This window comes from Rhodoferax sp. U11-2br (genome assembly GCF_018619435.1).
GTDB lineage: Bacteria > Pseudomonadota > Gammaproteobacteria > Burkholderiales > Burkholderiaceae_C > Rhodoferax.
This window is the reverse complement of sequence record NZ_JAHFZF010000016.1, coordinates 1-57,671: the sequence shown is the minus strand read 5'-3', so window position 1 is coordinate 57,671 and position 57,671 is coordinate 1. Positions and strand designations below refer to the sequence as shown.

Annotated in this window: 44 protein-coding genes (1 of these 44 running past the window's edge); 25 read left to right on the top strand and 19 right to left on the bottom strand. The window is 60.2% G+C overall.

Annotation, left to right across the window (positions count from 1 at the left end; translation table 11 throughout):
- The 3 genes from KKO72_RS11740 to cls all read left to right on the top strand — a co-directional run.
- Window positions 1-6,893: the 3' portion of a GH36-type glycosyl hydrolase domain-containing protein gene (locus tag KKO72_RS11740; protein WP_214938437.1), read on the top strand. It extends 1,474 nt beyond the left edge of the window; the window shows 6,893 of its 8,367 coding nt (coding positions 1,475-8,367); its start codon lies beyond the left edge, outside the window; its stop codon occupies window positions 6,891-6,893.
- 135 nt (window positions 6,894-7,028) lie between these two features.
- Window positions 7,029-7,337, top strand: coding sequence for a BON domain-containing protein (locus tag KKO72_RS11735; protein ID WP_078367050.1), 309 nt, complete (start codon window positions 7,029-7,031; stop codon window positions 7,335-7,337).
- Between the two features lie 206 nt (window positions 7,338-7,543).
- Window positions 7,544-8,944: a cardiolipin synthase gene (gene cls, locus KKO72_RS11730; RefSeq protein ID WP_214938435.1), complete on the top strand. Its 1,401-nt coding sequence runs from the start codon at window positions 7,544-7,546 to the stop codon at window positions 8,942-8,944.
- Window positions 8,945-9,006: 62 nt separating this feature from the next.
- On the opposite strand, the gene KKO72_RS11725 is transcribed toward cls, so the two are convergent.
- Window positions 9,007-9,435 carry a VOC family protein gene (locus KKO72_RS11725; RefSeq protein ID WP_214938433.1) on the bottom strand — a complete coding sequence of 143 codons (429 nt, stop codon included), beginning with the start codon at window positions 9,433-9,435 and terminating at the stop codon, window positions 9,007-9,009.
- 62 nt (window positions 9,436-9,497) lie between these two features.
- Window positions 9,498-10,010, bottom strand: a complete 513-nt coding sequence (locus tag KKO72_RS11720; protein WP_214938431.1) for a GNAT family N-acetyltransferase — start codon at window positions 10,008-10,010, stop codon at window positions 9,498-9,500.
- A gap of 418 nt (window positions 10,011-10,428) precedes the next feature.
- Here KKO72_RS11720 and KKO72_RS11715 point away from each other — a divergent pair, with 418 nt between their 5' ends.
- The 3 genes from KKO72_RS11715 to KKO72_RS11705 all read left to right on the top strand — a co-directional run bounded on the left by KKO72_RS11715 (window position 10,429) and on the right by KKO72_RS11705 (window position 14,856).
- Window positions 10,429-12,141, top strand: coding sequence for a sensor histidine kinase (locus KKO72_RS11715; protein WP_214938429.1), 1,713 nt, complete (start codon window positions 10,429-10,431; stop codon window positions 12,139-12,141).
- Window positions 12,135-12,851, top strand: coding sequence for a two-component system response regulator BtsR (btsR, locus tag KKO72_RS11710; protein ID WP_214938427.1), 717 nt, complete (start codon window positions 12,135-12,137; stop codon window positions 12,849-12,851). Before KKO72_RS11715 ends, btsR begins: the two co-directional genes overlap by 7 nt.
- 193 nt (window positions 12,852-13,044) lie before the next feature.
- Window positions 13,045-14,856, top strand: coding sequence for a carbon starvation protein A (locus KKO72_RS11705; RefSeq protein WP_214938426.1), 1,812 nt, complete (start codon window positions 13,045-13,047; stop codon window positions 14,854-14,856).
- 263 nt (window positions 14,857-15,119) lie between these two features.
- On the opposite strand, the gene KKO72_RS11700 is transcribed toward KKO72_RS11705, so the two are convergent.
- Window positions 15,120-15,338 (bottom strand): hypothetical protein, encoded by a 219-nt coding sequence (locus KKO72_RS11700; RefSeq protein ID WP_078366294.1) that lies wholly within the window; start codon window positions 15,336-15,338, stop codon window positions 15,120-15,122.
- Between the two features lie 153 nt (window positions 15,339-15,491).
- Between KKO72_RS11700 and KKO72_RS11695 the strand changes: the two genes are divergently transcribed.
- Both KKO72_RS11695 and KKO72_RS11690 read left to right on the top strand, forming a co-directional pair.
- The gene (locus tag KKO72_RS11695; protein WP_214938424.1) at window positions 15,492-16,070 is read left to right on the top strand and encodes a BON domain-containing protein; all 579 of its coding nucleotides are present in this window, start codon (window positions 15,492-15,494) and stop codon (window positions 16,068-16,070) included.
- A gap of 11 nt (window positions 16,071-16,081) precedes the next feature.
- On the top strand, window positions 16,082-16,555 hold the full coding sequence (locus KKO72_RS11690) for a glycine zipper 2TM domain-containing protein (protein ID WP_214938422.1): 474 nt from the start codon (window positions 16,082-16,084) through the stop codon (window positions 16,553-16,555).
- Here the strand turns inward: KKO72_RS11690 and KKO72_RS11685 are convergent.
- From KKO72_RS11685 to KKO72_RS11665, 5 genes are all read right to left on the bottom strand, one after another.
- Window positions 16,549-17,301, bottom strand: coding sequence for a Crp/Fnr family transcriptional regulator (locus KKO72_RS11685; RefSeq protein ID WP_371736871.1), 753 nt, complete (start codon window positions 17,299-17,301; stop codon window positions 16,549-16,551). The two genes, KKO72_RS11690 and KKO72_RS11685, sit on opposite strands and share 7 nt — an antisense overlap.
- On the bottom strand, window positions 17,298-18,119 hold the full coding sequence (locus tag KKO72_RS11680) for a response regulator (RefSeq protein WP_214938420.1): 822 nt from the start codon (window positions 18,117-18,119) through the stop codon (window positions 17,298-17,300). The genes KKO72_RS11685 and KKO72_RS11680 overlap by 4 nt, the downstream gene beginning before the upstream one ends.
- Before the next feature lie 94 nt (window positions 18,120-18,213).
- Window positions 18,214-18,822, bottom strand: coding sequence for a chemotaxis protein CheB (locus KKO72_RS11675; RefSeq protein WP_214938418.1), 609 nt, complete (start codon window positions 18,820-18,822; stop codon window positions 18,214-18,216).
- Window positions 18,819-20,183, bottom strand: coding sequence for a PAS domain-containing sensor histidine kinase (locus KKO72_RS21025; protein WP_214938416.1), 1,365 nt, complete (start codon window positions 20,181-20,183; stop codon window positions 18,819-18,821). Before KKO72_RS21025 ends, KKO72_RS11675 begins: the two co-directional genes overlap by 4 nt.
- 74 nt (window positions 20,184-20,257) lie before the next feature.
- Window positions 20,258-22,570 carry an ATP-binding protein gene (locus KKO72_RS11665; protein ID WP_371736870.1) on the bottom strand — a complete coding sequence of 771 codons (2,313 nt, stop codon included), beginning with the start codon at window positions 22,568-22,570 and terminating at the stop codon, window positions 20,258-20,260.
- Between the two features lie 242 nt (window positions 22,571-22,812).
- On the opposite strand from KKO72_RS11665, the gene KKO72_RS11660 reads away from it, so the two are divergent.
- Both KKO72_RS11660 and KKO72_RS11655 read left to right on the top strand, forming a co-directional pair.
- Window positions 22,813-25,848, top strand: a complete 3,036-nt coding sequence (locus KKO72_RS11660; protein WP_214938414.1) for a chemotaxis protein CheB — start codon at window positions 22,813-22,815, stop codon at window positions 25,846-25,848.
- A 19-nt stretch (window positions 25,849-25,867) separates the two neighbouring features.
- The gene (locus KKO72_RS11655) at window positions 25,868-28,195 is read left to right on the top strand and encodes a bifunctional diguanylate cyclase/phosphodiesterase (RefSeq protein WP_214938412.1); all 2,328 of its coding nucleotides are present in this window, start codon (window positions 25,868-25,870) and stop codon (window positions 28,193-28,195) included.
- Window positions 28,196-28,365: 170 nt separating this feature from the next.
- Here the strand turns inward: KKO72_RS11655 and KKO72_RS11650 are convergent, their stop codons facing one another.
- From KKO72_RS11650 to kduD, 8 genes are all read right to left on the bottom strand, one after another.
- On the bottom strand, window positions 28,366-29,682 hold the full coding sequence (locus KKO72_RS11650) for a polysaccharide lyase family 1 protein (protein WP_214938410.1): 1,317 nt from the start codon (window positions 29,680-29,682) through the stop codon (window positions 28,366-28,368).
- Complete coding sequence (locus KKO72_RS11645; protein WP_214938409.1) at window positions 29,679-30,911, bottom strand: pectinesterase family protein; 1,233 nt, start codon at window positions 30,909-30,911, stop codon at window positions 29,679-29,681. Before KKO72_RS11645 ends, KKO72_RS11650 begins: the two co-directional genes overlap by 4 nt.
- Window positions 30,912-31,048: 137 nt before the next feature.
- Complete coding sequence (locus KKO72_RS11640; protein WP_214938407.1) at window positions 31,049-32,197, bottom strand: oligogalacturonate lyase family protein; 1,149 nt, start codon at window positions 32,195-32,197, stop codon at window positions 31,049-31,051.
- A 13-nt stretch (window positions 32,198-32,210) separates the two neighbouring features.
- Window positions 32,211-33,509: an ABC transporter substrate-binding protein gene (locus KKO72_RS11635; RefSeq protein WP_214938405.1), complete on the bottom strand. Its 1,299-nt coding sequence runs from the start codon at window positions 33,507-33,509 to the stop codon at window positions 32,211-32,213.
- A 45-nt stretch (window positions 33,510-33,554) separates the two neighbouring features.
- Window positions 33,555-34,679: a sn-glycerol-3-phosphate ABC transporter ATP-binding protein UgpC gene (locus KKO72_RS11630; RefSeq protein WP_214938403.1), complete on the bottom strand. Its 1,125-nt coding sequence runs from the start codon at window positions 34,677-34,679 to the stop codon at window positions 33,555-33,557.
- 14 nt (window positions 34,680-34,693) lie between these two features.
- Window positions 34,694-35,593, bottom strand: coding sequence for a carbohydrate ABC transporter permease (locus KKO72_RS11625; protein WP_214938401.1), 900 nt, complete (start codon window positions 35,591-35,593; stop codon window positions 34,694-34,696).
- Window positions 35,593-36,477, bottom strand: a complete 885-nt coding sequence (locus tag KKO72_RS11620; RefSeq protein ID WP_180127619.1) for a carbohydrate ABC transporter permease — start codon at window positions 36,475-36,477, stop codon at window positions 35,593-35,595. The genes KKO72_RS11625 and KKO72_RS11620 overlap by 1 nt, the downstream gene beginning before the upstream one ends.
- A gap of 36 nt (window positions 36,478-36,513) precedes the next feature.
- The gene (kduD, locus tag KKO72_RS11615; RefSeq protein WP_214938399.1) at window positions 36,514-37,275 is read right to left on the bottom strand and encodes a 2-dehydro-3-deoxy-D-gluconate 5-dehydrogenase KduD; all 762 of its coding nucleotides are present in this window, start codon (window positions 37,273-37,275) and stop codon (window positions 36,514-36,516) included.
- Window positions 37,276-37,932: 657 nt separating this feature from the next.
- Here kduD and KKO72_RS11610 point away from each other — a divergent pair.
- From KKO72_RS11610 to KKO72_RS11565, 10 genes are all read left to right on the top strand, one after another.
- Window positions 37,933-38,991: a porin gene (locus KKO72_RS11610; RefSeq protein ID WP_214938397.1), complete on the top strand. Its 1,059-nt coding sequence runs from the start codon at window positions 37,933-37,935 to the stop codon at window positions 38,989-38,991.
- Window positions 38,992-39,312: 321 nt separating this feature from the next.
- Window positions 39,313-39,534 carry a glycine zipper 2TM domain-containing protein gene (locus KKO72_RS11605; RefSeq protein WP_214938395.1) on the top strand — a complete coding sequence of 74 codons (222 nt, stop codon included), beginning with the start codon at window positions 39,313-39,315 and terminating at the stop codon, window positions 39,532-39,534.
- A 3-nt stretch (window positions 39,535-39,537) separates the two neighbouring features.
- Window positions 39,538-40,440: a hypothetical protein gene (locus tag KKO72_RS11600; protein WP_214938393.1), complete on the top strand. Its 903-nt coding sequence runs from the start codon at window positions 39,538-39,540 to the stop codon at window positions 40,438-40,440.
- Window positions 40,441-40,581: 141 nt separating this feature from the next.
- A complete protein-coding gene (locus tag KKO72_RS11595) occupies window positions 40,582-41,097 on the top strand; it encodes a sigma-70 family RNA polymerase sigma factor (RefSeq protein ID WP_214938391.1) in 516 nt (171 codons plus the stop codon).
- Between the two features lie 4 nt (window positions 41,098-41,101).
- Complete coding sequence (locus tag KKO72_RS11590) at window positions 41,102-42,139, top strand: FecR domain-containing protein (protein WP_214938389.1); 1,038 nt, start codon at window positions 41,102-41,104, stop codon at window positions 42,137-42,139.
- A gap of 111 nt (window positions 42,140-42,250) precedes the next feature.
- A complete protein-coding gene (locus KKO72_RS11585) occupies window positions 42,251-44,734 on the top strand; it encodes a TonB-dependent siderophore receptor (RefSeq protein ID WP_214938387.1) in 2,484 nt (827 codons plus the stop codon).
- A 4-nt stretch (window positions 44,735-44,738) separates the two neighbouring features.
- Window positions 44,739-46,010 (top strand): PepSY domain-containing protein, encoded by a 1,272-nt coding sequence (locus KKO72_RS11580; RefSeq protein ID WP_214938386.1) that lies wholly within the window; start codon window positions 44,739-44,741, stop codon window positions 46,008-46,010.
- Between the two features lie 138 nt (window positions 46,011-46,148).
- Window positions 46,149-46,661: a sigma-70 family RNA polymerase sigma factor gene (locus tag KKO72_RS11575; protein ID WP_214938385.1), complete on the top strand. Its 513-nt coding sequence runs from the start codon at window positions 46,149-46,151 to the stop codon at window positions 46,659-46,661.
- A complete protein-coding gene (locus KKO72_RS11570; protein WP_251140605.1) occupies window positions 46,658-47,713 on the top strand; it encodes a FecR domain-containing protein in 1,056 nt (351 codons plus the stop codon). The genes KKO72_RS11575 and KKO72_RS11570 overlap by 4 nt, the downstream gene beginning before the upstream one ends.
- 138 nt (window positions 47,714-47,851) lie before the next feature.
- The gene (locus KKO72_RS11565; RefSeq protein ID WP_214938384.1) at window positions 47,852-50,326 is read left to right on the top strand and encodes a TonB-dependent receptor; all 2,475 of its coding nucleotides are present in this window, start codon (window positions 47,852-47,854) and stop codon (window positions 50,324-50,326) included.
- Between the two features lie 236 nt (window positions 50,327-50,562).
- On the opposite strand, the gene KKO72_RS11560 is transcribed toward KKO72_RS11565, so the two are convergent.
- Entirely contained in the window at window positions 50,563-50,847 is a 285-nt protein-coding gene (locus tag KKO72_RS11560; RefSeq protein ID WP_214938382.1) for a hypothetical protein, read from the bottom strand.
- A 221-nt stretch (window positions 50,848-51,068) separates the two neighbouring features.
- Between KKO72_RS11560 and KKO72_RS11555 the strand changes: the two genes are divergently transcribed.
- On the top strand, window positions 51,069-51,278 hold the full coding sequence (locus KKO72_RS11555) for a CsbD family protein (RefSeq protein ID WP_214938380.1): 210 nt from the start codon (window positions 51,069-51,071) through the stop codon (window positions 51,276-51,278).
- Window positions 51,279-51,320: 42 nt separating this feature from the next.
- Entirely contained in the window at window positions 51,321-51,737 is a 417-nt protein-coding gene (locus KKO72_RS11550) for a PRC-barrel domain-containing protein (protein WP_214938378.1), read from the top strand.
- A gap of 121 nt (window positions 51,738-51,858) precedes the next feature.
- On the opposite strand, the gene KKO72_RS11545 is transcribed toward KKO72_RS11550, so the two are convergent.
- A complete protein-coding gene (locus KKO72_RS11545) occupies window positions 51,859-53,196 on the bottom strand; it encodes a sorbosone dehydrogenase family protein (protein WP_214938376.1) in 1,338 nt (445 codons plus the stop codon).
- A gap of 138 nt (window positions 53,197-53,334) precedes the next feature.
- Entirely contained in the window at window positions 53,335-54,777 is a 1,443-nt protein-coding gene (locus KKO72_RS11540; RefSeq protein WP_214938374.1) for a lyase family protein, read from the bottom strand.
- Between the two features lie 194 nt (window positions 54,778-54,971).
- Here KKO72_RS11540 and KKO72_RS11535 point away from each other — a divergent pair, with 194 nt between their 5' ends.
- The 3 genes from KKO72_RS11535 to KKO72_RS21275 all read left to right on the top strand — a co-directional run.
- Window positions 54,972-55,523 carry an NADPH-dependent FMN reductase gene (locus tag KKO72_RS11535; protein WP_214938372.1) on the top strand — a complete coding sequence of 184 codons (552 nt, stop codon included), beginning with the start codon at window positions 54,972-54,974 and terminating at the stop codon, window positions 55,521-55,523.
- Between the two features lie 26 nt (window positions 55,524-55,549).
- Window positions 55,550-55,801: a DUF2789 family protein gene (locus KKO72_RS11530; RefSeq protein WP_214938370.1), complete on the top strand. Its 252-nt coding sequence runs from the start codon at window positions 55,550-55,552 to the stop codon at window positions 55,799-55,801.
- A 292-nt stretch (window positions 55,802-56,093) separates the two neighbouring features.
- On the top strand, window positions 56,094-57,671 hold a 1,578-nt coding region (locus KKO72_RS21275), incomplete at its 3' end, for a methyl-accepting chemotaxis protein (RefSeq protein WP_214938528.1).

Here is a 57,671-nt window from a genome sequence, read left to right as displayed (position 1 = left end):
TGGTGATTCCGGCCATGCTCAGCAGCCCGGGGGCAGCCACCGAACTCGCACACCGGCTGCACCTGCATTACCTGGCCAACCCCGAGCCACAGGCGCAGTTTGCGCTGCTGACCGACTGGCTCGATGCCGACAGCGAGCACACAGCCGCCGATGATGACACCCTAGCCAGCGCGCTGGCGCAGATCCAGGCACTCAACACCCGACACCCGCCCGAGGTGAATGGCACCGGTGCGCCACGTTTTATCCTGTTGCACCGCGAACGCCAGTTTTGCCAGACCGAACAGCGCTGGATTGGCTGGGAACGCAAACGTGGCAAGCTCGAGCTGCTGATCAGCGCGCTGGCCACCGGCAATAGCAACGCCTTTCTGGACCTGGGCGAGACCTCGCGCCTGGCCACCGGGGTGGCCTATGTGCTCACCCTGGACAGCGACACCCAGCTGCCACCGGGTCGCCTGCGCGAGCTGGTTGGGGTGGCAGCGCACCCGCACAACCAGCCGCAGCTCGATGCCAGCGGCCAACGTGTCGTCGCGGGCTACGGCATCCTGCAGCCGCGTGTGGCCACACCGCTGCCCGATTTGAGCGAGTTCACGCGTTACCACTGGTTATTTGCCGGCCAGTGTGGTCTGGACCCGTACAGCGCGGCCAGCTCCGAGGTCTACCAGGATGTGTTTTCCGAGGGCACCTTCACCGGCAAGGGCCTGCTGCATGTCCACGCGGTGCATGCGGTGCTGGCGGGCCGCCTGCCCGAGGGCCAGGTGCTCAGCCACGACCTGATCGAGGGCTCGATCGCCCGCTGCGCGGCGGTAACCGACATCTCGGTGATTGAAGAGGCCCCCTTCCATGCCGACGTGGCGGCCTCGCGGGTGAACCGCTGGACGCGTGGCGACTGGCAGCTGCTGCCGATCATGCTGCACCCCGGGCGCTATGGCCTGCGGCCGATCCACCTCTGGAAAATGACCGACAACCTGCGCCGCTCTCTGGTGGCGCCGATGTCGCTCGGGCTGCTGCTGCTCTCGCTCGCGGGTGCGGGCCTGTCACCCTGGGTGGCACTGCTGCTGGTGCTGGCGGCGTTTTCCGCCGGGCCACTGATGGGCGCCCTGGCCGGTCTGTCTCCCAGCCGCGACGACATTGCCAAACGACACTTTTACCGCGAGGCCCTGATTGACCTGGCGCGTGCGCTGCTCAGCGGCCTGTGGCTGCTGGCCGAACTGTTGCAGCAGTCGCTGGCCAGCCTGGACGCGATTGGCCGGGCGCTGTATCGCACCCTGGTGAGCCGACGCCATTTGTTGCAGTGGACCACCGCCGCCTCGGCGCAAGCCCAGGCCAAGTCCTCCCTGGCCGATGTGACACGCCAGCATTGGCGCGAGCCGTTGGTTGCGGCACTGCTGCTGTTGATGCTTCTTTTAGGCCCCCAGCCCTTATCCGTAATGGGCATCGTGCTATGTATTTTGTGGGGCGCTGCGCCGCTGTGGACCTGGTGGGTGAGCCGGGTGAGCCCACTGCTCAAAGAAGAACAACTGCCACTGGCCGACCAGGCCTACCTGCACGGTGTGGCGCGCGACACCTGGCGCTTGTTTGAGCGCTGTGTCGGCCCGGATGACCACCACCTGCCACCCGACAACCTGCAGGTGCTGCCACACGATATGGTGGCACACCGCACCTCACCGACCAACATCGGCATGTACCTGCTCAGTACCGCCTGCGCCCGCCAATTTGGCTGGATCGGCACCCAGGAGCTGCTGAGCCGACTGGACGCCACCCTGGCCACCCTGCAAGGCATGGAGCGTTACCAGGGCCATTTCATGAACTGGTACGACACCCAGACTGCCCTGCCCATGTTGCCGATGTATGTCTCCACGGTGGACAGTGGCAACCTGTGCGGCCACCTGCTGGCGGTGGCCCAGGCGTGCCTGGAATTTGCCGAGGCGCCCGACGACGCCACCGCCAGCCAGGTGGCCTTACAAGCCGCCCGGGCCCGGATCAAACCGCTGTTAAAACAGCGCCAGCAGTTGTCGACCAGCGCCCGCGACGAACTCAAATGGTTGCTGGCCGACCACCGGGCCACCCGGCGCTCGGCCCAGCTCGACGCGCTGGCGCCAGATACCGAACACACGCGCCAGCGGCTGCTGGCCATGGCCCATAACCTCAAAACCCTGGCCTGGCAGGCGGACTTCCGCTTTTTGTACTCCAGCAAACGCCACCTGCTGCACATTGGTTACCGCGTGGCCGAGCACCAGCTTGACACCAGTTTTTACGACCTGCTGGCGTCTGAATCGCGCCTGACCAGCCTGCTCGGTGTGGCCCGGGGCGATCTGCCGGTGCGGCATTGGGCGCACCTGGGGCGCACCTTTTTTGCGCGTGGCGCCGACGCTGGCCTGCGCTCCTGGACCGGCTCGATGTTCGAGTACCTGATGCCCAGCCTGGTGCTCAAGGAACCACGCGGCAGCGTGCTGTTGGCCGCCTGCCACACCGCGCTGCGCGAGCAGATGGCTTTTGCCAAAACGCTGGGGCTGCCCTGGGGCGTGTCCGAGTCGGCTTATGCAGCCAGCGACTACACCCTGGCCTACCAGTACGCACCACAAGGTGTGCCCCGGCTGGCATTGCGCCGCACCCCCCCCGACGAGCTGGTGGTGGCGCCCTATGCCACCGCGCTGGCGACCATGCTGGCACCGCATCTGGCGCGCAAAAATTTCGCCACGCTGGAGCAGCTCGGTGCCCGTGGCCGCTACGGCTTCATCGAGGCGCTGGACTACACGGTGGCGCGGCGCGTGGGCAACGAACCCTTTGTGCCGGTAGCCACCTTCATGGCCCACCACCAGGGCATGACCATCGTCGCGCTGGTCAATGTCTTGCTGCAGGGTGCCGCGCAGCGCTGGGGCATGGCCAACGCCCACCTGCAGGCGGTGTCTTCACTCTTGCACGAGCGTATTCCGCGTGAAATCTCCGGCCTGTACGCACCACCGGCCAACCTGCGCCGCCAGGCGCAACGCCGCCTCAGCCAAGGCCTGCTGCGCGAGGTCTTGCCCGGCAGCAGCGCGGTGGAGCCCACCCAGCTGTTGTCCAACGGGCGCTACAGTGTGTTGCTGCGTGCCAATGGCGCGGGCAGCAGCAGCTTTGAGCAGATTGGCATCAACCGCAGCCGCGATGACGCGCTGCGTGATGACCGGGGCAGCTTTTTTTACCTGCGCCGAGGGCCCAAAACACCGCTGTATTCACTGACCCAGCATCCGGCACCCGACCCGGCGGCGCACTACAGCAGCGCCTTCCACGCCGACCGCATGTGTTTTGACAGCGACTGGGACGACCTGCAGGCCCACATGACGGTCTGGGTCAGCCCCGAGGACGACATCGAGTTCCGCCAGGTGGAGTTGCACAACCTCGGTGATGCGCCGCTGGACATCGAATTGCTGTCGGCGTTTGAGGTGGCGCTCTCGGACGCGCGTGCCGACGAGGCGCACCCGGCGTTCAGCAACCTGTTTGTCAGCGCCCAATGGGTGGCCTCGCACCAGGCACTGCTGCTGGAGCGCAAACCACGCCTGGCCACCGAGCAAGGCCTGCGTTTGGCGCACTTTCTGACCGACAGCAGCACCCCGCTGCGCCAGGTACGCTTGAGCACCAGCCGCCACAGCTGGCAGGGCCGCAACCGCGCCAGCAGCCAGCCACTGGCTCAGCTGGCGCTGGCACCTGGTGGGGCGACCGAGCAGGCGATTGTTCTGGACACCGGCCTGGACCCCGTGTGTGCACTCTCCGCCCGCTTATTCATTGCGCCGGGGGCCAAGGCGCGGCTGACCTTTGCCACTGCCGTCTCCAACAACCCCGACACCCTGCGTGCGGTGATCGACAAATACCGCCAAAGCAGCAACGTGCAACGTGCCTCGCTGATGTCGGCCACGCTGACGGGCATCCGGCTGCGCAGCCTGCGCATCAGTGCCGAGAACTTCAGCACCCTGCAGACCCTGACCAGTCTGCTGGTGTTGAGCCAGCGCCGACCCCACGCCCGCGCCGTGCGCCCGCTCAGTGCCGCCACCGAGGTGTGTGACCGCCGTCTGCTTTGGCGCTTTGACGTCTCGGGCGACCGCCCGATCATCCTGGTGCTGGTCAGCGTGGTGCCGGGTTTGGGCCTGATCCGCTCCCTGGTGCAGTTGCTGAGCCTGTGGTTGTGGGGCAATGTGGCCTGCGACCTGGTGGTGATCAACGCCGAACCGGCCTCCTACCTGATGACGCTGGACCATGAGCTTGCGGCGCTGCGTGACCGCTTTACAGCCGACGCCAGTGCCAAGCCCGGGCCGGTCAGCACCCGGCTGCACCTGTTGCGCGCCGACGACCTGAGCCACGCCGAACTCAACACCCTGCACAGCCTGGCCCGCTGGGTGGTACGCGCCGATGGCCGCCCGCTGACCCACCACATGCAGGACTGGATGGCGCTGCAAGAGGCCGCCCTGACGCACCGGCAACACACCGCCACCACCGCGCTGAAGCTGAGCCCTCCCGTCGGCGCCGAACCCAGCAGCGGTGTCTTTGCACCAGACTCGGGCGAGTTCAGCTTTGCCGTGTCGGCGCAGTTGCGTCCGCCCAAACCCTGGATCAATGTGCTGGCCAACCCCGACTTTGGTGCCCACCTGTCCGAGGCCGGTGGGGGTTACACCTGGGCCCTCAACAGCCGGCTCAACCAGCTCACCGGCTGGTCCAACGACGCCTTGTCGGACCCGCCCTCAGAGTGGTTTTTGCTGCAGAACAGCCACACCCGGGAACTCTGGTCGGTGTCACCCGGCGCCGGTGTGAACCCGGGCTTGAGTTACCGCGTCAGCCACGGCCAAGGTTTCACCCGCATAGAGCACCAACAGGGTGAGCTGAAAGTCACCGCGACATGGTGTGTGGATGCCCTCAGCTCGATCAAACAGGTGCAGATCAGCCTGCACAACCACGGCAACAAAACCCTGCAGCTGCGCCTGATTGGACTGGTCGAGTGGCTGATGGGTGCCAACCGCAGCGACCGCAGCACCGTGCGCAGCAGCCTGCTGCGCCACCAAGGCCACACGGCCCTGCTGGCCACACAACGCGAATGCGCGGCCGGGTTTGGCCAGGGCACTGCCTTTTTGAGCCTGGGCCACAGCGCTGCCGCCAGCGAGGACTGGACCTGTGACCGCAGCGAATTTTTTGACGCCCGTGGTCGCCTGGTGGTGCCTGACTTTATGGGCCAAGGTTGCGGCGACGGGCTGGACCCGTGTGCCGCGTTGTCCACCCACATCAGCCTGCAGGCCGGGCAGTCCACCCAGTGCAGTTTCCTGCTCGGTTTTGCGCCCAGCGCCGAGCAGATCGGCCCGCTGCTGGACCTGGCGCTGGCCACATCAGCCAATGAGCGGCTTCTCCAGGCGCGCTCAGGATGGGACAGCCTGCTGGGTGCCACCACCGTCAAGACGCCCGACCCGCTGCTCGATGCGCTGGTGAACCGCTGGCTGCTGTACCAGGCGGTGTCGTGCCGCTTATGGGCCAAATCGGGCTTTTACCAGGCCGGTGGCGCCACCGGTTTTCGCGACCAGCTGCAAGATGCCATGGCGCTGGCCTGGGCCGCACCGAAGATGCTTCGATCACAAATTGTGTTGCATGCCTCGCGCCAGTTTGTGCAGGGTGACGTGCAGCACTGGTGGCACGCCCCCACCGGGGTCGGTGTACGCACCCATTTCTCGGACGACCGGCTGTGGCTGGTGCTGGCCTGTTGCCACTACCTGCAGGCCACAGGCGACACCAGCTTGCTCGATGAGCTGATGCCGTTTCTGGAAGGCATGGCCATCCCGGCCGGGGCCGAGGATGCGTATTACCAGCCCACGGTGAGCGGCCAGACCGCCTCGGTGTATGAACACGCGGCACGCGCCATTGACCGCAGCCTGACGCTGGGCAGCCACGGTCTGCCGCTGATGGGCAGCGGTGACTGGAACGACGGCATGAACCGGGTGGGCATTGAGGGCCGAGGTGAGTCGGTCTGGCTGGGCTGGTTTGTTTGCCGCCTGATCGGCGACTTTGCACCGCTGGCGCAGGCACGTGGTGACACCCAGCGGGCCGCACGCTGGCTGGTGGTGGCGCAAACCATCCAGACCGCGCTGACCAGCACCGCCTGGGACGGTGCCTGGTTCAAACGCGCCTTCTTTGACGACGGCCAGCCGTTGGGTTCACATACCAACACCCAGGGCCGCATCGACCTGATTGCCCAGGCCTGGTCGGTGCTGTCGCGCGCCGCCCCCGCAGCGCTGGCACAACAGGCGATGGGCGCGGTGGAAACCCATCTGGTGGACCTGGACGCCGGTCTGATCAAGCTGCTGGACCCACCGCTCACCGACGCACAACCGAGTGCGGGTTACATCCAGGCCTACCCACCGGGCGTTCGCGAAAACGGTGGCCAGTACAACCATGCGGGTATCTGGGCTCTGATGGCGCAGGCGCAAAGTGAGGCTGGGGGTGATGCCGCCTACCGCTATTTCACCTACCTGAGCCCGGCCCACCGCGCCAGCCACCCGACACGTGGCCCGGTCTATGGCCTGGAACCCTATGTGATGGCAGCGGATGTCTACAGCCAGCCGCCCTATGTTGGGCATGGCGGCTGGAGCTGGTATACGGGAGCTGCGGCCTGGATGCACCGCGCGGTGATCGAGTCGATGTTTGGCCTGACACAAGGCGCCCACTCACTGAGCCTGAGGCCGCAGCTGCCCAGCCACTGGCCGCAGGCCGAGATCACGCTGGAGCGCGACGGGCGCCGCATGCGTTTTGTGTTGATGCGCACCACCCCCGAGGCCGCGCAACAGGCGGCCACAGAGTGGGGGGCCAACCTGCTGGTGCCCGGTCAAAACGTGTCTTGGCAGGCCTTGCCAGCCCAATCCTGCTTTGTTTTGGCCTTGTGAGGCTGTGGGTGCGCCAGCGCACAGACGCACCCCACCCCTGACTTTTACAGTTCAGACATCAACTGGGGGGAACCCGGTTAATCGCCCAAAGATGGTGGGGCATACACCATCAAACTGCTGGAGTCCTTTATGAATATGAAACTTGCCCTTGCCGCTGTGATGACCGCTGCCGCCCTGCTCACAGCCACCGGCTGCGCCGTCAGCCGTGGCCAACAAACGGTGGGCGCTTACGTCGATGACGCTGGCATCACCACCCTGGTGAAGTCGCGCATGGCCGAGAGCAAGGTGGTCGCAGCCTCATCCATCAGCGTCGAGACGCTCAATGGTGTGGTGATGTTGTCCGGCTTTGCCAAAAACACGCTTGAAAAAACCGAAGCCGAACGCATTGCACGCGGCGTCAACAACGTCAAGTCGGTGCGCAACGAGATTGCCATCCGTCCGTAAGGACAACTCGCCACGTTCAGGAAAGGGGGTTCATACCAATCAGTGCCCTTTGACCTGTGCCTGAGCTTGGCCTAAACAGCTTGTCGCCCCGGATTCGCCTATCGGATCACGGGGCGTCTTCACGTGGGTCTGACCACTTGCCAGAGCCCGCCCGGCAAACCACCAGAGCCCACACCAACGGACACCACAGCCCCACTGCCCACACCATGCCAAGCTCTCTTTGCCAACGTTTTTACCTTGCTGTTTGTTTGTTGGTGGGTGCCCTGGTCGCCACCGGCTGCGCCAGCCTGCCCGACACCCAGGCCATTTTGGCGCGCCACAGCGAACAGGCGGCCCGGTTTGAGAGCGCCAAAGGCCCGGTGTCCGAGCGCAGAAGTGCGACCATCTTGGCAGCGCTCAAACGCAGCGCGGGTGACATCGACATCCTGGACAAACAGATTGCGCTGGAGCAGGCCATCAATGACAGCCCGCTGGTGCTGGGCAACAAGGTCACCCTGCTGCAAGACGGCCCGGCGACCTACGCAGCGATGCTGGAGGCCATAACCGGGGCGCAGGATCACATCAACATGGAAACCTACATCATCGAAGACGATGCCATGGGCCAGACCTTTGCGCAGGCCTTGATCAACAAACAGCGCCAGGGTGTGCAGGTGAACCTGATCTACGACAGTGTGGGCAGCCTGGGCACCCCCAAGGCCTTTTTTGACGAGCTGGCCCAGGAAGGTGTAGCGGTGCTGGAGTTCAACCCGGTCAACCCACTGGCCACACGAGGCAATACCTGGTTGCTCAACAACCGCGACCACCGCAAACTATTGATTGTGGACGGGCGCACTGTTTTTCTGGGTGGCATCAACATCAGCAGTGTGTACACCTCTGGCTCTGTGCTGCGGCGCAGCCCCAAGGCCAGCCAAGGTGACAACGCCTGGAGAGACACCGACCTGAGGATCGACGGTCCGGTGGTGGCCGACTTCCAAAAACTGTTCCTGCAGACCTGGGACAAACAAAAGGGAAAGGCACTGATGGCCAAAAACTACACCCCGGCTCCAGTGGCGGCTGGCAAAGACATTGTGCGTGCCATTGGCGGCACCCCGGACGACCCCTACAGCCTGGTCTACCTGACGCAGATCTCCGCCATCAGCAACGCTGAAAAGCAGGTGTACCTGACCAACGCCTACTTTGTGCCCGACCCCCAGCTGATCCAGGCCCTGGTGGACGCCGCCGCACGTGGTGTGGATGTGCGGCTGATTCTGCCCAGCTACAGCGACTCGGCCCTGGTGTTCCACGCCGGGCGCGCGCAATACGGCCCGCTACTGGAAGGTGGGGTCAAGATTTATGAGCGCCAGGGTGCGCTGCTACACGCCAAAACCGCGATGGTTGACGGTGTCTGGTCCACCGTGGGCTCCAGCAACCTGGACTGGCGCAGTTTCATGGACAACGACGAGGTCAACGCGGTGGTGCTGGGGCGCGATTTTGCGGCCCAGATGGCCGCCGCCTTTGCCATCGACCAGGCCGCATCAAAACCCATCGACGCCCAAACCTGGGCCAAGCGTCCGCTGGGGGTCAAGCTCAAGGAGTGGTTGGCCCAGCTGTGGGAGCGCTGGTTGTAAGACGCACTGTCAGGCCAGACCCCAAGCCCGCACAATGCCGTCAACCTCCATGACCACCGTGGTCAAAACGTGATCACCACGGAGGCAGAGCTTCGAGTCGCTTCACCGTGATAGACAGCTTCGATGTTGTTACCGTCTGGATCCAGAACGAAGGCAGCGTAGTAGCCAGGATGGTAAGCACGCTCACCGGGAGCGCCATTGTCCTGACCACCATGCGCGAGCGCTGCTTGGTGAAAACGGTCGACCATCGTCCGGTCTTGCGCCTGGAATGCCAGGTGATGACGACCCGTCAGCACCCCCAGCGCGGCCGGGCTGTCAACGGCGGTCACGAACAACTCGTCTGCCCAGAAGTACCCGTCACCCGTACCTCCCATAGGGACATGCAGAGACGCCAAAATGGCCGCGTAAAAAGTTTGGCTCTTCGAGAGGTCCCGTACCACCAGCTGGATGTGATCGATCAGACGACCCCGATGTAGTTCTTGCGTTTCCATCAAATACTCCTAGTGAACATACCAGTGCCTGGCGCGATGGACGTGCCTGTCGCAGCGCGCCTTCACGCCTCTGCCAAGATCGCCCATCGTTCATGGTCTCGCCACGCGCCATCGAGTTTTAGATAGCGGGGTGAGTACCCCTCTCGGGCGAAGCCCGTCCGTTTGACGAGGGCAATGGACTTTTCATTTTCAGGGCGGATGTTGGCTTCCAGGCGGTGCAGGTGCAACTCGGTAAACGCATGCTCGACAAGCAGCCGCAAGCCCGAGGCCATGAAACCTTGACCTTCATGCGGTGAGACGGAGAAGTAGGACAGATAGCCACTCTGGAAAACACCACGCACGATGTTCGTGATATCGATAAAGCCAACCAGTGCAGCGTCAGAAGTGCGACGAACCAGGAAGCCCAGATCGTTTGGACCCAGGCGCCTTTGCATGAACTCGCGCCAGGACTCAACTGTTTGTGGTGCTGAGTACCATGGCACCAGCAGGTCTTGGCTCTTGCTGGCCGCCTCTTGAAGTTCTTCAAGATCGGTGATTTTGAGAGGATAAATGCTGACGGTATTGCTAATAGTCATCGCGGGAAAAACTCGCCGGTGGGAGTACGTCTAAGGATGTCAGATCATACTGAGGCAAATGCGCCAATCTATCGGCAGGCGATGCAGTTCACGTGCCAATCAGCACCAGGTTGAACCCAGACGGCCCGGCTTTAAAGGTGTGTGCAAGGCTTTGCCGTTGTCACGCACAAGCCCTATCCCCGCCAGCCGCTCCGCTGCTTTCGCACACCAGCAGCTCACCAAACAAATGGCCACAAGCAATCTGTGGCGTCGACCAAGTTTCCCCGAAACAGACATCTCAGATATTGAACGCCTGGCCGAGGCAAAGTTGTGAATCCGCAAGGGGCAGCGAACATTCGCGCGACCGAACACCGGCATGAAGTGCGCCCAACCGATGCCATACTTGACCCCATGCGACTGAATTTCCTATCCGTTTCCCATGCTTGAGCTTCAGAGCATCAATCACCTGGCGCTGATTGGCAGTCTGATGCAGCAGATGTGCGTCTATCTGGTGATCGCCTACCTGCTCTCCAAGACGCCGCTGTTCGCGCCCTTGATGCAGGTCACCGTGCGCCTGCCCGACAAGCTGGTGTGTTATCTGGTTTTTTCGGCCTTCTGCATCATGGGCACCTACCTGGGCTTCCAGATCGAGGGGGCGATTGCCAACACACGCGCCATTGGCGCGGTGCTCGGCGGCATTCTGGGTGGGCCGCTGGTGGGTTTTGCCGTTGGCCTGACCGGCGGCCTGCACCGCTACTCATTGGGCGGCTACACCGATGCCGCCTGCGCGGTATCCACCACCGTCGAGGGGCTGATCGGAGGTTACCTCCACCTGTTGCTGCTCAAGCGCCATCGCGCCGACCGCCTGCTGAGCCCGATGATTGCGCTTGGCGCAACACTGGTTGCCGAAATCTCGCAGATGCTCATCATCTTGCTGATGGCCCAGCCCTTTGACCAGGCCGCGCGATTGGTGGCGCACATCGCACTGCCGATGATCGTCACCAACTCGGTGGGTGCTGCGCTCTTCATGCGCCTGATTCTTGACCGCCGTGAAACACGGGAGAAGTACTCGATTGCCTTTTCGGCCAAGGCGCTGCGCATCGCCGAACGCTCGGTTGGTGTGTTGATGCAGGGCTTCAATGAGCAAAATTGCACACGCATGGCGAGCATCATCCGCGAGGAAACCGGTGTTGGTGCGGTGGCGATCACCGATTGCGAAAAGCTGCTCGGATTTGTTGGCATTGGCGCCGACCACCATTTGCCGGGAACACCGATCTCGTCACCACACACCTTCTACGCCATCACACACAACGAAGTGGTGTATGCCGACGGCGCCACCCTCACCTACCACTGCTCGCTGTCCAAAGACTGCAAACTCGGCTCCTCGCTGGTCATTCCGCTGCGTGGCGAAGGCAACCGCGTGTTCGGCACGATCAAACTCTACGAACCCAAGAGCAAATTTTTCTCGTCGCTCAATCGCACACTTGGTGAAGGCATCGCTCGCCTGCTCTCCAACCAGGTGCTGGCGGGAACCATCGAGGAACAGAAGCGCCTGCTGGCGCAATCGGAAGTCAAGCTACTGCAGGCGCAGATCAACCCACATTTCCTGTTCAACGCGCTCAACACCTTGGCTGCGGTCATCCGCCGCAACCCCGAAGGCGCGCGCCAGATCGTTCAGTACCTGTCGACTTTTTTCCGCAAGAGCCTCAAGCGCGCCAGTGATGAGTCGACGCTCAAGGACGAGATCGAACACGTTGATGCTTATTTACACATCGAGTTGGCGCGCCTTGCCGGGCGACTCGACGTCGAGTTTCTGGTGGCCGAGGACTTGCTGCACCTGCGCCTGCCGACTTTCTCCTTGCAGCCTATCGTCGAAAACGCCATCAAATACGGCATTTCCCAGATGCTCGATCCAGGCAAGATCACCATCAGTGCGCAGCGCAGCGATGACGAACTGACGATCGTCATCGAAGACAGCGCAGGCCTCTACAAACCCATGCCCAACGGTGACGGTCTGGGCATGAACCTGGTGGATCGACGCATCAAGATCCGCTACGGCGCCGCCTACGGTATCGAGGTGAGTTGTGAGGCCGAGCAATGGACGCGGGTGAGCATCCGGGTGCCGGTTGAGCAGGAACTTGCCACATGCTGAGCGCGCTGATCATTGACGACGAAGCGCCCGCGCGCGAAGAACTCAAGGCCTTGCTCGCCGAAGCAAGCGATGTGGAGGTGATTGGTGCATGCAGCAACGCCATCGAAGGGCTGTCGGCGATCCACCGCTTGCACCCCGACGTGGTGTTTCTCGACATCCAGATGCCACGTGTTTCCGGCTTGGAGATGGTGGGCATGATCGAGCCCTCGGCGCTGCCACACATCGTTTTTGTGACCGCCTACGACGAACACGCACTCAAAGCTTTCGAAGAACACGCCGCCGACTACCTCTTGAAACCGGTTGATGCACAACGCCTGGCCAGAACGCTGGACTGGTTGCGCTCTGGCAAGCGCGCACCGGCGACGGCTTTTCCTGGCGCCGACAGCCCCCTGCGGCAGATTCCGTGCACACTTCGCAACCGCATCCTGCTGATCGCGCTCGAAGACGTCGAGTACGTCAACACCACTCTCTGCGGTGTGCAGGTCATCGCTTTGAACAAACAGGGTGTGACCGAACTGACACTCAAGATCTTGCAGGAGCGCACCGCGTTGCTCCGCTGCCATCGGCAATACCTCATCAATCTCGACCACATTGCCGAGATCGAACTGCTGGACAACGGTGCGGCGGAAATCATCACCCACAGCGGAAAACGCGTTCCGGCGAGCCGCCGTTATCTGCGTGACATCAAAGACAAACTGCTCATCGGCTGACTCCGGCAGGCACCGCTTGATACCGTTGGAGACCTCTGGATCGCTACCCGGACCTCTCGCCAGATAGTCCCTCCAGGCCGGGCCCAAACCCACTACATTGCGCCCTGCCCCCGTGCAGGAACGGTCATTAACCGCACGTTTCTGCACGTGCAGGAAGCAATCTGGGGCGGCATACCAACAAACGGAGAAACTGATGAATTCATTGACGCTGATTTTTGTGGCGGCACTGGTCTTCGCCATTGCCTACCGCTTCTACGGCATTTTCCTGGCCCAAAAGGTCATGAATCTGCGCGCGGAGCGGGAAACGCCGGCGGTGACCATGGAAGACGGTCACGACTATGTCAAGACCAACAAATATGTGCTGTTCGGGCACCACTTTGCGGCCATCGCCGCCGCCGGGCCACTGCTCGGGCCGGTGCTGGCTGCGCAGTTCGGCTACATGCCAGGTGCGCTCTGGATCCTGATCGGCTGCGTGCTGGCCGGTGGCGTCCATGACATGGTCGTGTTGTTCGCCTCGGTCCGTCACAAAGGCCGCAGCCTGTCGGTGATCGCCGAAACCGAAATCGGCAAAGCCGCCGGCAAAGTGGCGTCAGTGGCCATCCTGTTCATTCTGATCCTGACGTTGGCCGGGCTCTCGATTGCTGTGGTTAACGCCATGTTCAACAGCCCATGGGGCACCTTCACGGTCTTCGCCACGCTGCCGATTGCGATGATCATGGGCGTTTACATGCACTACATCCGCCCCGGTGACATCAAGGGCATGAGCATCATCGGCGTCGTTTTGCTGCTGATCTCGCTGTGGGTTGGCCCCTACGTTGCGGCCGATCCGGCGCTGGCCAAGATGTTCACCTTCACCAAGAAGGAACTCTCGGTGATCATTCCTGCATACGGTTTCATCGCATCTGTGCTGCCGGTCTGGTTCCTGCTGGTGCCGCGTGACTACCTGTCGACCTACCTCAAGATCGGCACCATCGCCGCGCTGGCACTGGGCATCGTATTTGTCCATCCCGAGCTGCACATGCCAGCGATCACACCGCACTTCTTCGGCGGCGGCCCGGTCATTCCAGGTGCAGCCTTCCCCTTCCTGTTCATCACCATCGCCTGCGGTGCGCTGTCTGGTTTCCACGCCATCATTGGCTCGGGCACCACACCCAAGATGATCGCCAACGAGAAGGACATTCTCTTCGTCGGTTACGGCGCGATGCTGACCGAAGGCTTCGTTGCCATCATGGCGCTGATTGCGGCCTGCGTTCTGGTGCCAGCTGACTACTTCGCGATCAACGCAGCACCCGCAGCGTTTGCCAAACTGGGCATCGCCACGGTCAACCTGCCCGAACTCGCAGCCCAGGTCGGTGAACAGGTTCAGGGCCGCCCGGGTGGCGCGGTGTCGCTGGCGGTGGGCATGGCCTACATCTTCTCGGCGGTGCCGTTCATGAAAGGCATGATGGCCTATTGGTACCACTTCGCCATCATGTTTGAAGCGGTCTTCATCCTGACCGCCGTGGACGCCGGTACCCGCGTTGGCCGTTATCTGCTGCAAGAAATGATGGGCAAGGTCTATGCACCGTTTTCCGACAACTCCTGGACGCCGGGCATCATTGTGACCAGCGCTCTGTTTACAGGCTCATGGGGTTACTTGGTCTACACCGGTGATATTTCAACGATCTGGCCGCTGTTCGGCATGGCCAACCAGCTGCTGGCTGCCACCGCGCTGATCATTGGCACCACCATGCTGATCCGTCTGGGCAAGGCCAAATACGCCTGGGTCACCGCTGTGCCCGGCTTGCTGGTGTTCCCCATCGTGATGTGGGCCGGTTACCTCAACATCACTGGCAACTACCTGCCCAAACAGCTGTACCTGCTGACGACCATGTCGGGCATCTTGATGGTGTTGATCTCCATCGTTTTCATCGCCGCCTTCGCTCGCTGGTATGAACTGCTTCAGATCGACAAACGGGTGACCGACAAGTTTGGTGATCAGGTCCTCACCCTCGTCAGCGACTAGAACAGACACTCACCCCCGACTCGCAACAACGGCGAGTCTGATCAGGCCAGCGCCCCCCGGGGTGGCTGGCCTTTTTCTTAACCTCAGACAGCGCCGCTGGTGCGTTTGGGGTCGGATATCTCGCCCCCGTTTTATCAAAATACATAGCTATCAGCCCTTTATCGATAAGGGCTGAAGGCCCAATTTCCTGATATGTTGTGCAACATGGCACGCCCGTGTGGCGGCAGCCCCTGTATCGGCATCAGCTGCGCCACCGGCCTGGCTCACTTGCTGCGGCCAAACACCAGCAAAGCGGCGCCCACCACGATGCCGGCGGCGCTCAGGATCAACGGCACATTGACGGTTTTGGTTTCTTGCACCTTGAGTTCCATGGTGCCAAGTTTGAGCGCGGTGGTCTCTGCCGGGTAGCTGAAACCACCGTACACCAGGCCCAAGGCGCCAGCGGCGATCAGGACGATACCAATCAGTTTGATGGGGTTCATGGGGCAACTTTCTGTCAAATGGAACGAGTGTGCCGCCAGCCCCTCGCCCGGTCTGTGCGCCCGCACACACAGGCGCTGGGTTCGCTATCGCACCGACAAATGCGATGCCACAGAACACAGTCGGGCCTGTTTTATCAATTTCGGAGAATGTTTATGAAAAACCCCCTGGGCCTGCGCCTCGTGACCACCACCCTGGCCGGTGTCATGACCCTGTCGATGGTGGCCTGTAACAAACCGGTGGATGGCACCGGTGCCGCCGCGCCAGCCACAACGGTAGGCACCGAGGTGGACGACAGTGTGGTCACAACCCGCGTCAAGACAGCCTTGCTCGACAACGTCGATGTCAAAGGTTTTGACATCCAGGTCGAAACCCGCAAGGGTGAGGTCATGCTCAGCGGTTTTGTCAGCAACCAGACCCAGATCGACCAGGCAGTGAACGTCGCCAAAGGGGTGGAGGGCGTCACCCACGTCAACAACAAACTCAGCATCAAAGACGGTGTGGCCACGGTGGGCAACAAGATCGATGACAGCGTGATCACCACCGAGGTCAAGGCCGCCTTGCTGGCAGACGCCAACATCAAAAGCCTGGACATCACGGTCACCACCCACAAGGGCGAGGTCCAGCTCAGCGGTTTTGTCAACAACCAGGGCCAGATTGACCGCGCCCTGGACATCACGCGCGGCGTGAGTGGTGTGACCCAGGTCGGCAACCAGATGAGCATCAAGAAGTAAGCGAGGCCCCCATGAACATTCAAAAGAACTTCCAAACCGTCCTCAGCGTGACCACACTGCTGTTGCTAGGCGCCTGCGCCACCAGCATGGCGCCCGCCAACCCCACCGGCAACGCCTTGCCGCAGACCAGCAACGCCGCCACCCAATACGGTGTGGTGCAGTCGATTGAGTTGGTGCAGCAGCCCGTGGCGACAAGCGGCATCGGTGCGGGCACCATTGCTGGCGCGGTGGTTGGCGGCATCCTGGGCCACCAAGTAGGTGGTGGCAGCGGCAACACCGCTGCGACTGTTCTAGGCGCTGCCGGTGGCGCCTATGCTGGGCATACGCTCGAGAAGAACCAGCAGGCGGCACAAACCACCAGCGTCTACAAATTCACCCTGCGCATGAGCGACGGCAACAACCAGGTCTTCACCCAAAGCACCAACGTCGACATCCGCGTAGGTGACCGGGTGCAGGTCGACAACGGTGTGCTGCGGCGCTACTGACGCGGCTGAACGTCACTGAGCAAACGGTCCAGCTCTTTTTTGACCACGCCATAACACTCACACACGCTGGACTCCAGGCCAGCACGGTTGAGCACACTGATGTGGCCACGCCGGTAACGGATGTAACCCTGCGCCTGCAAGTGACCTGCGGCGTCGGTCACACTTTCGCGGCGCACACCGAGCATGCTGGCCACCAACTCCTGTGTCATCACCAGCTCGCGGTCCGGCAGCCGGTCCAGAGTGAGCAGCAGCCAGCGGCACAGTTGCTGCTCCACCGAGTGGTGCCGGTTGCACACGGCAGTCTGGGCCATCTGGGTCATCAACGCCTGGGTGTAGCGCAGCAGCAGGCGCTGCAAGGCGCCACCGCGGTTGAACTCGGTCTTGAGGGTGTGGCGGTCCAGCCGCCAGGCCTGGCCGGCGGTCTGCACCACCGCCGAGCTGGAGGTGCTGTCACCCCCCATGAACAGCGACACACCCACCACCCCCTCGTTGCCCACACCAGCGGTCTCGGCCGAGGCGCCAGACTCGGTGACATAGTGCAAGGACACGATCGAGGTGGTCGGAAAGTAGGCATGGCGCATCTGGCTGCCGGGTTCAAACAACATCTGGCCCAGCGGCATGGGCACCAGCTCCAGGTGGCTGGCCAGTGGCTCAAAATCCGCTGCAGACAAGGCGGCCAGCAGATGGTTCTGGTTCGGGGTGTGGGGCAAAGGCATGGCGCGCTCCAGGACGTTCTGTTGGCTCATAGTTTGGAAGTCAGCTCCACACCAATCCCGCGGTAACCGATAAAACGGCTGGCGCGGTCAAACATCGGCTCACCACTGACCTGAAAAGTCTGCTGGCTTCCGTCGGCACCCACACGGCGAAACACATAGTCCAGAAACGGCTGGCGCTCGGTGATCGTGCGGCGCAACTTCTCGCGCTCAGCCTCGTTCCAGCCACCCAGAACAACGGGGTTGGGCTGCCCGGCCAGCGGCGCCACCTGGATGCCCAGCATCTCCAACACCGGACCCGACACCTTGGTGAAGTGGCCGTGTTCGTCCTGCTCCCAGTACCAGTCCGAAGCCAGCTCGGTCAGGCTGCGGTAGCGTGCTTCACTCTCGCGCAGCTCGGCGGTGCGCTCAGCCACGGTGGCCTCCAACTCGCGGTTGTAGTTGGCCAGCTTTTTGTAGAGCAGGCGCACCTCCAGCATGTTGTGGATGCGGGTTTTCACCTCCACCAGGTCAAACGGCTTGCTGATGAAGTCCTTGGCACCCATTTGCAGCGCACGCAGCTTGTGGCCAGGCTGGGCTGTCAGCACAATCACCGGCAGATAGCTGTCGACAGTGTTGGTTTTGAGCCCCTCCATCACCTGGAAACCGTCCATCACCGGCATCTGCAGGTCCAGCAGAATCAGGTCGTAGTGGTTCTTGCGGTGCAGCGCACACACCTCCTCGGGTTTCATACAGGCGCTGACCTGGCTGTAACCGGCCTCGCGCAGCAGTTGTTCGAGCAGCTGCACATTGGCCATCTGGTCGTCAACGATCAGGATGCTGGCCTGGAGAATTTCGGCAGACAGTGGCATGGCAGGTTCCTCTTCAGGAGTGGGATGGGCAGCAGAGTGCTTCATTTTATATAGCTATATGGCGATTTCTAATAAGGGCTGGAGCCCGATTTCTCTATGTTTCAGTCATCCCATCTGACGGTGCTGGCACCGTGTCGGACTGCATCTGTGCGATGCCGACAATTTCCTTGGCGATGTCTTCGGGCGAGAGCACAAAGTCAATACAACCACTCTCGATGGCACTTTGTGGCATGTCGGGCTGGCGGGCGGTGCTGGGTTTCTGGGCGATGGTGATGCCACCCACAGCGCGAATGCCACACAGCGCCGCCGCACCATCACCGTCGTACCCCGACACAATCACCGCGATCAGCTTGCCGTCCCAATGTTGCGACAGCGATCGCAAAAACACCGTGATCACATCGGGCCAGCCTCTGGGCTTGGAGATGGGTTCGAGCTGAAACGTGCCGTTTTGTACATGCAGGTCGCGGTTGGCCGGGATGATGAACACACAGTTGGGTGACACCGGCATGCCATCGGTGATCAGCACCACCGGCATGCTCGAAAACCGCAGCAGCACCTCATGCAGTTGGGTCGCCGCAATGGTGATGTGGTTGACGATGACCACCGCCACCCCCATGTCGGGCGGCAGGTGCTGCAGCAGCCGGATGTAGGCGTCCAGCCCACCGGCCGAGCCACCCACACAGACCATCGGAAAGTCTTTCATGTGGACCCTTCAGCCAGCGCCAGCTCGAACCAGAACACACTGCCCACACCAACACGGCTGCTCACCCCAATGCTGCCACCCATCATCTCGACCAGGCGTTTGCTCACCGCCAGGCCAATGCCGGTGCCCTCCTGCGCCCCACCCTCCTGGCCGAGCCGGTTAAACGGCTGGAACAGGTTCGCCATCTGTTCTGGCGACAGGCCCAGCCCGTCGTCCTGCACACTCAGGCGCACCCGCCCGGGTGAGGCCTGGCTCAGGCTCACCGTCACCGTGCCATGCGGGCGGTTGTATTTGATGGCGTTGGACAGCAGGTTGATCACCACCTGCTTGAGCCGACGCCGGTCTGAGAGCACCAGGCAAGGCTGGGCAAAGCTTGGGAAACTCACCACCAAACCCCGGGCCGTGGCCTGCGGCTCGATCATGGTCTGGCAGTCGGCCAGGACCTCGGCCAGCGACTCACGCGTCAAAGACAGCGCCAACTGGCCCGACTCGATGCTGGCCAGGTCCAGGATCTCGTTGACCAGGTCCAGCAGGTACCAGCCGCCGTGGAGGATCTGGTCGATCGACGACTTTTGCGCCGGGGTAGGCGCCGGGCTGCTGGCCTGCATCAGTTGTGCAAAACCCAGGATGGCGTTGAGCGGTGAACGCAACTCGTGGCTCATGCTGGTCAAGAAGTCCGACTTGGCGCTGTTGGCCTTGTCGGCCAGTTGGCGCGCACGCTCCAGCTCGGTGTTTTTGACCTGCAAAATCGCATCCAGCCGCACCCGTTCGGACACGTCCTTGAGCATCACCCGCAGGGTGACGGCACCACTCACGCCGCGCGCCATGTTGATCGCCAGGCTGACCCAGATGGGTTGACCCGCACCGGTGATCATCTGCAACTCACAGGCCTGGGTCTTGCCACAGGTGTCGAGCAAGGCGCAGCACTGCTGGTAAATCCTGCGTTGTGCCATTGGCATGAAGTGGGTGATGCGCAGCTTGACCAGGGCGCTGCGTGTGACCCCCAGCAGCGTGGCAGCGGTCAGGTTGGCCTCCTGAATCTGGCCCTCGCCATCCACCGTGCAGTAGCCCACCGGGGCCATGTCGTACAGGTCAAAGTAGCGCTCGCGCGCCAGCTCCAGCTCCAGCTGGACACGACGCAGCTCCTCGTTTTGCATCTCCAACTCAATCTGGTGCACCCGCAATTCGTGGTAGAGCAGCTGCGCGTCTTCGGGCTGCATCACCTTGAGCATCTCCAGCGGCAGCGGCGCCTTGAGCTGGTGGCTGTCCTGCGCCCGGCGCCGCAAGGACTGCAGCGCCACCACCATGCCCGCGGTGTCGTCAAGCGCGCCGGGCGGAGGGATTATGTGGCTGTCAGACATCAAAGATAGCTCCCATAGTGATAGCTATACGATCTTATAAAACAAGGGCTTGAGGCCAATTTCTTGCATAAACATCAAAGCTCTTGCAAAGCCGCACGCTGGGCCTGTGCCAAGACCAGCCCGGCATCGAGCGCATCCATGAACTCGGTGACCCGGATCGGCTTGGTCAGGTAACGCAGAAAGCCCGCCGCCAGGCCACGCTCAATGTCGCGCGGCATGGCATTGGCACTGAGCGCCAGCACCGGGATGTGCCGGGTGTTTTCGTCTTCCTGCAAGATCTTGAGCGCCTGCAGTCCGTTGATGCCGGGCAGGTTGATGTCCAGCAAAATCACATCGGGCTGGTGTTCACGCGCCAGCGCCATGCCACGTGTGGCGTCCTCGGCGCCAAACATGCGCAAATCAGGGCGCCTGGCAATCAGCTGACGCACCAGCTCCATGTTGGCACGGTTGTCTTCCACATACAACAGGGTGCGCACCCGCTCACCATGGGCTGCGGACGTCACGTGTGGCTGCAGCATCTCGTCGGCCACATCACTGAACTGTGGCGCACCCACCAAGGCCAGCTCGACCCAGAACACGCTGCCTGCACCCTCGGTGCTGACCACCCCCATCTCCCCCCCCATCTGCTCGACCAGGCGTTTGCTCACCACCAGGCCGATGCCGGTGCCCTCCTCCTCACTGTCTTCCTTGCCGAGTCGGTTGAAGGGCTGAAACAGCTGCACCAGCTTGTCGGCGGGCAGGCCCTCACCGGTGTCTTGCACACTCAGGCGGATGCGCCCAGCAACCCCTTCATGGCCGCTCACCGTCACGTTGCCACCCTGGCGGTTGTATTTGATGGCGTTGGACAGCAGGTTGATCACCACCTGTTTGAGCCGGGTGTGGTCGGCACTGACAAAACACGGCAGCGTCAGGGGCACAAAGTGCAGCCTGACCGATTTTTTCAGTGCGGCGGGCGCCATCAGGGTCTGGCAGTCCTGCAGCACCTCGGACAGCGACACCGGCTCACGCGAGAGCGAGAGCTGGCCGGACTCGATCAGCGCCAGGTCCAGCACCTCGTTGATCAGTTCCAGCAAATACCAGCCCGCACGCAGGATCTGGTCGATGCTGGCTTTTTGTGAGGGGGTCGGCAGCGGCGTGCCCGACTCCATCAACTGTGCAAAACCCAGGATGGCGTTGAGCGGTGAGCGCAACTCGTGGCTCATGCCCGACAAAAACTCGGACTTGGCCAGGTTGGCCTTGTCGGCAGCAGCACGGGCCGCTTCGAGCTCGGCATTTTTGTCACGCAGCACCCGGTCGAGTCGCTCACGCTCGACCTCGGCCGCACGGCGGGCGGTGTTGTCGGTGCCAATCAACAGGTAACCAATGATGGCCTCAGCCTCATCACGCAAAGCGGTCACCGACACCATGGCAGGCAGGCGACGGCCATCCTTGCGGATGTAGGTGCGCTCGTCAATGTCTTCGATGCCACGCGAGGCCTTGAACACCAGGGACTCAAAACCCGCCGCGATCTCGGTCCCCAGTTCCAGACTGAGTGACGCGGCACGCGCGATCATCTCCTGCGGGTCGGACAGGTCGGCCGGGGTGACCTTGTTCACCACCTCGGCGGCGGTGTAGCCCAGCATGCGCTCGGCCCCCACGTTGAAGATCTGGATCACACCCTTGGCGTCGGTGGCAATGCTGGAAAAGTTGGCACTGTTGAAGATGGCCTTTTGCAGCGCACTGACCTGGCGCAGCGCCTGCTGGGTGGCGTATTCCTCGGTGATATTGCGAAACACCAGCACCGCTCCCACCACCAAGCCATCGGCATCGCGGATCGGGGCACAGCTGTCGGCAATGTCGTACTCCTGGCCGTCGCGCGCCAGCAGCACCGTGTGGTTAGCCAGACCCTGCACGGTGCCGTGTGCCAAAGCCGCCAGCACCGGTACGGTGACCGGCTCGCGGCTGGTCTTGGCCACAATCTTGAACACCTGGTCCACCGGCTGCCCGATGGCCTGCGCCAGCGTCCAGCCGGTGAGCTTCTGCGCCACCGGGTTGAGCAACGTGATACGCGCCTGGGCGTCGGTGGCGATCACCGCGTCCCCAATCGAGTCCAGCGTCACCGCCAGCTTTTGGGCACCGTCCTGTGCCAGACGGTTGGCCTCCAGCAACTGGCGGTTGCTTTCCTCCTGCGCGGCCAGCAGGCGCAAGGTGTCCAGATGGGCCAGGTTTTTTTCGGCCTGCTGTGTTTTCTGGATCACCCAGAACAACAGGAACGCGGTCATCAGCAGAGCCAGCAAGATCAAGGCTTCGAGCCTGGGGTAGACCGACCCATAGCTGAAATAGACACCCGCACCCAACAACAGCAACGCCGCCGCCAGCCAGGTGAATGGTTTGGAGATATTTTTCAAGACAGAACCCGAGGAGACCAGGCCACAACAGCCCTTGGTGGAGGTGGTCCAGCATAACGGTGCGCGTCCGTGGCCTGCGTGCGCTGGCGCACATAAGCCCCACTTTGAAGAAAATTGGCCTTCAGCCCTTGTCTATCAAGGGCTAGCAGCTACATGTTTGGTATCACAGCACAAGGCCTACACTTCAGCCAGCTGCTGGCGCCGGGCGCCCGCACACCCACCGGTTTGACCAGGAGCTCCGCATGACAAAACGATCCACGGGCGCCCTTGCCACCTTGCCGACCCCACCCAGCCTCGACCCGGGCACCGCCCCCGCCGAAGAAGCAGCAGCGCCTGACAGCCCTGGCAGTTTTCCGATTGTGGGCATTGGCGCCTCGGCCGGTGGGCTGGCGGCGTTTGAGGCGTTTTTTGCGGGCATGCCCAAGACCGTGGCCAGCGGCATGGCCTTTGTGCTGGTGCAACACCTGGCGCCGGACCACAAAAGCCTGCTGGCCGAGTTGATTCGCCGCTTCACCCCGATGCCGGTGCTGGAGGTCGAAGACAGCATGACGGTGGCGCCAAACTGCGTCTACATCATCACCCCCAACCACGACATGGCCTTGATCAACGGCAGCCTGCAGTTGCTGGCGCCCGGCGCGCCACGCGGGCAGCGTCTGCCCATCGACTTTTTCTTCAAGTCCCTCGCCGCTGACCAGCGTGAACGGGCCATTGGTGTGGTGCTCTCTGGCACCGGCAGCGACGGCACACTGGGCCTGCGTGCCATCAAGGATGCCGGGGGCATGGTGATGGTGCAAACCCCCGAGAGCGCCGAGTTTGACGGCATGCCACGCAGCGCCATCGCCACCGGTCTGGTGGACTACCAGCTCGACGCCAAGCAGATGCCCGCGCGCCTGAGCAGTTATGTGAGTTACGCCTTTGGCAAGTTGGCGATGCTTTCTGACAAGCCGGTGGTCATCAACGAAAGCGCTTTGAAGCGCATTTTTGTGCTGCTGCGCACCCAGACCAAACACGATTTTTCACAGTACAAACCCAGCACCATCCAGCGCCGGATCGAACGGCGTATGTCGGTGCACCAGATCAGCCAGATTGACGACTATGTACGTTACCTGCAGCACAACAGCGAGGAGACCCAGGCGCTGTTTCGTGACCTGCTGATTGGGGTGACCAACTTTTTCCGCGACCCCGAGGTGTTTGAGGTGTTTGAAAAACAGGTGGTGCCGATGCTGTTTGCGGGCAAATCCGCCGCCAATGACACGGTGCGGATCTGGGTTGCCGGTTGCTCCACCGGTGAAGAAGCGTATTCGATTGCGATCCTGCTGCAAGAGCACATGGCAACGCTCCAACAAAGTTACACCGTGCAGCTGTTTGCCACCGACATCGACAGCCGCGCCATCGCGTTTGCGCGCGCCGGGCTGTACCCGGCGGGTATTGCGGCCGACATCTCGCCGCCGCGGCTGGCGCGTTTTTTCACGGCCGAACCCGACGGCGGCGGTTACCGCATCCACAAAAGCATTCGCGACATGCTGGTGTTTTCCGAGCAGGACCTGACGCGCGACCCGCCGTTTTCCAGGCTCGACCTGATCACCTGCCGCAACCTGCTGATTTACCTGGGGGCCGAGCTGCAAAAGCGCCTGATGCCTCTGTTCCACTACGCCTTGAACCCGCAGGGCCTGCTGTTTTTGGGCACCTCCGAGGGCGTGGGTGACGCGTTGACGTTGTTTGCCTCACTCGACCGCAAGGCCAAGATTTACCAGCGCAAAGCCACCGAGGCTGGTTTGTCGCGCTCACCCGGGCGTTTTTTGCCAGCGCCACACACCGGGCAGGCCACGCAGCCGCGGGGCGCAGGCCGCGAAGTGTTCTCGGCCAAACTGCCTTTGCGTGAGCTGACCGAACAGGCCATGCTGGCCCAGGTGGTGCCAGCCGGTGCGTTGATCAACAGCCTGGGCGATATCCTCTACCTGCACGGGCGCACCGGCATGTATTTGGAGACACCACCGGGCGAGGTCGGTGTTGCCAACATCCTCAAGATGGCGCGTGAGGGCCTGCGCCCGGCGCTCTCGAACGCCTTGCACCGCTGTGTGGCGCAGCAAGAGCCGGTGCACATCGCAGGTCTGCACGTCAAGACCAATGGCCACTTCAGCCGCGTCAACCTGTGTGTGCGCCCGGTGGCCACCGGCCCGGCGCTGGCCGGGCCCGAGAGCGAGAGCGATGCGCCGCTGTACCTGGTGCTTCTGGAAGAAGCGCAGCAGTCAGAGCCGGTGGCGCCCGCACTGCAGAACGGTGCCGCCACAGAAACGGCCGCCGCCCAGATGCGCACCCTGCGCGAGGAGTTGCGCGCCAAGGACGAGTACCTGCAAAGCACGCTGGAAGAGCTGGAAAGCTCCAACGAGGAGCTCAAGTCCAGCAACGAGGAAATGCAGTCGGTCAATGAGGAGCTGCAAAGCACGAACGAGGAGTTGGAGACCTCCAAGGAGGAGCTGCAGTCGGTCAACGAAGAGTTGTCCACCGTCAACAACGAGCTCAACCTCAAGGTCGACGACCTGTCCCGCCTGAACAACGACATGAACAACCTGCTGGCGGGCACCGGCATTGCCACCGTGTTTGTGGACCACAACCTGCGCATCCTGCGCTTCACCCCGACCGCCTCGCAGCTCATCAACCTGATCAGCAGCGACGTGGGACGCCCGGTCGGACACATTGTGTCGAACCTGGTGGGTTACACCAGCCTGGTGAGTGACGCGCAAGCCGTGCTTGACACCCTGGTGACCAAGGAGGTGCAGGTGCAGACCACCGACGGTGCCTGGTTCACGCTGCGTATCCGACCCTACCGCACGCTGGACAACGTGATCGAGGGGGCGGTGATCACCTTCAGTGACATCAGCGAGCTCAAGCGCACCGAGGCCGCACTGGCACAGGCCAACCAGCTGGCACGCCTGGCGGTGGTGGTGCGCGACGCCTTTGATGCCATCACCATGACCGACCTGGAGGGCCGTATCCTGGCCTGGAACCCGGCGGCTGAGCGCCTGTACGGCTGGACCGAGGCACAGGCCCTGCAGATGACCTTGCGTGAACGCATTCCACCGGCATTGGTGAATGAAGCCATGCACCAGCTCCAGCAGCTCAGCGCAGGTCAGGTGCTGGCGCTGTACCCGACACAGAGGCTGACGCGCAGCGGCCAAACGGTAGACGTTGCTCTGTTGGCTACCGCACTGATTGATACCAACGGCAAGGTCTATGCTGTGACCACGACGGAGCGTTTGCGAACGTCAGACAGCTAAACACCACGGAGGCTCTGTCATGCCCAGTCAGATCCCCGACCCAACGGCACCCCCTGCCACGCGCATGGCAGACCAGCTTGCGCCAACCGAGGCACACGCCATGCGCCAGCGTGCAGAAGCCACGTTGAAGCAGCAGTTAGCCACGAGTCACAACGCACAGGACCACTCGACTGAGGGCGTCTTGCGCGCCCTGCATGAGTTGCAGGTGCACCAGATCGAGCTGGAGATGCAAAACGACGAACTGCGCCGGATGCAGGACACGCTGGAGACATCACGTGCCGACTACACCGCCCTCTACGACCAGGCCCCGGTGGGCTATGTCACCCTCAATGACAGCGGCCAGATGCTGCGAGCCAACCAAACGGCAGCCAGCCTGCTTGGTCTGAGCTGCCAGGCCATGCTGGGGGCGCCACTGCACCAGTTCATCCACCGTGACGACCAGGACACCTACTACCTGCTGCGCCAACGGCGCCAAACCCAACAGAAGCTGTCGGCAGAGTTGCGCCTGAAACGTGCGGACGGCAGCTTTTTCTGGGCCAGACTGATGGCCACCCAGGCGCAGGATGAAGCGGGCGCAGCCCAGTTGCGCATGGTGTTGTTCGACATCAGCGAACGCATCGCCGCGCAGGAGCAGCTGTTTCTGGCCGCCAGCGTGTTCAGTCAGGCGCGCGAGGGCATCATGATCACCAACACCCGAGGGCAGATCGTCAATGTCAACGCCGCGTTCACCCACATCACCGGCTACAGCCGCGACGAGGTGCTGCATCAGCGCCCCAGCATGCTGTCCTCCGGGCGGCAGAACGCCACCTTCTACACAGCGATGTGGCACGACATCCTCAACAAAGGCCACTGGTACGGTGAGATCTGGAACCGCCGCAAAAATGGTGAGGTCTATGCCGAGTTACAAACGATCACCACGGTGCGTGACGCCAAGGGTACTGCCACCCATTACGTGGCGCTGTTTTCCGACATCACCAGCTTCAAGGCAAGTCAGACCCGGCTGGAACACAGTGCCCACTACGACCTACTGACCAACCTGCCCAACCGTGCGCTGCTGGCTGACCGGCTGCGCCAGGACATGGCGCAGGCCCAGCGGCACGATGTTCTGCTGGCGGTGGCCTATGTCGACCTGGACAGCTTCAAGGCGGTGAACGACGAGTATGGCCATGAAACCGGCGACCGGCTGCTGGTGGCCTTGTCCAACCGCATGAAAGAGGTGATGCGTGAGGGTGACACCCTGGCGCGTATTGGTGGCGACGAGTTTGTGGCGGTGCTGACCGATCTGGTCGACACCGCTGGCTGTCTGCCCATGCTCCATCGCCTGTTGGCTGCAGCCAACCAGAGCTTCCTGATCGATGGGCTGACGCTGCAGGTTTCAGCCAGCCTGGGTGTCACTTTCTACCCGCAAACCGAGGCCATGGAGCCCGACCAACTGCTACGCCAGGCCGACCAGGCCATGTACCAGGCCAAACAGACCGGCAAAAACCACTACCACCTGTTTGATGCAGTGCATGACCGCAGCGTGCGAGGCCACCACGAAGGTCTGGAGCGCATCCGTCTGGCCTTGGCCAGTGGTGAGTTGGTGCTGCATTACCAGCCCAAGGTCAACATGCGCAGTGGCCTGGTTGTGGGGGCCGAGGCACTGATCCGCTGGCAACACCCAGACCATGGCCTGCTGTTACCGCTGGCATTTTTGCCACTGATGGAAACCGACCCGCTGGCCATTGAGGTCGGCGAATGGGTGATTGCCACCGCGCTGACACAGATCACCCTGTGGCAGGCCCAGGGGCTGGAACTGCAGGTCAGTGTGAATGTGGGAGCGCAGCAGTTACAGCAACCCAATTTTGTGGACCGCCTGCGTTCGCTGCTGCAAGCGCACCCCGGCATGGACCCGGGCAAACTGACGCTGGAGATGTTGGAGACCAGTGCGCTGCAAGACATTGGCTACGCCTCGCAGGTGATTGAAGACTGTCAGAAGATGGGTGTGGCGTTTGCGCTGGATGACTTTGGCACCGGTTACTCCTCACTGACCTACCTGAAGCGCCTGCGGGTGTCGACGATCAAGATCGACCAGAGTTTTGTGCGCAACATGCTCGACGATCCGCAAGACCGAAGCATCCTGGAAGGGGTCATCAGTCTGGCGCGTGCCTTCAACCGCGAGGTGATTGCCGAGGGTGTGGAAACCATTGCGCACGGCAGCCTGCTGTTGCAATTGGGCTGCGATCTGGCGCAGGGTTACGGCATTGCCCGGCCGATGCCTGCCGACACCTTGCCGGCTTGGGTCAGCAGCTGGCAGCCGGATGCGGCCTGGAGCCCCGCCACCGCCGTGGCTCAGGCATATATATAACAAATACCCTTCTAGCCCTTTATTAATAAGGGCTAATAGCTACACCATTAATAGCATCAATGACCACAAGACTCATGTGTGCTTGTCTGCGCAGAAGACCTGCCCATGACAAAACAGCGTTTTGAGGCAAGTGTGTCAACCGGGCGACAACTGGCAAAACATGGGCAAGACTACAAACGCCCGGCCCCCGCACTCGCTCGCACAATTTTTGCCACGTCGGCGCTGTCATCCACGGTCTCGTGCAAAGTGGGTTGCCAACCAAGGTCAGCACTCACCGTCGCTGCCGGATTGGCTGCCCGCAAAGCGGCCAACACATCCACGGGCCGACCGTTGTGCAAGCTGCCACGGTCAAAAAAGGCGTTGCCCTTGTAGAGCTTGGCCAAGGTGTTGGACGAGATGTCTGAAGTGGTTTCCCACACATTGTTTTCACTGAAGATGTGGGACTGCGCCCCGACGCCGATGGCGTAGTTGTAGGCGTAGGGTATGCCCTTGGCTGCCACATAGAGGTTGTTGTAGAGGTGCACCTGGCCGTAACGCACACGCGGTGTCCGTTCTTTGGTGTGCTCCCACAGGTTGTGGTGAAAGCTGACCTTGAGTTTGCCGGCATCGGCCTCCTGGCTGTCGCTGGCACCCACCAGGTTGGTCTTGTCGTGTTCCTTGAAATGGTTGTAAGAGACCGTGACATAGTTGGACTGCTGGGTGATATCCAGTTGACCGTCATGGTGCTGCATCGGGCGGCCCAAGGCGATGCGGGCGCTGTGGTCCGGGCGCTCACCGTCGCTGAAACTGCAGTGGTCGACCCACACATGGGTGGCGCCGCGCAAACTCACCGCGTCGTACTCGGAGTTCCACTCACCATGGGCGTTGTCCTGCGGGTCCCAAGCCGGAAAGTGGTCATACGCATCTGAGAAATGGATGTTGCGCAGAATGACGTTGTCGACCCTGGGCAACAACAACATGCCGTGTTCCAGCCCGGCATCGTGGCCGACACCGATCAGCGTGGTGTTGGACGGAATGCGGATGACGACCCGTGCCGCCTGTCTGGCCACCGATCGCTGGCGTGCCTCCTCCAGCGGACCGGTCAGTGGCTTGTTGCCCCAGATGGCAGGCGCATAGGTTTGTAAGTACTGTTCAAAATCAAAAGCCGGGTCGCGGTAGTCTGCCGCACCCAAAGGGCGGTTGGCATCGTCCACGCTGAGGTCGATGCGGCCATGCAGGCGGATGATCTTGGGCAAGTTGCCACTGCGCTGCAAGGCGACCACCAGCTCGGCCCGGTTGTGCACATCCAGCACCTGCTCAGGGGCGGCATCTGTGCCGCCACGGGTGCCGCCTTCGGCAGCGGCCCAGCCGTCCTGGCTGGCCAACACTTGGCGGGATACATCGGCTTGCTGGGCCAACAATTTGGTCGGCGCAGCACAACTGGCCAAGAGCGTGATGCCAACCAGTCGTACAACGAAGCGCCAGAAGGATGTGTGTGGGTGGCTCATGGCGCCGCAAGCTGGTTGCGGTGCTCAGAAAAACGGTTGCCGGTGTCGCTGTAGGCTCGGCCAGAGGTAGAGGTACCCCAGGGGTCGAGCGTGCGGATGTGTTGGCCAAGTGTGCTGTTGCGCACCAGCAATTGCCCGTTGGGAGACTGGCCTGCGACATAAGTGCCCTTGGGCACACTTTCATCCCAGGCGCGCGCCAGGTAAATGCTGCCTGCAACGGTCCCGGCATCGGCGGTGAAGCGGCTTGCATGGACCAAGATACCGTAGTCATTGTTGGCAGCGGTGCTGGGAGCCAGCATGGTGGCGGGCTGCCCTTGGGGCAGGCGTGTGCTGAGGTAGTGGATGGTGCAGCCATCGAGCACCAGCGTACCCCGGCCAAATATGAAATCCACATCCCCTTGGATGAAGCTGTTCTTGAAGTACACCCGCGCCACGCTTGTGGTGCTGGCAGTCTTGACATACAAACTGTCTTGGTGACCCAACACCCGAACGTTGTCAAACACAAGTTTGTCCCCTTGGGTCATGAGCGCCACCGCTTGTGCACCACCAGTGCCTGAGGCACCTGGGGGATAACCCAGACCGCCCACCACGGCTTGCATGGCATCGTTGGCAAAACTGATGTTTTTGGCGTGGAACTCGGCACTGTAGATGGCCACAGAGGCGCTGCCGCTGGTACCCACGGTGGCCGATGATGCGCTGGGGTTACACGGGTTGCCAGCCTCTGCACCGGCCACTTTGGCTTGGCCGTTGTAGTTGCCGTTGGCGATGAGCACCTGGCTGGCGTCGGTTGAGAGGCCGTAGAGGGTGATCGGCGCCTTGTCTTTGACACACAGCACTTCGCGGTAAGTGCCTGGCAACACGCGAATGTAGACCCGGGTGCTGCTGGTTTTGGCTGCCGGTACGGCGTCAATCGCCGCTTGTAGTGTGGTGTGGGTGCCGCTGCCATCGGCGGCCACGGTGTAGGTGGGCACAAACTGGTTCACATCTCCCACAGCGGGCGGGAGCCAGTGGTCGGTCACCAGACCCGCACCGTTGGCCCCGGTCAGGGTACCCGCCTGTGCCAGGTATTTGGCGATGGTGTGGTCAACAGCTTGGGTGTCGGTGAGCTGTGGCCTGTTGCTGGCGTCAGCTGCCGTCACCGTGTTGCCACCACTGGCGGCCGTGGCCAAACTGGCCAGCAGCGTCAATAAAAAGCCCGAAGTGAAAACCATGCGTATGGAAAAAGCCATAGATGTGTCTCCTCATCGAATGAAGGTGTGTTGTCTCATCGGGCAAAAAAAGGCCTGCAACACGGCGTGACATCCGGGTGATGTGCCCTTAGATCACAGCGCGGTTTCAGGCAAGCATCCTGCTGTGCCGAAAGCAGTTACAGGTCTGCCAAATACAGTGCCGGTTCACCTTCAAAGTCAGAGGTGTAGAGCACTTGTTTTTCCCCCGGGACAAACGAGGGATGCGGATGCGTGACTTGTCGGTTGCCCTTGTGGACACGCCATGAGCTGTCATGCCGAGCGATGCGGCGCGTGGTGCCCGCATCCAGGTCAAACAGGTGCAGGTAAGGATCGTTTTCGATCTTGTGGCTGCCACTGTCGGACACATCGACCGGCGTGCCGGAGCCATCACCCACAATCAAACGACCATTGAAGTTGCTCATCAAATGAGAGCATGGTGGCATGACGGTGATCTGACGGTTCTCCAGGGTCACGGGGTCCAGCGAGCAGATATAACGTTCTGTGTGGCCTTTGAGGTAAGACACATAAACCATGGCCGACCCATCCGGCACCCAGAATTCATGGGTGATGCTCTCACCCGGGGCATGTTCTTTGGCACAGCGCAGGTTGCTGCCGTCTTCGTTGATGAACCACATGCGGGCATCAATCAGGTCGTGTGTGCCTTCATGGCAAAAAGCCACGGTGTTGTCGTCAAACGGCCGGTACTGGGGGTGACCCAGCCAGAGTTTTTCTTCGTGAATCACCTCGCGCGCGCCGGTGACCAGATCGATGCGGATCAGGCGGCAGCGTGGCTTGGCATGAAACATCTCGGCAAACTTTTTCCAGTCGGTCAAAGGAAACCAGTCGGTTGCCAGAATTTCAATCCCCACAATCTGGGTACAGCGCGAGTTGGCCACCCAGGTGCCATAACCGACCCACTCAGGAGGAACGGTGTAGACCACCTCTTCCTTCTGTGTGGCCAGTTCCAGGCGGATCAGTTGACGCTCGGCCCGCACAAAGTACAGAAACTGGTCATCTGGGCTCAGAAAACCACCGAAGGTGTTTTCATCGGCCTGATCGCTCAGTTGCGTCGCGGTTTGCGACGCCAGATCCAGCAGATGGTAATTCCAGTGTTCGCCAAATTGCGCACCAAACACCAGCTTCTGACCATCGTTGGTGAAACACTTCTGGTAGAAGTAGGTGCGGTGGCAAGTCACGTCCGTGGGTGTGAGCCGAGTCACCCGGGCCCCTGTGTCGGGGTCTTGGTGGGCGACAAACGAAAGTTGGCGTATCGTGGATTTACTCATCTGACTCTCTGGATTACTTGATGCGAGCGAGCAACGCGTTGCCTTCTTCAATGAGGCGTTTGGCGGCTTCCTGGTCGGTCGATTTGCCGTAGGCCACGGTCTCAAACACTTCACGCATGAACTTGTTGAAACGGGCGTTTTCAAACAAAGGTGATGGCAGGTCGATCTTGCCGGCATCCTTTTGTTTCTTGATCTGCAAGAAGGCCTTCAACTCATTACCCTGCAAGGCGTCGGTGCGTGCCAACGCCCGGAACTGGCTGTCAGCCGAAGGCACACCACGTGTCACTTTCAGGATGGCGGCGGCCTCAGGGTCGGTCAGCATAAAGTTCAGGAACTTCGCAGCCATTTCCGGGTTTTTGGATTTCTTACCGACAGCAAACATCAAGGTCGGACGACCAAACATGCCGCTGTTTTTGGCATTAGGCAGGGTCAGGAAATCGCCCACATCAAGTTTCTGTTCTTTGTTGAGCGTGCTGGCACGCAGACCAATCACAGAGTCCCAGGTGTAGTTGCCAGCCCAGTTGCCAACCACCCAGTCTTGCTGTTGTTCGGTGGGCTTTTCAGCGCCGCCCAAGGAAGCACGCACCGGCAGTGGCACAGCCACGTTGTTGCTGACCAGTTTCTTGTAGACCTGCACCCATTCCAAGGCCGCAGCTTCGCTCATGGCGACTTTGGGGCTGGTTGGGCTGACATAAGGCGTGCCGTATTTCTGCATGATGTAGGACTGAGACAACAGGATCATGTCGTACAGCTCGCCATCAATGGCAAAGGCTTTGGCGCCAAACTTTTGTTTGAGCACCGGGCCTGCGGCAAACAGATCGTCCCAGGTGCTGGGCATCTTCAAGCCAGCACGTTCAAACGCGGCGCGGTTCCACAACATCACACGTGCGGTGTAAGAGACGGGCAGCGCGTTCAACTTGCTGCTGACCATGCCCATTTTCAAATCGGACTCGGCGAACTGGTTCAGCGCGAGCGACGACTTGCTTTTGTTCAAATCGTAGAAGCCATCACCTGTTTTGGAAAAGGTGGACAGCCATGCCCAGTTGATCTGCATGATGTCGGGTTCGGTGCCGCCCGCGATCTGCGTGGACAGGCGTTCCAGATAACCGGCGAAGCCCATGTATTCAGCCTTGATCTTCACGCCGGGATTCTTCGCCTCGAACGCAGCGATGGCTTTGAGCGTCGCTTCGTGGCGCTCACCACCGCCCCACCACGAAAAGCGCAGTGTGGTGGATTCCTGAGCCTGAACTGTCGGGGCAAAAGCCATCACCATAGCGGCTGCAATTGCCAACAAACCATTACGTCTTTTCATATCATTTCTCCAGTTACATTGAGTGATAAAAATGTCGTCGAGCGTCTAAAGGAAGAGGTTGTTGCCACTGTCCATGTCAAACGCGTGGCAGGCATGCATTTGCAAGCCGAAGTGGTGTTTGTCGCCACGTTGTTTCGGAGCCAGATCACCAAGCTGGTCAGATGGCACGCGGCAGGTGAACTGCTTGTCACCGAGCGTGAAGTGCACAAAAACTTCGCTGCCCATGTGTTCCATGAAGCGCAAGGTGCCTTCAACACGTTGCACAGCCACCTCAGAGTGGCCACCCGCTGTGATGTGCTCGGGCCGAATGCCGAATTTCACGGTGCGGCCAACCTGGGTTTTCAAGCGGTCAATGCGGTGGGCTGGCACCTCCAGACGGCAACCACCCACCACCAGGTGGACACCATCGGCGTCCACTTGGGCCTCTTGCAGATTCATCTCGGGGGAACCAATGAAGCCGGCAACAAAGACATTGGCGGGGCGTTCGTAGAGTGCAGTGGGTGTGTCCACCTGCTGGATCGTGCCCTCTTTCAACACGCAGATGCGTTCACCCATGGTCATGGCTTCGACCTGATCGTGGGTAACATATACCACTGTCGAAGGATGGCCTTTCTCACGCAATGTGCGGTGCAATTCCGTCAAACGCACACGCATGGAAGCGCGCAGCTTGGCATCCAGGTTGGACAGCGGTTCGTCAAACAAGAACACCTCTGGCCGTTTGACAATCGCACGGCCCACCGCCACGCGTTGTGCCTGACCACCCGACAGCTGTTTGGGATAACGGTCCAGCAATTGGTCCATCTCCAGCAGGCGGGCAGCATCACGCACACGAACATCGATCTCGGCTTTTTTCATACCAGACAACTTCAGCCCAAAGGCCAGGTTGTCGTACACCTTCATATGGGGATAGAGCGCATAGTTCTGGAAAACCATGGCAATACCACGCTGCTTGGGCGCCAAGTTGTTGACCACGGTGTTGCCGATGAACAACTCGCCACCGCTGATGCTCTCCAGACCGGCAATCATGCGCAGAACCGTGCTCTTGGCGCAGCCGGACGGTCCCACAAAAACCATGAACTCACCATCGCGAATTTCGAGGTCGATGCCATGCACCGCCTTGAAACCATTCGGATAGACCTTTTCGATTTTCTTTAAATTCAGTTGTGCCACGTTATGCTCCGTATTTACCCTTTGATGCCACTGCTTGTGGCGCCTTCAATGAAGTGGCGTTGTGCCAAGAAAAAGACCACCAGAGACGGCACCAGGGCCACCACTGAGATTGCAATCACACTGGCCCACTCGACCTCTTCGGTCGCACCAATGCTCATCTTCAGGGCCAACGACACCGGATACTTCTCAACCGAGGAGAGGTAAATCAGTGGTCCCATGAAGTCGTTCATGGTCCAGATGAACTGGAACACGATCACCGAAATGATGGCTGGTTTCAAGATCGGCACCAAGATGTACCAAAGCAATTGAAGCGGGTTGCAACCGTCAATCTGAGCCGCCTCTTCCATGTCTCGAGGAATGCCGCGCAGAAACTGCACCAACATAAAGACAAAGAAGGTATCGGTCGCAAAAGCCGACGGCACGATCAAGGGCAAGTAACTGTCAATCCAGTCAAACTGTTTGAACATCAGGTATTGCGGCAAGCGCAACACAATCAGCGGCAACATCATGGTGCCGACCATGATGCTGAACAGCACCTTCTTACCCCAGAACTCAAAACGCGCAAAGGCATAGGCCACCAGCACACAGGAGATCACGGTCACGATGACCTTCGGGATGATGATCAGAAACGAGTTGAGGAAGTAAGTCGCAAAGGTGTATTCCGAGCTGGTCTTCCAACCCTTGGCATAGGCGGCAAAGTCAAAGTGTGACGGCCAAAAGCCGATCTCGGTAAAAACCTCTGCATTGCTTTTGAAAGATGCACCCACCAGCCAGATCATGGGGTAGAGCATGATCAACCCAACGATGATCAGCGCCACGTAGCGCACCACTGAGCTGATGCGTTCCCCACGCAGCGTGCGTTTGGCCTGTGCGTCGGATGCGACACTGTCGCGGGAAGAGAGAACGGCTGCCATTATTTATGGTCCTTTTCGCTGGAGTAGAACACCCAGTATTTCGAGGTGAAGAAAGAGAAGGCACTCAACCCGCCAACCAGGGCGAACAAGATCCATGACAGCGCACTGCCATAACCGAGATTGAAGTACCTGAAGCTTTGGTCATAGATATAGAGCGACAGCAGATAGGTGGAATGCAACGGCCCGCCTTCGGTGATCATGTAAGGCCCGTTGAACTCCTGGAACGCGTGCACCATCTGCATGATCATGTTGAAGAAGATGACCGGTGTGATCAGTGGCACAGTGATCTTGAAGAACTGCTGCATCTTGGTGGCGCCATCAATCTCTGCGGCTTCGTAGAGCGAGGTGGGCACGTTCTGCAGGGCCGCCAGAAAGATCACCATGGCCGAACCAAACTGCCAGGTGAACAGCAAAATAATCGTCCAGATGGAATAGTGTTCATCCGCCAGCCAAGCGATGGGCTCAATGCCGACCTTGGACAACACGATGTTCACCAAACCGTTTTGCGAAAAGATGAAGCGCCACATCACAGCCGCGGCGATGGACCCACCCAGAATCGACGGCAGGTAATAGGCTGAGCGAAAGAAGTTGATGCCGCGCAGCTTGAAATTCAGGACATGGGCAACAAACAGGGCAAAACCTACCCGAAGCGGCACCGAGATGGCCACAAAGGTCAAGGTCACCCACAAGGATTTGCGAAACAGCGGATCCTTGAAAAACAGCTCGTTATAGTTTTCCAGACCAATGAACTGCGGTGAATTGATGATGTCGTACTGCGTGAAGCTCAACGCAAAACTCATCATGAACGGGAACAGCTTGAATCCGAGCACGCCCAAAACAAAGGGCAGCACGAACAAAAAGCCGATCTTCTTGTTTTCATACATGTCAGGTATCTCCTCGTGTGAGTGGTAAAACTTGGCTTAACGCGCCAGCCAGCCGCCATCGACGGCCACGGTGTAGCCGTTGACATAGTCCGACGCACCAGAGGCCAAGAACACCACTGGCCCAGCGAGATCATCTGCAGTCCCCCAACGACCCGCCGGTATGCGCTCCAGAATGGACGAGTTACGCCCCTCATCTGCACGCAAAGCGGCGGTGTTGTCAGTGGCCATGTAACCAGGGGCAATCGCATTGACATTGATGCCATGCACCGCCCACTCATTGGCCATCAGACGGGTGATACCCATCACACCACTCTTGGATGCGGTGTACGACGGAACCCGCACCCCCCCCTGGAACGACAGCATGGACCCAACGTTGATGATCTTGCCACCCGTTTTTTGGGCGATGAACTGGCGCGCCACCGCTTGTGAGAAGAAAAACACCGACTTGAGATTGATGTCAATCACATCATCCCAGTCCTTTTCGCTGAACGAGAGCGCGTCTTCACGGCGAATGATGCCGGCGTTATTGACCAGGATGTCAACATGTCCAGCCAAACCCAGCGCTTGCTGCACAAGACCTTCGATGCCATCAATACGCCCCAGATTGGCACGCAGGTCCAAAAACTGACGTCCGAGCGAGCGCACCTGCTCTGCCGTCTCAGTCGGCTCGGTGACATTGATGCCAACGATATCTGCACCCGCCTGAGCAAGCGCCCGCGCCATACCCTGGCCAAGCCCGGTGTTGCAACCGGTGACGATGGCCACTCGGCCCTGCAATTCAAACAAATCAAGAATCATGGTGATGGAAGGGTTCTCGTTTAACGCACTGTGGTTGCGGGCAAGTGACCCCGGTCATCAAAGACCGGCATCTGTCTCAACACGCCACCAATGAAGGTGTGGGCTGGTGTGCCGCCATGGCCTTGCATATCAAGAATGCTGGCACGTTCACACCGAATAAGCTGACGAATTTGCATGGATTGACTGGTTGGCATTCATGGTGGCGTAACAACTTCGTTACACCGTGCCCAAATCGTAAACGCTGTTTCATTTTTTTGAAACTGGGGTTTACCCTAGTTGGAATAATGTTTCATTTCATTTAAATTTGGGAAATGCACTCAACAAAACACTGTTTCGTAATTCTATCGAGGCAGTTTTTTATCACAGGGAAGATGTTTGATGTAGGTCAACATATGTCTTGTTTCAAAAACAAAACACGCTCTCAATCCAAGCAAATGAAGTGTCAAGGCCACGTCCAACCACGCCGTATCAGGTTGGCTCCGGGTTTCGACAGTGGGCTTGTCGTCGTTTCAGGTGTGACGACATGTTGCTGAGCCATGCCCTAAGAAGTGATTGCCCCCGTTTTCTGGTCGCCGCACCTGCCGTGCGAACGACTTTTTTCTTGATGCGCCCTACGCTGCGCTGCCAACTTTTCTTTGATATGACTGGATATTTGCAATGAAACATTTAAAAGTGATGCTGCTCCCCATCGCTCTGGCTGCAGTGAGCATGACCGCCATGGCGCAGTCCGGCGTGAAAATCGGTGGACGGATTGACTTGGGCTTGATCAACTCACCCGACGATTTGACCAAGGGCACCTCCAAACAAACGAAGCTCAACGAAAGCTCGAATGGACGGTTGAACATCTCGGGCGTTGAAGAAATTTCTGCAGATTTGTCCGCGTTCTTTATGTTGGAAATGCGTATTGATGCCGACACTGGCAAACAAACTGACGCCGACTACATGTTCAAAGACAAGGCTTGGGTTGGTTTGGCCAGCAAACAGTTTGGTGAAGTGAAGTTGGGCCGCGTGCATTCACCGCAGTACGGCGTGAGTACCGCCGGCCGTTATGAAGCTTTTTCTGGTGACAGTTATGCCAACAATGGCACCCGTGGTGCCTTGGCAGCCAACCAGTGGAACAACTCCATTTACTACACCTCGCCCACTTTCAACGGCTTCAACGTCGGTGTGATCTGGCAATCCAACGAAAAATACGTCACCGCCAGCAACGCTAACCCCTCAGCCAGAGCTAGCGGCCAAGGTTTCCACGTGCAGTATGCCAATGGCCCTCTGAGTACGGCTTTTTCGTACCAAAAGGAGCAGGACAAGCAAGTCACCACCGGTGGTGACAGCATGGGCACCGCAGCCTTTGGTGCCTATTACGACTTCGGCGTGGCCACATTGATGACAACCTATGCCCGTTCCAACGATGTCAACATCCAAAACACCGGCAAGGAAACCGTCTTCACCATCGGTGCCCGTGTTCCGATGGGCCCAGGTCAATTCCGGACCTCGTACAAAAAAGTCAACGACACCAACCTAGCCAAAATCAACGACGCTTCTGCCGACAAGGACTCCACCCGGTTTTCAGTGGGTTACCACTATCCTCTGAGCAAACAGACTTCCATCAATCTGTCACTGGTACGTGAAAAGCAAGAACGCTACAACGCCGACGGCTCCACCAAGAGCAACTTCAGTGGCACGGGTTACGAAGTGGCCTTGCGCAAGATGTTCTAAACCCTTCGGGGTCCAGTCACGCAAGAGCAGAGAAACACTCTGTGACAGATCTGCTCAGCGTGTTTAGTTCGCGTACACATCAGCCCTGCTTAACCGGCAGGGCTGACTTCCAAAAAATCACTGGAATTTTGTCTGCCAACCTTTTAAATAAAGGGCCAATAGCTTCATATTTAGTAGCAAAACAAAAACTGCCACATTTGCTGAGCAGTGTTCGTTGCCGCACAGACACCTGGCACGCTCAGGCCAACAATGGGATTCGCCCGTGAAAGTTTGATTGGCTTTCATGACTGGATACATCCTTGTTCGTCTGGAGAATTTGCCATGAAATTGAATACCCGTTTTTGCACCGGTCTGTCTGCCTTGCTTCTGGTCTCGTCCCTGAGTCTGGCTGGCTGTGCGGGCATGACACATCAGGAAAAAGGCACTGCAACAGGTGCCGTGATTGGTGGTGTGGCAGGCAATGTGCTATGTGGTGGCCTGGCCTGCACCGGCGTCGGCGCGGCTGTGGGTGGTGTGATAGGCCACGAAGCCACCAAGAAATAAGCGGTGAGTTCACCTGCGCGGGTGGGTCGCCTATGGCGTTGCCTGCTGGCGCTGGGTTGGGCCGCCTGCCTTGGCACTGCCCTGGCGCAGGACAGCTCTGAGGCCGCACAGCAGTTGCGTGCCAAAAACAGTGCACTGGGCGCATCTCTTCAGCACAACGTTTTTGCACAGCCGCTGGTGCTGGTGTCTCAGGAAACGACACAGGGTTTGCGCGGCGACATGTATGCTCTGGTGGGCTTTCCGTTTGCCAACGTCAGCAGCGCGCTGCAAGACCCACAACAGTGGTGCGAGGTGATGATCTTGCACCTCAACACCAAGTATTGCCACACCTTCGACGGTGCGCAGGGCCAGCAAATCCAGCTCAACATCGGCAGCAAATCACCCCAAACACTGAGCCAGTCGTCACGTGTGACCCTGGCCTACACCCTGGCCACCAGCCAACCCGACTACTTTGAGGTGCAACTGAGCGCCAGCGAAGGCCCGATGGGCACCCGTGACTACCAGATTCGCCTGGAAGCGGTGGCGCTGGCAACGGGCCAGACCTTTTTGCATTTGACCTATGCCTACAGCGCCAATCTGGCCGCCCGGCTCGCGATGCAGACCTATCTGGCTACCGTGGGCAGCAACAAAGTCGGCTTTACCGTGCTGAGCCAAGCGGCACAGGGGCCACCGGTCTGGATCAAGGGCGTGCGAGCGTTGGTTGAGCGCAACACCATGCGGTACTACCTGGCGATCAACAGCTACCTGGCCACCCGCGAGCAGCCCGCAACCCACCGCTTTGAGGCCAGCCTGCAACACTGGTTCAGCGCCTCTGAAGCCTACCCAGAACAGTTGCATGAAATTGAACGGCCCGCTTACCTCACGATGAAGCGGGCCGAGCACCTGCGCCAACAAACAGTGCAATGAACTGGTGACGCCATCGCGCAACATCGGGTGCGGCGGCGCCCCCAAAAAAAAGCCGAAGCCAAAGATGTCTATAAAATGCGAACTATTCTCATCTAAGAACGGGTATCCCCAGTACCTGGCCACTGAACCTAGGACGCCACTGTGTCAGCCACCGGACTCGCACTCAACCAGCAAGTAGAAGCCCTGTATTGCCATCACCATGGTTGGTTGTGGCGTTGGCTGGGCAAAAAACTGGGTGACAGCCACCAAGCCGCCGATCTGGCACACGACACCTTCATGCGGCTGCTGGTCCGTGAAGATACAGTGGCATTGCAGGAGCCGCGCGCCTTTCTGACCACCGTGGCGCAACGGGTGCTGGCCAACCACTGGCGCCGCCAGCAACTGGAGCGAGCCTACCTGGATGCGTTGGCGAACGTGCCGCAAGCACTGGCACCCTCGCAGGAGGAACGTGCCACCCTGTTCGAGTCACTGCTTGAGATTGATCGCCTGCTCAACGGCTTGCCACTGCCTGTCAAACGCAGCTTTCTGCTGAGCCAGCTTGACGGCCTGAGCCACACCGAGGTGGCGCAAGAAATGGGGGTGTCCATCACCACCATCAAGCGTTACCTGGTCAAAGCAGCACGGCACTGTTATTTTGCCGATGCCCTACCCGGCTGATCACATGTCGAGCACCGTGCCACCCACCAGCCCGCTTGGTAAACCCGTCCCGCCAGAGGTGGCGCAACGCGCCGTCGAATGGTTGGTCGACCTGCAGGCGCAACAGGTTTCCCCAACACTGCAGAACAACTGGCGGCGCTGGCGTGCCGCACACCCGGACCATGAACGAGCCTGGCAACGCATTGAGACGGTTCATGGCCAGCTATTTGGCCAACTGCACCACCTGCCATCCCCGGTGAAATCCGCCATCAGGCAGGCCACCCTCACACCGCCTCGCTCGCAAGCTCGCCGCAACGCCATCAACACCTTGACTGTGCTGCTGTTCGCCGGGGGCGCAACCTGGCTGGCCCGAGAAAAAGCCGACTGGTCTGAGTGGGTGGCCGACTTGCGTACAGCAGCCGGTGAACGCCGCACCGTGATGCTGGCGGACGGCACCACGCTGATGCTCAACACCGCCAGCGCTGTCAATGTTGACTTCAGCGCCAGTGAGCGGCGCGTGCGTCTCCTCGCTGGCGAGGTGTTCATCACTACCGCCCAGGACGTGACAAAACGACCCTTCCTGGTGGAAACCTCGCAAGGCGAAGCGCGCGCGCTGGGCACACGCTACACCGTGCGTCTGCAAGACAAGCGCACCGACGTGGTCGTGTTTGAGGGGGCCGTGCGCATCACACCGCATCACGCCAGCTGGCAAGCGCAAACACTACAAGCCGGGCTGCGCACCAGCTTCACGCTGGACGCCATCACGTCACCACAAGCAGCAGACCAGGACAGCGCCGCCTGGACCGAGGGCTTTCTTATCGCCAAGGGCATGCGACTGGCCGACTTCCTCAACGAACTGAACCGCTACAGCCCATCTGCCTTGTCCTGCGACCCGGCGGTGGCCAACCTGCGCCTGTCAGGCTCCTACCCGCTGAGCGACATCAACAGGGTACTGGAGACGCTGAGCGCAATGCTCTCGCTGGAGGTAGAAACCGTCACCCGTTTCTGGGGCTGGCAGACGGTTCGGGTCCGTCTGACGCCACGCCGTGTCGTACGCAGCTGAACAGTTTTTTTGACCACTTGCAAAAAAAATGCGTGCGGGTGGTCCGTTTTTGGTTTTCGCGGGACATGGAGGGTGAGAGCACACATCTTCAACCCTCACACCCAACCGCACATGGACCACACACGACACAAACCGCCACAGCGCTCAAGCGCCCGAAGATTCACACGCAGCGCACTGGCCCGCGCCATCGGTCACATCACCCTTGGCGGTGCCGCTGTGTTGGCCGTGGTCAGCTTGCCGTCCATGGCCCTGGCACAGCCCGCCGCAGCACAAGCCCGCAGTTACAACATTCCGCCTGGGCCACTGGAAGACACGCTGAACCGTTTTGGCCGCGAGGCTGGCATCCTTCTGTCATTCACCACCGAGACCACAGCAGGACTGCGCAGCCCGGGTTTGCAAGGCAGTTACGCCGTGCAGGCCGGGCTGGACGCCTTGCTGGCGGGCAGCGGTCTGCAGGCCACACGCCAGCCCAATGGGAGTTATGTGCTGAACAAGGTGTCGGCAGGAACGGCGGTGACTGGCGCGGTGGGGCTGCCGGTGGTGACGGTCACCGCCGATGTCGAGCAAGAAACCGCATGGGGGCCTGTCAATGGTTATGTTGCCAAGCGCAGTGCGACAGCGACCAAAACCGATACACCGATCATCGAGACGCCTCAATCGATCACCGTGATAACCCGCGACCAAATGACCGAGCAGAACGTGCAGTCGGTCAGCGATGCGTTACGTTATTCGGCTGGTGTTCTGGCCGAGTCCAATGGACCTGACCCACGCGCGGACAACATCGTGATACGTGGCTTCGACACGGGCGGTCGTGACGCTTACCGCGATGGCTTACGTTCCTACGCGTTCAATAACCAAGGTGGGACCGTTTATGAGACTTACGGACTGGAGCGAATCGAAGTGTTGCGTGGACCTTCATCTATCCTGTACGGTCAGGGTGGCGCCGGTGGTATGGTCAATCTCATCAGCAAACGCCCGACTGCCGAACCGATCCATGAATTGCAGGTCCAGGTCGGCGAAAACAACCGCACGCAACTTGCCGGTGATTTCGCCGGCAAGCTGACCGAAGACGGCGAATGGACCTATCGCCTGACCGGTCTGCTCCGCGATAGCGATACGTTCGTCGACCACGTCAAGGATGACCGGCAATACATTGCGCCCGCCCTGACCTGGACCCCCGACGCGGATACCTCCTTCACCTTGCTCATGGAGTACCAACGCAACCAGCGCGGTCAGGGCTATCAGGCCTTGCCCCGTGTCGGAACGCTGGACAGCAACCCCAACGGCAAGATTTCGACCAGCACCTTCCTCGGGGAACCAGGTTTTGACCGCTTCGATCAGGAAAGGACGTCCATCGGCTATCTCCTGGAACACCGCCTCAGCGATCAACTGACGTTGCGTCAGAACGCGCGCTATCAAGAGATGGAAACGAAAGCGAACTCCGTCTACACGACCGGCCTGAAAGCGGACAACCGGACTGTTGTGCGCTTTGGCTCCCAGGGTACGGAAAAGGTCAAGAATGCGGTGATCGATACCCAGGTGCAATGGAGCTGGCAGCACGGCGTGGTCGAACATACGACGCTGCTTGGCTTTGATGTACAAAGCATGCGCAACGATACGCAGACCGCCTATGCCACTTTCAACGACTTGGACGTTTATCAGCCCATCTATGGGCAAAGTTCCGCAGCGCTGACACTGGGCGAGGATTCGCGCCAGCACCTGACGCAGAACGGTTTCTATCTGCAGGATCAAATCAAAATCGACAAAACTTGGGTGGCCACGCTGGGCGTTCGCCGGGATTCGACCAAACAGAGCACGGACGACCATCTGGGTGGCACCCACACAACACAGACAGATAGCGCCACGACCGGTCGCATCGGCCTGGTCTATCTCGCACCGTCAGGATTTGCACCCTATGTGAGCTACAGTGAATCATTCACGCCCGTTGTCGACACCACTTACAACGGTTCGGCCTTCAAGCCGGAAACCGGTCAGCAATACGAGGTCGGGGTGCGTTACCAACCCGCTGATAGCGCCATCTCCATCACGGCCTCGGTATTTGATCTCACCCGCCAAAACGTCACCACAGACGACCTCGAACACGCTGGGTTCAGTACGCAACGTGGCGAGGTCAATTCGCGCGGCTTCGAACTGGAAGCCAAAGCGAACCTGGCGCATGGTTGGGATGTCCTTGGCAGTTATTCCCACGGCAAGACGAAACTGACCAAGGACAACAGTGGCAACGAAGGCAATCAGCTTAGCAATGTGCCGCAAAACACGGTAGCGGCCTGGGTACAGCATACCGTTCAAAGCGGCGACTTGAGCGGACTCGGTATCGGCGTTGGCATTCGCCATGTCGGATCTTCTTATCGCGACGACGCGAACACCGGCAAGATTCCTGCCTACACGTTAATTGACTTGGCCTTTCGTTACGACCTCCGACGTTTAGGTACAAATTGGAACGGTTGGCATGCTGCACTCAATGTCAGCAATCTGTTTGACAAGGAGTATGTGGCCACATGCGGTTATTACGGAGATGCTTGCAAATATGGCTACCGACGCAATGCCGTGCTGACGCTCACCTATATCTGGTAAGCCCATGAGGTGGATCGGGCGGGCGCACGTCGTCGTGCTGCACCGCTACCTCGGATTGGTGATGGCGCTGTTCCTGGTGATTGCTTCACTGACAGGCAGCTTGCTGGCGTTCAACGACGAACTCGATACGTGGCTGGCGCCGCAGTTGTTCTTGCCACAGTCGCCAACCAGCGCGCCCTTGCTCGACCGTTTCGTCCTGCGTGAAAAAGTAGAGCAACAAGTGGCGCCACAGGGCCGCGTGGATGCGGTGCTGTTCGATCTGCGCGCTGGGGCCACGGCCCGCTTCCCGGTTGCACCGAATCCAGACCCGAAGACTGGCAAGTTCCATGTGCTCGACTATGACGAGGTGTTCGTCGATCCTCATACCGGCCAGATCCAGGGTCGGCGTGCAAGTACAGCGATCAGCCTGCGTGCGGAACAACTCATGCCGCTGGTCTTCCTGGTGCACCACTCTCTGGCCCTGCCCGGTATCTGGGGCACCCTGCTGCTTGGTGTGGTGTCGCTGCTGTGGACGCTGGACTGTTTCGTCAGCGCTTACCTGACCCTCCCGAAAATCCGACCTTGGATGCCCAAATGGAAGACTGCTTGGCTCGTCAAGTGGCACGCCGGCATGTATCGGGCAACACTCGACCTGCACCGCGCGGGTGGCCTCTGGTTGTGGGCGATGTTGTTGCTGTTTGCCTGGTCGAGCGTCATGTTCAACCTGCGCGATCCGGTGTTCCGGCCCGTGATGGGAATCGTCTTCCCATTCAACGATTCCTGGCGCAGCGTGCCCCTGCGTGCGAACCCCGTGCTGTCGCCCGGGCTCGACTGGCATGCCGCGCACGACGCTGCGCAGATTGCGATGCGTGAGATGAGCGAGACCGTCGGTTTCACCATGAACGTCGAAGAACTTATGGCACTCGATCGGCGTCGCGGTGTCTATGCCTACATGGTGCGTTCCTCGGTAGACCTGCGCAGCGACGCGGGCAACACCGCCGTTTTGATCGACGCCGACACCGGCAAGCCACGCGGTCACTGGTTACCGACTGGCGGGGCATCGGGTAATACCGTCAGCAACTGGATGGGGGCACTGCACATGGCGCAGGTGTTCGGCCTGCCTTATCGCATTTTTGTCGCCCTGCTCGGTTTGGCTGTGGCCACGCTGAGTGTGACCGGCGTCATGATCTGGTGGAAGAAGCGCCGTGCACGCACACACGGGAAGGCAAAGGCCGCAATACAGACCACAAAACAACGGACCAGTGGGCAACATGGAGACACATCTCAAGCAATGTGATCGCAAAACTCACTAAGCTCGCTGCAGGCTCGACGACAACCGACAAAAAAACGCATTTTTTCAATCGACTAAAATGAGAACGATTCTTATTTGTACACATTTGAAATGATGCCAGCCATCTGAGCGAAAGGGATGTTTATGTCGGCTGCCGAGTTTGCGCTGCAGCAGGAGGTGCATGCGCTCTACAGCAACCACCAACTGTGGCTACAGGGTTGGTTGCGACGCAAGTTGGGCAATGCTTTTGATGCGGCCGATCTCGCGCAGGACGTGTTCCTACGCGTCCTGACCAGGCAGCAGCCGGTGCAAGCCCGCGAGCCACGCGCTTATCTTTCCACCATCGCACGTGGCCTGGTCATTGACCACTGGCGCCGTCGTGAACTGGAGTTGGCATGGCTGGAAACCCTGGCAGCCATGCCAGAGGCCGAAGCACCGTCGCCTGAGAGCCGTCTGATCTTGCTGGAAACGCTGGTGTCCATTGACCGGATGCTGGACTCGCTCAAACCTGCCGTGCGCAAGGCCTTCCTCTGGGCCCAGCTTGAAGGTCTGACCTGCCCGCAGATTGCCCAACGGCTGGGTGTGTCGTTGGCCACGACCGAGCGCTACATTGCCAAGGCGCTGCGGCAGTGTTATGCATTGCACTTTGGATCATGAACGGCAATATGGGAACAGCGGGTAACGAGCAAACGTCACCAGTGCCAGACCACTTGCCCGACGCCATTGTTGATGCGGCCATCACCTGGTCCGTCAAGCTCAACTACAACCACGCCACACCAGCCACCCAGCAAGCCTTTGACCATTGGTTGCGTGCCACCCCGCTCCATAGGCAAGCGTGGGAGCGGGTCAGCTCATTGCGGAACGACTTCACCAAGATGCCGCCGCAACTTGCCTTGGATACCTTGCAAGCGATTGAAACCAAACGCCAAAACCTCAAGCTGAGCCGTCGCCACGCCGTGAGGTTGCTGTCGTTGGCGAGTTTGACCGTGAGCGTTGGCTGGCTCGTTCGTGACAACACTCCGTGGCAGCGCATGCTGGCCGATGCCAGCACCGCTACCGGCGAACAAAAAACACTGCATCTGACAGACGGCACGGTCATCGTGCTCAACACGGACAGCGCGATCAGCACCGATCTGATCGGCCAGAGCCGTCTGGTGACGCTGCGACGCGGTGAAATCATGGTCACGACCGGCGCTGATACCAGCTGGCAAATGACGCAGCCCGCGCCAAGGCGCCCATTCTGGGTGGAAACCCCCAACGGTTGGATGCAGGCGCTGGGTACACGCTTTGTGGTGCGGTTAAACGAGCAAGGCACCCGCATCAGTGTGCAAGAAGGTGCGGTGGCATTGCACCCCGCTGATGTCTCGTCACCAGACAGCAGACCAGTCATTGTGCACACGGGCGAAAGTCGCTGGCTGATGAACAGCGGCACGGCCCTGGCAGAGGCACTCGGCTTCGAAGACGATGCCTTCGCCGATGGCGTGATCGCCGGCAAGAACATCCGCCTGGGCGATCTGATCACCGAACTCTCGCGCTACCGCGCAGGTCACATCGTCTGTGACACCCGTGTGGCTGACCTGCGCGTCTCCGGTGTTTTCCACATCAAGGACACCGACCAGGCACTGCAATTTCTGGTACAGACCCAGCCAGTAAGTGTCATCTACCGCACGCGCTTTTGGGTCACGGTCGGACCAGAACGAGGGAGTTGATCCGGACAACGTCCGGCAAAAAAGCTTTGACAAAAAGTGAGGGGATTCAGATTCTCGACCGGCCTATCTGATGAAAGCGCTTCTGGGCACCCCTTGCCAGAAGTTCCATCCATCAGCCTTGCCAAGAGAGCTACAACCATGTCCATCAACCGCACTCATACCCACACAGCCACACAACCTGCAACGTCGTCTCGCCCCTACTTCAAACCATCACGTACCTTGTTGGCTGCTGCGCTGCAGGGCGCCATCTGCAGCCTGGCCATCGGCACCACCAGCCTGCCACAGGCCGCGTATGCACAAGTCCCTGCAGCGCTGCCCACCTCGGAGACCAAGGCATTCAATCTGCCGGCCGGACCACTGGATGCCGCTTTGAACCGTTTTGCGCGAACGGCGGGCATCAATCTGAGCTACGACCCAGCCCTGGTGGCAGCAATGACAACCAAAGGCTTGGTTGGCAACTACAGTGTTGCAGCAGGTTTGTCGGTGCTGCTGGCTGGCAGCGGGCTGGAAGCGGTGGCCCAGCCGGGCGGAGGTTATGCGCTGAGAAAAAGTGTACCGATAGCCAATGGAGAAGAAGTCAGGTTGCCGGTGGTCACCGTCACCGCATCGGCTGAAGTCGACGCCACAGCCGCACTCCAGCAGGAAGGCAAAGCCAAAGATGGCTACAGAAGCAAAACCGTTTCATCGGTCGGCGGACTCGGGCGCATGCCTATTCTTAACACGCCGTTTTCGATCAGCGTCATTCCTCAGGAACTGATCGAAAACATCCAGGCCGCCTCGCCGGACGATATCTACAAGATCAATCCATCGACCCGGGCCATCACACCGCAAAGCACCGGGTGGTCACCCATGGTCAGCATTCGCGGGTTCAACACCTACGACGTCTCCGAGGATGGCATGCGCCGACCCTACAACCATGCGGCGGTGCTTGAAGACAAGGAACGCATCGAGGTATTGAGCGGTTTGTCGGGATTTCTGTACGGCGCGGCGCCGCCGGCCGGCATGATCAACTACGTTTCCAAGCGCCCGACTCGGGAACGCCTGACCAGCGTTACGGTGGGCAATTACGGCGGCAGCCAATATTACGTGCATGGCGACTTTGGCGGTCGCATCGACGAAGATGGGCGAATGGGCTACCGGCTCAACCTCGTTAAACAAGATGGCAATACCGCCATCGACGACCAGAAAGTCGACCGCACTCTCGTGAGCGGCGCCTTCGACTGGCAACTGACGGATCAACTCCTGCTCGAACTCAAGGCCTCTTACAACCACTACAAGACGCAAGCGCCTTCCGCCTACTGGTACTACGACAGCGGCATCGTCAGAGGCGCTGCGCCGGATGCCAGCAAAAACTGGGGCCAGTCCTGGATACACGACGAATTCGAGAACGAGCAGGTCGGCGGCAATCTCACCTACAAGGTGAACGATTCGATCACGCTGCGTGGCGGCTATACAAAAAGCTATATCGACCGCCCGGTTCAGGATCACACGCTGAACAGCATGGATTCCACCACGCAATACCTCCAGTTGCGGCAACGCGTCGGGGAAAAAAAGAGCGAAATCGACGCCGCACAGGCTTTTGCCGATTTCGCCTTTGCTACGGCAGGCATCTCCCACAAGCTGACCCTCGGTTACTACACTTACACCGCGAAAGACTGGGGAACGACCTACGCACCACATACCGGTTGGCAGGGCCCCTATTCGATCAGCAGCCCGACGGTGGTTCCCGAGTACAGTTTCCCCGCCAACACCGGCCACATGTATTACGAGGGGAAATCAAGCAACGACAACTTCATCCTCGGCGACCAAATCCAGTTCACACCGCAATGGTCGGCCCTGGTCGGTATCAACCACAGCCGGATTACGGGTGAAAGCTACGACGCATCGGGCCAAAAAACTCAGGCAGATTACGACAAGTTCCGCGACTCGCCTTCCGTCTCGCTGATGTTCAAACCGATTCCGACCGTCACCACCTATGCCACTTACAGCGAAGGTCTGGAAATGGGCGGCATTGCGCCAAGCGGCTCAGCCAACGAAAACAGTGTCATGGCCCCCATGCTCAGCAAGCAAAAAGAGATTGGCGTCAAGGCGGAAGTCGGTGGCCTGCTGCTCGCCAGCGCACTTTTCGACATTGAAAAAGCCTACGAGTTCACCAACGCCAGCAACGTTTACACACAGGATGGTCGGCAGAACCACAAGGGCGTGGAATTCAGCGCCACCGGAAAGCTGACAAAAAGCCTGACCATCGTCGGTGGTGTCACCTTCCTCAACCCATCGGTACGCGGTGGCGGTAACGACGGCAAGGAGCCGATGAACGTCGCAAAGAAGGTTGCCAAGCTGTATTCGGAATACGCACTGCCTGCCCTGCCCGGCCTCAGCCTCACCGGTGGCATCTATTACACCGGCGAACAATGGGCAAACGATGAAAACACGAGCCGGTTGCCAGCCTACACAACCCTCGACCTCGGCCTGCGCTATGTCACCGTCGCTGCCGGTAAACCACTGACGCTGCGTCTGACCGTCAACAATGTCGGGGACAAGAACTATTGGCTGAACAGCTATTACGTCGGCGCGCCGCGCAGCGTGGCGTTCTCGGCTCAGATGCAGTTTTAATGAACATGCGCCTGACCTTCGCTCTCCTGGACCGCTGGTCAGGCCTGGTCATCGCTGTGTTCTTGTTCGTCGCCGGTGCCACCGGCGCGGTGATTGCCTAGGGACCACGAACTCGACGAGTGGTTCAACCCACACCTGTTCGAGGCACGCAGTGGCCTAGGCTCAACCTTGGCATCACTTGCACCGCTTGAACTGGCCCGTCGGGTCGAAGCCTCCGACCCACGCAAGCAGTCACCTCAAATCTGCGACTTGAAGTAGCGAAACGAGTGCACAAAGGCATCACGCACCTTGTCCATCTCGGCCACCATGTTGTCCCAGGCAGATTCGGTGCTGGCCTGCATCTCGGCGAGTTTGGCCTTGGCCAGTTCGGACTGCTGATGCAACTTGGCCATTTCTGCCTTGTAGGTATCACGCACGTCTTCACGCGCCTCCTGGGCGCGGGCTTCGAGCTTGGCCATTTGCAAGTTCAACTCGTCGAGTTGAAGTTTCATTTTGGTGATGTAGATGTCGCGGGTGGTCATGGTGTGTACTCCTGGTTAAAAAAGTGGGTGGCCGCATCGCGCTGTGCCTGCCTGTGCCAGCTTAGGTTGGCCACACCCGCCTGTCGGTACGTTGGCGTACCCAAGACAGCTGGCCTGTGTGTATGCGAGCGCACCGACAGAACAGCTTGCCTTGGCTAATCTTGGTCCTGAGTCTGCATTGGGCTCGTTTTTATTGATCCACTTTTTCACAAGGAAACATCATGAACAAAGACCAAGTCAAGGGCCAGGCCAAAGACATCGCCGGCAAGGTGCAGGAAGCCGCAGGCAAACTGGTGGACAGCAAAGAGCAGCAGGCCAAAGGCACCAAGCTGCAGGTGGAGGGTTTGGTTCAAAAGGGTTATGGCGACGCCAAGGAAGTCGCCAAAGACGCCCGCGATGCGGTGAAAAAAACCGCGAAGTCTCATGCCTGAACCTGCTCACCGCTCTTTACCCAGCGCAGAAAGGACAACACCATGAACTATCTTGAACGCGACAGTTTGGGCGTGTTCGCTGTTTCTGACAGTGATGGCCCTGGCCCCCGCCTGATGGGTGCAGACACCTTGCTAGGTAACTCTGTGGTCAACCACCAGGACGAAGACCTGGGCACCATCCTGGAAATCATGCTGGACGTGCACGCTGGCTGCATCAGTTACGCGGTGTTGTCGTTTGGCGGCATTCTGGGTATTGGCGACAAACTGTTCGCCGTGCCCTGGGAAGCTTTGAGCCTGGACACCGAGAACAAGCGTTTCACGCTGGATGTGGCCAAAGAGCGTCTGGAGGCCAACCCCGGCTTTGATAAGGACAACTGGCCCCAAGTGGCAGACCAGGCCTGGGCCAAGCAGGTCGGTGACGACAACGGCACACAGCCGTCCTCATTGCCCGCCTCTTGAACGGGTCGCTGACACCATCCTCTTCTGAGGATGGTGTCAGCCCTTGCTTAGACGCCGCCCAGAATACTACAAACAAAGTAGCTATCAGCCCAATCAGTAAAAGGGCTTGAGGCCAATAGATCTATAAACCTTTGGCACTGACGCGCCACACCACATTGCCCACATCGTCGGCCACCAGCAGGGCACCTTGTTTGTCCAGGACCACACCCACAGGTCGCCCTTGCGCCTTGCCCTCCGGGTTGAGAAAACCGGTCAACACATCCACCGGGTCACCTGCGGGTTGGCCGCCTTTGAAGGGCACAAAGACCACCTTGTAGCCGCTGTGAGGACGGCGGTTCCAGGAGCCGTGCTGGCCAATGAACATGCCGTTGGCAAAGGTCTGCCCGAGTGTGTTGCCGTTAGACGCGGCCAGCCCGAGAGAGGCGGTGTGGGCGCCCAGCGCGTAGTCTGGTGCTTTGGCCTTGGCCACCAGATCAGGCCGTTGCGGCTCTACCCGCGAGTCGACATGCTGGCCAAAGTAGCTGTACGGCCAGCCGTAAAAACCGCCGTCAGACACCGAGGTCAAAAAGTCGGGCACCAGATCGTCACCCAGCTCATCGCGCTCATTCACCACCGTCCACAAAGCCCCGGTGCTAGCCTCCCACGCCAGCCCGTTGGGGTTGCGCAAGCCGGTGGCAAACAGGCGTTGCTTGGCACTGGCGATGTCCACCTCCCAGATGGCGGCGCGCCCGGCCTCTGCCTCCATCCCTCGCTCAGCCACATTGCTGTTGGAACCCACGGTCACATACAGCTTGCTGCCGTCCTGGCTGGCGATCAGGTTCTTGGTCCAATGGTGGTTGATCGGGCCGGCCGGCAAATCCACCAGCTTGGTGCCCGCCGCCAGGATCTGTGTGGCGCCATCCGTGTACGGAAAACCCAGCACCGCATCGGAGTTGGCCACATACAGGGTGCGCCCCACCAGCACCATGCCAAACGGAGAGTTCAGCCCCTCGATCAACACCGAGCGCAAATCGGCGACACCGTCACCGTTGGTGTCGCGTAACAAGGTGATGCGGTTGGCGCTGGGCACGGTGGCCCCCGCGCGTTGCATCACCTTGCCCATGACCCAGCCTTTGAGACCTTTACCATCGTCAGGCTTGGGTGGTGCGTTGGTTTCGGCCACCAGCACATCGCCATTGGGCAACACGTACAACCAGCGCGGGTGGTCCAGGCCGCTGGCAAACGCCGCCACCTGGGTACCGGGCGCCGGGGTGGGTGCCGCGCCAGCGGGCCAGCCAATAGCGGGCGCGATGTTCACGGTGGGCACCAGGGCATGTTCGGGCGCTGGCAGCGTGGGCTGCGGGCCAAAACCCACCTCTGCGCCGAACGCCACGGATGGACCGAAAACAGTGAGCGTCGCCACCAGCAAACCGGCTGGCCTGTTGCGCCACGGCGCCTGGGAAACTGTGAGGGATGTCATAGAACAAGCTCCTTGAGCAGGTGAGGGTTGTGCCCCTTGGCAAGCGCAGGCGCCAAGGGTGTCGCGATGCTAGTTTGGACTCATGACCCGGTCAGTGGGCTGGCGAACACAGCAGCCACCCAGTGGGTGGCGCCGGACTCACACGCCAGGCGCGGATGGACCCACCATCTGCCGCGCATCCACCCAGGCATCAAACTGCTCGGCAGTCACCGTGCCCAACACCAGCGCGGACTCGCGCAGCGTGGTGCTGTTTGTCTGCGCATGTTTGGCAATGGCGGCGGCACGGTCATACCCAATGTGTGGCGCCAGCGCCGTCACCAGCATCAGCGAGCTGTGCAACAGCGCATCCACGCGCGCCTGGTTGACCTCGATGCCCACCACACAAAACCTGGCGAAACTGCGCATCGCGTCTGCCAGCAGGCGCAGACTGTCCAGCGTGCTCAGGGCGATCAGTGGTTTGTAGACATTGAGCTCAAACTGTCCCTGACTTGCTGCAAAGCTGATAGCTACGTCATGGCCCAAAACCTGGGCGCAAACCATGGTCAACGCCTCGACCTGGGTCGGGTTCACCTTGCCGGGCATGATCGAGCTGCCGGGCTCGTTTTGCGGCAGCGTTAGTTCACCGAGTCCGGCGCGTGGCCCGCTGCCCATCAAGCGGATGTCGTTGGCAATTTTGACCAAGGCCATGGCCAGCATCTTGAGGCCGGCATGCAAAGCCACCAGCGCCTCATGGCCCGCCAAAGCGGCAAACAGGTTGTTGGCCTGGCGCAAAGGCAGGTCCAGCCGCTTGGCCAACACCGCACAGGCACGCGCGCCAAATTCAGGATGGGTGTTGAGGCCAGTCCCCACCGCTGTGCCCCCCAGGGCCAGTGCGTGCACCGCCCCCAGCGCGAACTGCAGACTGTCTTGGCACAGCGCCAGCTGCGCGGCGTAGCCCCCCAGTTCCTGGCCGAAGGTGAGCGGGGTGGCGTCTTGCAGGTGGGTGCGGCCAATTTTGACCACAGCAGCAAAGGCCTCGGCTTTGGCCTCCAGCGCGGCGCGCAACTCGTCCAGCGCAGGTAACAACAGGTTTTGGGCAGACAAAGCCACGGCGATGTGCATGGCGCTGGGGAACACATCGTTGGACGACTGCCCCAAATTGACATCGTCATTGGGGTGCACCACAGCCGTGGCGGCGCCCTGCCCGAGCGCACGGCTGGCCAGTGCGGCAATCACTTCATTGACATTCATGTTGCTCTGCGTCCCCGAGCCGGTTTGCCAGACCAACAGCGGAAACTGTTCATCCAACTCACCGCTGGCCACGGACTCTGCCGCATCGGCAATGGCTTGCGCCTTGAGCGGGTCTTGCAGTTGCAAATCGCGGTTGACGTGGGCCGCAGCCCACTTGATCCAGGCCAGGGCGTGAATGATGCCCAGCGGCATGCGCTGCTCACCAATGGCAAAAAAATGCAGGCTGCGGGCGGTTTGCGCCCCCCACAACACCCCAGCAGGCACGGTGACCGTGCCAAAGCTGTCTGTCACGGTACGGGCCTGGGCTGTGTCAGAGGTGGCAGGCACTGGTGATGGGCTGGCTGGCAACATGGCGAAACCCCTTTCGTAGGAACACCCGATCCTAAGGACCGAGCCAAAGATGACATGTTCGCCAGCACACGCAGATACCGATGACGCCTTCATGAAGCCCCTTTCCCGCTGATGGTCATCAACCCGGCCAAGGTGCGTTAACGCACGGTCAAACCGCATAGTTGTGGCGCAAACTAACCTTTTTGGAGAACGACATGACCCAATATCACATCGCCGTTGTTGTGGGCAGCCTGCGCAAGGACTCATTCAACAAAAAACTCGCGACCGCGCTGGCCCGGCTGGCGCCGGTTGATTTCACTTTGAAACAGGTCCCGATTGCTGAACTGCCGCTGTACAACCAGGACGACGATACCCATCAGGCTGCCTCGGTGCTGCAACTCAAGTCGGACATCAAAGCAGCGCACGGCTTGCTGTTTGTCACGCCGGAATACAACCGCTCGATTCCGGGCGTGCTCAAAAACGCGCTGGACCACGGCTCTCGCCCCTATGGCGACAACGCCTGGTCGGGCAAACCGGCAGGGGTGATAGGTGTCTCGGTCGGTGCCATCGGCACGGCCATGGCGCAGCAGCACCTGCGCAACATTCTGGCTTACCTGAATGTGCCCACCCTGGGCCAACCCGAGGCATTTATCCAAGCCAAGGACGGGTTGTTCGGCGCAGACGGGGGTATTGGCGAAGGCAGCAAAAAATTCCTGCAAGGCTGGATGGACCAGTATGTGGCCTGGGTCCGGCAACACGCGGCCTGACCACAACCCGCTGCAACGCCCGCCCAATGAACACCACCCAACCCCACTTTGCTGCCTTGTTTGCGCAACTTGGCCTGCCCGATGACGACCAGAGCATTGCCGAGTTCCTGCACAAACACCGGTCCATGGCAAAAGACATGCGACTCGCCGAGGCCCCCTACTGGTCTGCCTCCCAAGCTGCCTTTTTGCGCGAAGCCCTGAGCCAGGACGCGGAATGGGCGCTTGTGGTCGACCAACTCAGCAAGGCGCTGGAAGCGCCAGAAGCGTCACGGCCCTAAGCGCACACACGGGCAGGCCACGGACCTCCCAACAGCCCCTCAATCCGCTTTGATATCCATAGCTTTCCGCCCTTATGCATTAAGGGCTACAAGCTATTTTTGTGCCTATACCCTAGGCACATCAGACCAACCCGTCAACTGCTGTTCATTGGCTTGAGCTAGAACAACTTTCTCCATCGGTATTTGTATGAGAATCGCCCTGCTTGATGCACCCTTCAAGCAGGTCAAACGGTAGCTGGGCTACCACTCACACTAACAAATTTGGAGACTTGCCTTGTTTACGCTCAAAAAAATGCGGCTATCAACCCGCTTGGCCGTGGGTTTTGGTCTGGTGATACTGATCGGCATCGCCATCGCCTCACTCGCGGCCTGGCAGCTGCGCTCACTGGCGGCCCATCTGGATGACATGGCCAACGACCACATGGTCAAGATGGCACAGTTTTCCGATCTGAAAGACAACTTCAATGCCGTGGCCCTTTCTGCACGCAATATCGTCATCAGCAGCGATGCCATGTTCCAGGAAATCGAGAAGATGAAGATTGTGGATGTCAGAAAGACCAACAAGGAGCTCCTCGACAAACTCATTCAGAGCGTCACCTTGCCCGAGGCGGTGGAGTCCCTCAAGATCATCAATGACAACGATGACAACTACAACGCCGAACTTGATCGTGCCATTGCTTTGGGCGAATCAGGCGACAAGGTGCAGGCCAGTGAGGTGCTGGCCAGCGACGTGCGCATGCTGCAAAACGTGGTGTTCAAAGCGGTCGAGGCCTCTCGTGCGTTGCAAAAAGGCATTGCAGACAACTTGGCCACAGAAGCGGGTGCTGCCGTGACCCTCTACTCCAATCTCATGATAGGCATGGGTGTCTTGATGCTGTTGCTGGGTTCCACCATCGCCTGGCTCATCACCCGCTCCATCACCCGCCCACTGAACCAGGCGGTTGCGGTAGCCGACCGTGTGGCCGCCGGAGACTTGTCGGGCACGATCGACATCCGGTCTCAGGATGAAACCGGTCAGGTGCTGCAGGCGCTGGACAGCATGCAAACCGCCCTCATCGAAGTGGTTGCCAAAGTGCGCCATGGCTCCGACTCGGTCTCCACCGCCAGCGCCGAAATCGCCCAGGGCAACCACGACCTTTCCAGCCGCACAGAATCCCAGGCCAGCGCCCTGGAGCAAACCGCCGCGTCCATGGAAGAACTCGGCTCCACCGTCAAACAAAACGCCGACAACGCCCGTCAGGCCAACCAGCTCGCCCAAAACGCCAGCTCTGTGGCCATCAAGGGCGGCGAAGTCGTGGCCCAGGTGGTTGACACCATGAAGGGCATCAACGAATCGAGCCGCAAGATCAGCGACATCATCAGTGTGATCGATGGCATCGCCTTCCAGACCAACATCCTCGCGTTGAATGCTGCGGTCGAAGCCGCCCGTGCGGGTGAACAGGGCCGGGGTTTTGCAGTGGTGGCCAGCGAGGTGCGCAGCTTGGCCGGCCGCTCAGCTGAAGCCGCCAAAGAAATCAAATCTTTGATCAGCGCAAGTGTGGAGCGCGTTGAACAAGGCACCAGCCTGGTCGACCAGGCCGGTGCCACCATGACCGAGGTGGTGGCCTCCATTCGCCGGGTCAACGACATCATGGGTGAAATCAGTGCGGCCAGCAGCGAACAAAGCCAGGGTGTAGGCCAGGTGGGTGAAGCCATCCAGCAGATGGACCAGGCCACCCAACAAAACGCAGCCCTGGTGGAAGAGATGGCTGCTGCTGCCTCAAGCCTCAAGAGCCAGGCGCAAGACCTGGTGGGTACCGTGGCGGTGTTCAAACTGGCAGCGGGGCAAGACAGTGGGTGCGCAACACCCACGCCAACACCCAGTCTGGCC

Excerpts from the sequence above, each read along its gene's own strand:
- KKO72_RS11735 (WP_078367050.1), top strand. The coding sequence starts at position 7,029 with ATGAAACTTGCCCTTGCCGCTGTGATGACCGCTGCCGCCCTGCTCACA.
- cls (WP_214938435.1), top strand. The coding sequence starts at position 7,544 with ATGCCAAGCTCTCTTTGCCAACGTTTTTACCTTGCTGTTTGTTTGTTG.
- KKO72_RS11725 (WP_214938433.1), bottom strand. The coding sequence starts at position 9,435 with ATGGAAACGCAAGAACTACATCGGGGTCGTCTGATCGATCACATCCAG.
- KKO72_RS11720 (WP_214938431.1), bottom strand. The coding sequence starts at position 10,010 with ATGACTATTAGCAATACCGTCAGCATTTATCCTCTCAAAATCACCGAT.
- KKO72_RS11715 (WP_214938429.1), top strand. The coding sequence starts at position 10,429 with ATGCTTGAGCTTCAGAGCATCAATCACCTGGCGCTGATTGGCAGTCTG.
- btsR (WP_214938427.1), top strand. The coding sequence starts at position 12,135 with ATGCTGAGCGCGCTGATCATTGACGACGAAGCGCCCGCGCGCGAAGAA.
- KKO72_RS11705 (WP_214938426.1), top strand. The coding sequence starts at position 13,045 with ATGAATTCATTGACGCTGATTTTTGTGGCGGCACTGGTCTTCGCCATT.
- KKO72_RS11700 (WP_078366294.1), bottom strand. The coding sequence starts at position 15,338 with ATGAACCCCATCAAACTGATTGGTATCGTCCTGATCGCCGCTGGCGCC.
- KKO72_RS11695 (WP_214938424.1), top strand. The coding sequence starts at position 15,492 with ATGAAAAACCCCCTGGGCCTGCGCCTCGTGACCACCACCCTGGCCGGT.
- KKO72_RS11690 (WP_214938422.1), top strand. The coding sequence starts at position 16,082 with ATGAACATTCAAAAGAACTTCCAAACCGTCCTCAGCGTGACCACACTG.
- KKO72_RS11685 (WP_371736871.1), bottom strand. The coding sequence starts at position 17,301 with ATGAGCCAACAGAACGTCCTGGAGCGCGCCATGCCTTTGCCCCACACC.
- KKO72_RS11680 (WP_214938420.1), bottom strand. The coding sequence starts at position 18,119 with ATGCCACTGTCTGCCGAAATTCTCCAGGCCAGCATCCTGATCGTTGAC.
- KKO72_RS11675 (WP_214938418.1), bottom strand. The coding sequence starts at position 18,822 with ATGAAAGACTTTCCGATGGTCTGTGTGGGTGGCTCGGCCGGTGGGCTG.
- KKO72_RS21025 (WP_214938416.1), bottom strand. The coding sequence starts at position 20,183 with ATGTCTGACAGCCACATAATCCCTCCGCCCGGCGCGCTTGACGACACC.
- KKO72_RS11660 (WP_214938414.1), top strand. The coding sequence starts at position 22,813 with ATGACAAAACGATCCACGGGCGCCCTTGCCACCTTGCCGACCCCACCC.
- KKO72_RS11655 (WP_214938412.1), top strand. The coding sequence starts at position 25,868 with ATGCCCAGTCAGATCCCCGACCCAACGGCACCCCCTGCCACGCGCATG.
- KKO72_RS11650 (WP_214938410.1), bottom strand. The coding sequence starts at position 29,682 with ATGAGCCACCCACACACATCCTTCTGGCGCTTCGTTGTACGACTGGTT.
- KKO72_RS11645 (WP_214938409.1), bottom strand. The coding sequence starts at position 30,911 with ATGGCTTTTTCCATACGCATGGTTTTCACTTCGGGCTTTTTATTGACG.
- KKO72_RS11640 (WP_214938407.1), bottom strand. The coding sequence starts at position 32,197 with ATGAGTAAATCCACGATACGCCAACTTTCGTTTGTCGCCCACCAAGAC.
- KKO72_RS11635 (WP_214938405.1), bottom strand. The coding sequence starts at position 33,509 with ATGAAAAGACGTAATGGTTTGTTGGCAATTGCAGCCGCTATGGTGATG.
- KKO72_RS11625 (WP_214938401.1), bottom strand. The coding sequence starts at position 35,593 with ATGGCAGCCGTTCTCTCTTCCCGCGACAGTGTCGCATCCGACGCACAG.
- KKO72_RS11620 (WP_180127619.1), bottom strand. The coding sequence starts at position 36,477 with ATGTATGAAAACAAGAAGATCGGCTTTTTGTTCGTGCTGCCCTTTGTT.
- kduD (WP_214938399.1), bottom strand. The coding sequence starts at position 37,275 with ATGATTCTTGATTTGTTTGAATTGCAGGGCCGAGTGGCCATCGTCACC.
- KKO72_RS11610 (WP_214938397.1), top strand. The coding sequence starts at position 37,933 with ATGAAACATTTAAAAGTGATGCTGCTCCCCATCGCTCTGGCTGCAGTG.
- KKO72_RS11605 (WP_214938395.1), top strand. The coding sequence starts at position 39,313 with ATGAAATTGAATACCCGTTTTTGCACCGGTCTGTCTGCCTTGCTTCTG.
- KKO72_RS11590 (WP_214938389.1), top strand. The coding sequence starts at position 41,102 with ATGTCGAGCACCGTGCCACCCACCAGCCCGCTTGGTAAACCCGTCCCG.
- KKO72_RS11585 (WP_214938387.1), top strand. The coding sequence starts at position 42,251 with ATGGACCACACACGACACAAACCGCCACAGCGCTCAAGCGCCCGAAGA.
- KKO72_RS11580 (WP_214938386.1), top strand. The coding sequence starts at position 44,739 with ATGAGGTGGATCGGGCGGGCGCACGTCGTCGTGCTGCACCGCTACCTC.
- KKO72_RS11575 (WP_214938385.1), top strand. The coding sequence starts at position 46,149 with ATGTCGGCTGCCGAGTTTGCGCTGCAGCAGGAGGTGCATGCGCTCTAC.
- KKO72_RS11570 (WP_251140605.1), top strand. The coding sequence starts at position 46,658 with ATGAACGGCAATATGGGAACAGCGGGTAACGAGCAAACGTCACCAGTG.
- KKO72_RS11565 (WP_214938384.1), top strand. The coding sequence starts at position 47,852 with ATGTCCATCAACCGCACTCATACCCACACAGCCACACAACCTGCAACG.
- KKO72_RS11560 (WP_214938382.1), bottom strand. The coding sequence starts at position 50,847 with ATGACCACCCGCGACATCTACATCACCAAAATGAAACTTCAACTCGAC.
- KKO72_RS11555 (WP_214938380.1), top strand. The coding sequence starts at position 51,069 with ATGAACAAAGACCAAGTCAAGGGCCAGGCCAAAGACATCGCCGGCAAG.
- KKO72_RS11550 (WP_214938378.1), top strand. The coding sequence starts at position 51,321 with ATGAACTATCTTGAACGCGACAGTTTGGGCGTGTTCGCTGTTTCTGAC.
- KKO72_RS11545 (WP_214938376.1), bottom strand. The coding sequence starts at position 53,196 with ATGACATCCCTCACAGTTTCCCAGGCGCCGTGGCGCAACAGGCCAGCC.
- KKO72_RS11540 (WP_214938374.1), bottom strand. The coding sequence starts at position 54,777 with ATGTTGCCAGCCAGCCCATCACCAGTGCCTGCCACCTCTGACACAGCC.
- KKO72_RS11535 (WP_214938372.1), top strand. The coding sequence starts at position 54,972 with ATGACCCAATATCACATCGCCGTTGTTGTGGGCAGCCTGCGCAAGGAC.
- KKO72_RS11530 (WP_214938370.1), top strand. The coding sequence starts at position 55,550 with ATGAACACCACCCAACCCCACTTTGCTGCCTTGTTTGCGCAACTTGGC.